At 73.8% G+C, this 56,332-nt stretch carries 49 protein-coding genes and 1 riboswitch (1 of these 50 cut by a window edge); of the genes, 19 read left to right on the top strand and 30 right to left on the bottom strand.

Translation table 11 applies throughout. From position 1 onward, the window contains the following. Positions 1-1,201: the 3' portion of an AAA family ATPase gene (locus ACZ58N_RS36080; protein WP_471168972.1), read on the top strand. It extends 743 nt beyond the left edge of the window; only the last 1,201 of its 1,944 coding nucleotides appear in the window; the start codon falls outside the window, past its left edge; the stop codon is at positions 1,199-1,201. Positions 1,202-1,241: 40 nt separating this feature from the next. On the opposite strand, the gene ACZ58N_RS36075 is transcribed toward ACZ58N_RS36080, so the two are convergent. Continuing rightward, positions 1,242-2,261, bottom strand: coding sequence for a helix-turn-helix transcriptional regulator (locus ACZ58N_RS36075; RefSeq protein ID WP_471168970.1), 1,020 nt, complete (start codon positions 2,259-2,261; stop codon positions 1,242-1,244). 144 nt (positions 2,262-2,405) lie between these two features. Here ACZ58N_RS36075 and ACZ58N_RS36070 point away from each other — a divergent pair, with 144 nt between their 5' ends. Continuing rightward, entirely contained in the window at positions 2,406-2,801 is a 396-nt protein-coding gene (locus tag ACZ58N_RS36070; RefSeq protein ID WP_471169019.1) for a RidA family protein, read from the top strand. Positions 2,802-2,883: 82 nt separating this feature from the next. On the opposite strand, the gene ACZ58N_RS36065 is transcribed toward ACZ58N_RS36070, so the two are convergent. The 10 genes from ACZ58N_RS36065 to ribD form a co-directional block, all read right to left on the bottom strand. After that, entirely contained in the window at positions 2,884-3,927 is a 1,044-nt protein-coding gene (locus ACZ58N_RS36065; protein ID WP_471168967.1) for a hemolysin family protein, read from the bottom strand. Next, the gene (locus ACZ58N_RS36060) at positions 3,924-5,369 is read right to left on the bottom strand and encodes a hemolysin family protein (protein ID WP_471168966.1); all 1,446 of its coding nucleotides are present in this window, start codon (positions 5,367-5,369) and stop codon (positions 3,924-3,926) included. Before ACZ58N_RS36060 ends, ACZ58N_RS36065 begins: the two co-directional genes overlap by 4 nt. Before the next feature lie 220 nt (positions 5,370-5,589). Beyond that, the gene (locus ACZ58N_RS36055; RefSeq protein ID WP_471168963.1) at positions 5,590-6,054 is read right to left on the bottom strand and encodes a PH domain-containing protein; all 465 of its coding nucleotides are present in this window, start codon (positions 6,052-6,054) and stop codon (positions 5,590-5,592) included. Between the two features lie 58 nt (positions 6,055-6,112). Continuing rightward, positions 6,113-6,961 carry an ATP phosphoribosyltransferase gene (gene hisG / locus ACZ58N_RS36050; protein ID WP_389707793.1) on the bottom strand — a complete coding sequence of 283 codons (849 nt, stop codon included), beginning with the start codon at positions 6,959-6,961 and terminating at the stop codon, positions 6,113-6,115. Positions 6,962-7,045: 84 nt separating this feature from the next. Further along, positions 7,046-7,324, bottom strand: coding sequence for a phosphoribosyl-ATP diphosphatase (locus tag ACZ58N_RS36045; RefSeq protein WP_281205179.1), 279 nt, complete (start codon positions 7,322-7,324; stop codon positions 7,046-7,048). Between the two features lie 35 nt (positions 7,325-7,359). Then, positions 7,360-7,845, bottom strand: a complete 486-nt coding sequence (gene ribH, locus ACZ58N_RS36040) for a 6,7-dimethyl-8-ribityllumazine synthase (RefSeq protein ID WP_007262951.1) — start codon at positions 7,843-7,845, stop codon at positions 7,360-7,362. A 90-nt stretch (positions 7,846-7,935) separates the two neighbouring features. Beyond that, positions 7,936-9,237 (bottom strand): bifunctional 3,4-dihydroxy-2-butanone-4-phosphate synthase/GTP cyclohydrolase II, encoded by a 1,302-nt coding sequence (locus ACZ58N_RS36035; RefSeq protein ID WP_471168959.1) that lies wholly within the window; start codon positions 9,235-9,237, stop codon positions 7,936-7,938. Continuing rightward, positions 9,234-9,887, bottom strand: a complete 654-nt coding sequence (locus tag ACZ58N_RS36030) for a nicotinamide mononucleotide transporter family protein (RefSeq protein ID WP_471168956.1) — start codon at positions 9,885-9,887, stop codon at positions 9,234-9,236. Before ACZ58N_RS36030 ends, ACZ58N_RS36035 begins: the two co-directional genes overlap by 4 nt. Then, the gene (locus tag ACZ58N_RS36025) at positions 9,884-10,507 is read right to left on the bottom strand and encodes a riboflavin synthase (protein WP_471168953.1); all 624 of its coding nucleotides are present in this window, start codon (positions 10,505-10,507) and stop codon (positions 9,884-9,886) included. The genes ACZ58N_RS36030 and ACZ58N_RS36025 overlap by 4 nt, the downstream gene beginning before the upstream one ends. Then, positions 10,508-11,587 (bottom strand): bifunctional diaminohydroxyphosphoribosylaminopyrimidine deaminase/5-amino-6-(5-phosphoribosylamino)uracil reductase RibD, encoded by a 1,080-nt coding sequence (ribD, locus tag ACZ58N_RS36020; RefSeq protein ID WP_471169017.1) that lies wholly within the window; start codon positions 11,585-11,587, stop codon positions 10,508-10,510. Positions 11,588-11,804: 217 nt separating this feature from the next. Then, positions 11,805-11,935: riboswitch (FMN riboswitch) on the bottom strand. A 405-nt stretch (positions 11,936-12,340) separates the two neighbouring features. On the opposite strand from ribD, the gene ACZ58N_RS36015 reads away from it, so the two are divergent. Next, a complete protein-coding gene (locus ACZ58N_RS36015; RefSeq protein WP_471168951.1) occupies positions 12,341-14,710 on the top strand; it encodes a chitinase C-terminal domain-containing protein in 2,370 nt (789 codons plus the stop codon). A gap of 173 nt (positions 14,711-14,883) precedes the next feature. Then, entirely contained in the window at positions 14,884-15,624 is a 741-nt protein-coding gene (locus ACZ58N_RS36010; protein ID WP_471168949.1) for an SDR family oxidoreductase, read from the top strand. 245 nt (positions 15,625-15,869) lie between these two features. Here the strand turns inward: ACZ58N_RS36010 and ACZ58N_RS36005 are convergent, their stop codons facing one another. Continuing rightward, positions 15,870-17,033, bottom strand: coding sequence for an ROK family transcriptional regulator (locus tag ACZ58N_RS36005; protein WP_471169014.1), 1,164 nt, complete (start codon positions 17,031-17,033; stop codon positions 15,870-15,872). A 55-nt stretch (positions 17,034-17,088) separates the two neighbouring features. Between ACZ58N_RS36005 and ACZ58N_RS36000 the strand changes: the two genes are divergently transcribed. The 3 genes from ACZ58N_RS36000 (at position 17,089) to ACZ58N_RS35990 (ending at position 20,554) form a co-directional block, all read left to right on the top strand. Next, positions 17,089-18,303 carry an MFS transporter gene (locus ACZ58N_RS36000; protein ID WP_471168947.1) on the top strand — a complete coding sequence of 405 codons (1,215 nt, stop codon included), beginning with the start codon at positions 17,089-17,091 and terminating at the stop codon, positions 18,301-18,303. An 81-nt stretch (positions 18,304-18,384) separates the two neighbouring features. Continuing rightward, positions 18,385-19,797: a uracil-xanthine permease family protein gene (locus tag ACZ58N_RS35995; RefSeq protein WP_471169012.1), complete on the top strand. Its 1,413-nt coding sequence runs from the start codon at positions 18,385-18,387 to the stop codon at positions 19,795-19,797. A 76-nt stretch (positions 19,798-19,873) separates the two neighbouring features. Continuing rightward, a complete protein-coding gene (locus tag ACZ58N_RS35990) occupies positions 19,874-20,554 on the top strand; it encodes a DUF5995 family protein (protein ID WP_471168944.1) in 681 nt (226 codons plus the stop codon). A 78-nt stretch (positions 20,555-20,632) separates the two neighbouring features. Here ACZ58N_RS35990 and ACZ58N_RS35985 read toward each other — a convergent pair whose 3' ends face one another. Beyond that, positions 20,633-23,407, bottom strand: coding sequence for a hypothetical protein (locus ACZ58N_RS35985; protein ID WP_471168942.1), 2,775 nt, complete (start codon positions 23,405-23,407; stop codon positions 20,633-20,635). A gap of 42 nt (positions 23,408-23,449) precedes the next feature. Here ACZ58N_RS35985 and ACZ58N_RS35980 point away from each other — a divergent pair, with 42 nt between their 5' ends. Further along, positions 23,450-24,004, top strand: coding sequence for a hypothetical protein (locus ACZ58N_RS35980; protein WP_471168940.1), 555 nt, complete (start codon positions 23,450-23,452; stop codon positions 24,002-24,004). A gap of 70 nt (positions 24,005-24,074) precedes the next feature. Here ACZ58N_RS35980 and ACZ58N_RS35975 read toward each other — a convergent pair whose 3' ends face one another. From ACZ58N_RS35975 to ACZ58N_RS35960, 4 genes are all read right to left on the bottom strand, one after another. Continuing rightward, complete coding sequence (locus ACZ58N_RS35975; RefSeq protein WP_471168937.1) at positions 24,075-25,787, bottom strand: flavin monoamine oxidase family protein; 1,713 nt, start codon at positions 25,785-25,787, stop codon at positions 24,075-24,077. A 55-nt stretch (positions 25,788-25,842) separates the two neighbouring features. Continuing rightward, positions 25,843-26,646: a carbon-nitrogen hydrolase family protein gene (locus ACZ58N_RS35970; protein WP_471168935.1), complete on the bottom strand. Its 804-nt coding sequence runs from the start codon at positions 26,644-26,646 to the stop codon at positions 25,843-25,845. A 177-nt stretch (positions 26,647-26,823) separates the two neighbouring features. Then, positions 26,824-27,453: a glutathione S-transferase C-terminal domain-containing protein gene (locus ACZ58N_RS35965; RefSeq protein ID WP_471168932.1), complete on the bottom strand. Its 630-nt coding sequence runs from the start codon at positions 27,451-27,453 to the stop codon at positions 26,824-26,826. Between the two features lie 483 nt (positions 27,454-27,936). Continuing rightward, on the bottom strand, positions 27,937-28,065 hold the full coding sequence (locus tag ACZ58N_RS35960) for a hypothetical protein (RefSeq protein ID WP_471168929.1): 129 nt from the start codon (positions 28,063-28,065) through the stop codon (positions 27,937-27,939). A gap of 149 nt (positions 28,066-28,214) precedes the next feature. Here ACZ58N_RS35960 and ACZ58N_RS35955 point away from each other — a divergent pair, with 149 nt between their 5' ends. Continuing rightward, entirely contained in the window at positions 28,215-28,982 is a 768-nt protein-coding gene (locus ACZ58N_RS35955) for a GNAT family N-acetyltransferase (RefSeq protein ID WP_471168926.1), read from the top strand. A 329-nt stretch (positions 28,983-29,311) separates the two neighbouring features. Further along, positions 29,312-29,605: a WhiB family transcriptional regulator gene (locus ACZ58N_RS35950; RefSeq protein ID WP_471168923.1), complete on the top strand. Its 294-nt coding sequence runs from the start codon at positions 29,312-29,314 to the stop codon at positions 29,603-29,605. 81 nt (positions 29,606-29,686) lie between these two features. On the opposite strand, the gene ACZ58N_RS35945 is transcribed toward ACZ58N_RS35950, so the two are convergent. The 3 genes from ACZ58N_RS35945 to ACZ58N_RS35935 form a co-directional block, all read right to left on the bottom strand. Beyond that, complete coding sequence (locus ACZ58N_RS35945) at positions 29,687-34,282, bottom strand: hypothetical protein (RefSeq protein WP_471168920.1); 4,596 nt, start codon at positions 34,280-34,282, stop codon at positions 29,687-29,689. Positions 34,283-34,367: 85 nt separating this feature from the next. After that, positions 34,368-34,823, bottom strand: coding sequence for an Lrp/AsnC family transcriptional regulator (locus ACZ58N_RS35940; RefSeq protein ID WP_007262967.1), 456 nt, complete (start codon positions 34,821-34,823; stop codon positions 34,368-34,370). Positions 34,824-34,833: 10 nt separating this feature from the next. Next, positions 34,834-36,288, bottom strand: a complete 1,455-nt coding sequence (locus tag ACZ58N_RS35935) for an amino acid transporter (protein WP_471168917.1) — start codon at positions 36,286-36,288, stop codon at positions 34,834-34,836. 494 nt (positions 36,289-36,782) lie between these two features. Between ACZ58N_RS35935 and ACZ58N_RS35930 the strand changes: the two genes are divergently transcribed. The 6 genes from ACZ58N_RS35930 to ACZ58N_RS35905 all read left to right on the top strand — a co-directional run bounded on the left by ACZ58N_RS35930 (position 36,783) and on the right by ACZ58N_RS35905 (position 43,533). Next, positions 36,783-37,802, top strand: a complete 1,020-nt coding sequence (locus ACZ58N_RS35930) for a GDSL-type esterase/lipase family protein (RefSeq protein WP_471168914.1) — start codon at positions 36,783-36,785, stop codon at positions 37,800-37,802. A gap of 118 nt (positions 37,803-37,920) precedes the next feature. Further along, positions 37,921-38,865: an SCO0930 family lipoprotein gene (locus ACZ58N_RS35925; RefSeq protein WP_389707856.1), complete on the top strand. Its 945-nt coding sequence runs from the start codon at positions 37,921-37,923 to the stop codon at positions 38,863-38,865. A gap of 134 nt (positions 38,866-38,999) precedes the next feature. After that, the gene (locus ACZ58N_RS35920) at positions 39,000-39,884 is read left to right on the top strand and encodes a LytR/AlgR family response regulator transcription factor (RefSeq protein WP_471168912.1); all 885 of its coding nucleotides are present in this window, start codon (positions 39,000-39,002) and stop codon (positions 39,882-39,884) included. Between the two features lie 215 nt (positions 39,885-40,099). Beyond that, positions 40,100-40,375, top strand: coding sequence for a hypothetical protein (locus tag ACZ58N_RS35915; RefSeq protein ID WP_471168910.1), 276 nt, complete (start codon positions 40,100-40,102; stop codon positions 40,373-40,375). Positions 40,376-40,510: 135 nt separating this feature from the next. Further along, on the top strand, positions 40,511-42,250 hold the full coding sequence (locus ACZ58N_RS35910) for a sodium/solute symporter (protein WP_471168907.1): 1,740 nt from the start codon (positions 40,511-40,513) through the stop codon (positions 42,248-42,250). Further along, positions 42,247-43,533, top strand: coding sequence for a sensor histidine kinase (locus ACZ58N_RS35905; protein WP_471168904.1), 1,287 nt, complete (start codon positions 42,247-42,249; stop codon positions 43,531-43,533). Before ACZ58N_RS35910 ends, ACZ58N_RS35905 begins: the two co-directional genes overlap by 4 nt. A gap of 73 nt (positions 43,534-43,606) precedes the next feature. Here the strand turns inward: ACZ58N_RS35905 and ACZ58N_RS35900 are convergent, their stop codons facing one another. Next, positions 43,607-45,049 carry a GuaB1 family IMP dehydrogenase-related protein gene (locus ACZ58N_RS35900; protein ID WP_471168901.1) on the bottom strand — a complete coding sequence of 481 codons (1,443 nt, stop codon included), beginning with the start codon at positions 45,047-45,049 and terminating at the stop codon, positions 43,607-43,609. A gap of 284 nt (positions 45,050-45,333) precedes the next feature. Here ACZ58N_RS35900 and ACZ58N_RS35895 point away from each other — a divergent pair, with 284 nt between their 5' ends. Next, positions 45,334-45,666: a putative quinol monooxygenase gene (locus ACZ58N_RS35895; RefSeq protein ID WP_471168898.1), complete on the top strand. Its 333-nt coding sequence runs from the start codon at positions 45,334-45,336 to the stop codon at positions 45,664-45,666. Positions 45,667-45,790: 124 nt separating this feature from the next. Here the strand turns inward: ACZ58N_RS35895 and ACZ58N_RS35890 are convergent, their stop codons facing one another. The 5 genes from ACZ58N_RS35890 to rpe form a co-directional block, all read right to left on the bottom strand. Beyond that, entirely contained in the window at positions 45,791-46,204 is a 414-nt protein-coding gene (locus tag ACZ58N_RS35890) for a barstar family protein (RefSeq protein ID WP_471168895.1), read from the bottom strand. Further along, entirely contained in the window at positions 46,201-46,662 is a 462-nt protein-coding gene (locus tag ACZ58N_RS35885) for a guanyl-specific ribonuclease (RefSeq protein ID WP_471168892.1), read from the bottom strand. Before ACZ58N_RS35885 ends, ACZ58N_RS35890 begins: the two co-directional genes overlap by 4 nt. Before the next feature lie 49 nt (positions 46,663-46,711). Beyond that, the gene (locus ACZ58N_RS35880) at positions 46,712-46,933 is read right to left on the bottom strand and encodes a hypothetical protein (protein ID WP_471168889.1); all 222 of its coding nucleotides are present in this window, start codon (positions 46,931-46,933) and stop codon (positions 46,712-46,714) included. Positions 46,934-47,038: 105 nt separating this feature from the next. Further along, on the bottom strand, positions 47,039-48,052 hold the full coding sequence (locus tag ACZ58N_RS35875; RefSeq protein WP_281205210.1) for a sugar-binding transcriptional regulator: 1,014 nt from the start codon (positions 48,050-48,052) through the stop codon (positions 47,039-47,041). A gap of 138 nt (positions 48,053-48,190) precedes the next feature. Then, positions 48,191-48,877 carry a ribulose-phosphate 3-epimerase gene (rpe, locus tag ACZ58N_RS35870; protein ID WP_266578278.1) on the bottom strand — a complete coding sequence of 229 codons (687 nt, stop codon included), beginning with the start codon at positions 48,875-48,877 and terminating at the stop codon, positions 48,191-48,193. Between the two features lie 187 nt (positions 48,878-49,064). On the opposite strand from rpe, the gene ACZ58N_RS35865 reads away from it, so the two are divergent. Next, positions 49,065-50,453, top strand: a complete 1,389-nt coding sequence (locus ACZ58N_RS35865; RefSeq protein ID WP_471168886.1) for an MFS transporter — start codon at positions 49,065-49,067, stop codon at positions 50,451-50,453. Positions 50,454-50,502: 49 nt separating this feature from the next. Here ACZ58N_RS35865 and ACZ58N_RS35860 read toward each other — a convergent pair whose 3' ends face one another. Together ACZ58N_RS35860 and fmt are read right to left on the bottom strand one after the other, a co-directional pair. Continuing rightward, on the bottom strand, positions 50,503-51,981 hold the full coding sequence (locus ACZ58N_RS35860; protein WP_471168883.1) for an RsmB/NOP family class I SAM-dependent RNA methyltransferase: 1,479 nt from the start codon (positions 51,979-51,981) through the stop codon (positions 50,503-50,505). A 110-nt stretch (positions 51,982-52,091) separates the two neighbouring features. Continuing rightward, entirely contained in the window at positions 52,092-53,036 is a 945-nt protein-coding gene (gene fmt, locus ACZ58N_RS35855) for a methionyl-tRNA formyltransferase (protein ID WP_471168880.1), read from the bottom strand. A gap of 252 nt (positions 53,037-53,288) precedes the next feature. Here fmt and ACZ58N_RS35850 point away from each other — a divergent pair, with 252 nt between their 5' ends. After that, positions 53,289-53,828 (top strand): hypothetical protein, encoded by a 540-nt coding sequence (locus tag ACZ58N_RS35850; RefSeq protein WP_471168877.1) that lies wholly within the window; start codon positions 53,289-53,291, stop codon positions 53,826-53,828. Between the two features lie 147 nt (positions 53,829-53,975). Here the strand turns inward: ACZ58N_RS35850 and ACZ58N_RS35845 are convergent, their stop codons facing one another. Further along, on the bottom strand, positions 53,976-56,075 hold the full coding sequence (locus tag ACZ58N_RS35845; RefSeq protein ID WP_471168874.1) for a primosomal protein N': 2,100 nt from the start codon (positions 56,073-56,075) through the stop codon (positions 53,976-53,978). 92 nt (positions 56,076-56,167) lie between these two features. Beyond that, the coding region (locus ACZ58N_RS35840; RefSeq protein ID WP_471169008.1) for a methionine adenosyltransferase domain-containing protein at positions 56,168-56,332 on the bottom strand (165 nt) is incomplete at its 5' end.

Below are 56,332 nucleotides of genomic sequence, written 5' to 3'. Positions count from 1 at the left end.
GACCGCCATCGCGGACAGCAGCGACCCCGACGACATGGCCGGGTACGCGGGGCTCTCCGGTCACGTCACCGAGGGGTTGGCGGGGCACGGCCTGTCGACGGCCGGTGGGGACTACGCGGCGGTGGCGCTCGGCGGGGGTCCCTTCCAGGACGTCGCGGCGGACGGCCAGGTGGACGCGGATCCGCCGACGCCGCTGGACCCGCCCGAGCAGCGCTTCGTACCGTCGGCGGGCGGGGGCGGACTGGAGGGCGTGCGGCACAAGGTGTCCGTTCCGCCGCAAGGCGCTCCGGCCGGGCTGCCGGCCGGGCCCGCCGATCCGCACGCGCTGGCCGAGGCGCTGGCGGAGCTGGAGCGGATGGTGGGGCTGGATCCGGTCAAACGGCAGGTCAAGGCCCTGTCGGCGCAGTTGCACATGGCCAGGCTGCGGGCCGCGCAGGGGTTGCCGGTGCAGCCGCCGAAACGCCATTTCGTCTTCTCGGGCCCCTCGGGCACCGGCAAGACCACGGTGGCGCGGATCCTGGGGCGGGTGTTCTACGCACTGGGGTTGCTCGGCGGCGACCATCTGGTGGAGGCCCAACGGGCTGATCTGGTGGGCGAGTTCCTGGGGCAGACCGCGGTGAAGGCGAACGAGCTGATCGATTCGGCGATCGGCGGGGTGCTGTTCGTCGACGAGGCGTACAGCCTGTCCAACTCCGGCTACAGCAAGGGGGACGCGTACGGGGACGAGGCCCTCCAGGTGCTGTTGAAGCGGGCCGAGGACAACCGGGACCACCTGGTGGTGATCCTGGCCGGCTATCCGGCGGGGATGGACCGGCTCCTCGGCGCGAATCCGGGGCTGTCCTCGCGTTTCACTACCCGGGTGGACTTCCCCAGCTACCGGCCGCCGGAACTGACCTCGATCGGCGGGGTGCTCGCGGAGGCGAACGGGGACCGGTGGGACGAGGAGGCCGTCGAGGAGCTGCGCAGCATCAGCGGGCACGTCGTCGAACAGGGCTGGATCGACGAGTTGGGCAACGGCCGCTTCCTGCGGACCCTGTACGAGAAGAGCTGCGCGTACCGGGACCTGCGGCTGGCGGGCTTCGCCGGGGAGCCCTCGCGGGACGACCTGGCGACGCTGCGGCTGGCGGACCTGATGCAGGCGTACGGGGAGGTCCTGTCGGGCCGCGGGCCCCAGGAACGGCCGGAGTCGCCGCCGCTCTAGGCGGTGTTGTGGAGGTGGCGCCGCGGGCCGGGCGGGACTTTCACAACGCCCCCGGGCCGTGTTGCCCGGACGTGGCGGCTTCCGGGCCCGGCGTCGGTCCGTAGTGTCCGGCGAGCGCCGCGGCGCGCTCGCGCAGGGAGGCGCGCAACCAGTGCGGGGTCAGGGCTTCGGCGTGCGCGGCGAGCTGCCACAGGGCCCATTCGGCGTGCCGGGCGTCCTGGAAGGTCACCGTCAGCCGTAGCCGGCCGTCGGGGTCGGGCTTCTCGGCGAGGACGGCCAGCACGGTGTCCAGCAGGTCCTCCCGCCGGGCCGGTTGCAGCAGGAGCAGCACGGTGACCTGGTCGCCGCCCGTCCGGAACCGCGAGCCGCGGTCCCGCCAGGCCCGGTCCAGATCGATCCGGTCCGCCCGCTGCGCGGGTTCGTCGAGTTCCTCCGCGGCCCGGACCCGGGACAGCCGGTAGGTGCGGTCCTCGCCCGCTCGCGTGGCCAGCAGGTAGCCGCGCTCCCGTACGGTGACCAGGCCGATCGGGTCCACCGTGCGCCACCGTGCCGGGCGGTCCGTCGCCGCGTAGTGGATGCGCAGCCTGTGTCCGGCGAAGACCGCGCGCCTGATCTCGGACACGACCGGGTCGGACAGCTCCTCGACGGCCACGCGGCGTGAGAGGAGGTCGGTCTCCGGGTCGATGAGCAGGCGCTCGGCCACGCCGGTCGCGGCGTCCCGATGGCTTTCGGGCAGCGCGTCGACCACTTTGAGCATGGCCGAGGCGAGCGCCGAGCCGAGGCCGAACGCCTGCGCGCCGCGCCGGGATCCGGCGACCAGGAGCGCGAGGGACTCGTCGTGGTTGAGTCCGGTGAGTTCGGTCCGGAACCCGGGGAGCAGCGCGAAGCCGCCGTGCCGGCCGCGTTCGGCGTGGACGGGGACGCCGGCGGCGGACAGCGCCTCCATGTCGCGCAGCACGGTGCGGGTGGACACCTCCAGTTCGCGGGCCAGCGTCGCCGCGGACAGTCGACCGCGCCGGCGCAGCAGCAGCACGAGGGAGACCAGCCGATCGGCGCGCATGTGAAAACCCTACCGACATACACGACAGAGGGTGTCGTGATTCGTTGCGAGGCTTTCCCCACGACGTCGAGGACGGTCGGCCACCGGGCCGACCGACGGACGGGCGTGGTTGCGGTCGACGCATCGAACGGAGCGGACATGACGATGGAACGCACGGCGGTCAACCCGTGGACGTGGTCGGTGGAACTGGGCTACAACCAGGGCGAGGTCGTCTCCGGTCAGACCCGGACGCTGTACTGCGCGGGACAGACCTCGATGAGCGGGGACGGGAAGCCCCTGCACGACGGTGACATGGCGGCGCAGTTGGCGTTGAGCCTGGACAACCTGGAGGCCGTGCTCGACGGGGCCGGGATGTCCCTCGGGAACCTGGTGCGGCTCAACGTCCACACCACGGACGTCGACCTGCTCTTCCGGCACTACGCCGTGCTGGCGGCGCGGTTGGGGGCCGCCGGGGTCGCGCCGCCCACCACGATGCTCGGGGTGGCCCGGCTGGCGATCCCCGGCCTGATGGTCGAGTTGGAGGGGACCGCCGTCGCGTGACGCGGGGGCGCGGACGCCGCCGGCCCGGCCCCGGCGCCCGGGGGCGGGCGGGGTCGGGCCGGCGCGGTGGAGGCCGCGGGTGCTACGCGCTGCGGGCGTAGCTGCGGTGCGCGGGGTCGCGGACCTCGCCCACCAGCATCTCCAGGACGTCCTCCAGGGCGACGAGGCCGAGGACGCGCCCGGCCGGGTCGGCGACCTGCGCCAGGTGGGTGGCGTCGCGCCGCATGACGCTGAGGGCGTCGTCGAGGGGCAGGGTGGAGCACAGCGTGGTCATCCGGCGCCAGACCCGCTGGGGGACCGCCCGCTCGCGGTCCTCCAGGTCGAGGACGTCCTTCACGTGCAGGTAGCCCATGAAGGCGCCGGTGTCGGAGCGGACCGGGAAGCGGGAGTAGCCCGTACGGACCGTCAACTGCTCGATCTGGCGGGGTGTCACCGCCGGGCCGACGGTGACGAGCCGTTCCCTGGGCAGCAGGACGTCGGTGACGGGGCGGCTGCCCAGTTCCAGTGCGTCCTCCAGGCGCTCCTGTTCGACGGACCCGAGGAGCCCGGCCTGCCGGGAGTCCTCGACGAGCCGGCCGAGCTGGGCGGAGGTGTAGACGGCCTCGACCTCGTCCTTGGGCTCGACCTTGAAGAGCCGCAGGACGATTGCGGCGCAGGCGCCGAGGGCGGCGGTGACCGGCCCGCACACGCGGGCGAAGGCGACCAGCCCGGGGCTGAACCACAGGGCGGTCCGTTCGGGGGCCGCCATCGCGAGGTTCTTCGGGACCATCTCGCCGATCACCAGGTGCAGGAAGACCACGGCGGACAGCGCGAACGCGTAGCCGAGGGGGTGGATGAGGCCCTGCGGGACGTGGACGGCGTGGAAGACGGGCTCCAGCAACCGGGCCACGGTGGGCTCGGCCACCGCGCCGAGGGTGATCGAGCAGAGGGTGATGCCGAACTGGGCGGCCGCCATCATGCGGGGCAGGTTCTCCAGCCCGTACAGCACCTGGCGGGCCCGCTTGGATTCCGCCGCGAGGGGCTCGATCTGGCTGCGGCGCACGGAGACGAGTGCGAACTCGGCTCCGACGAAGAAGCCGTTGGCGAGGACCAGGAGCAGGGCGAAGAGGAGTTGGAGGGCGTTCACCGGGCAGCGCCCTCCAGCTCGGCCGGGGCTCCGGCGGTGTCCGCGGTGCGGACGGGTTCGGAGCGGGCGCCGGGGTCGGTGCCGTCCCGGTCGGCCCCGGGACGGGGCCCGTACGGGGCACCCGCGGGGACCGTCGCCAGCCGGACGAGGCGGACGCGTTCGGCGCGGTTGCGGCCGACCTGGCGGACGGACAGCTTCCAGCCGGGGAGCTCGGCCCGGTCCCCGGGTGCGGGGATGCGGCCCAGCAGGTCCGCGACGAGACCGGCGACGGTTTCGTAGGGGCCCTCGGGGACTTCCAGGCCTATGCGGCGCAGGGTGTGGACGCGGCAGCTGCCGTCGGCCTCCCAGGAGGGGCGGCCGTCCTCGGGGGGTGCGGCGGCCAGTTCGGGGCGGCCGTCCTCGGCCAGGTCGTGCTCGTCGCGGACCTCGCCGACGAGTTCCTCCACGATGTCCTCCAGGGTGACCACGCCGGCGGTGCCGCCGTATTCGTCGACCACCACGGCCATCGGCTGTTCGCTGCGCAGCCGTTCCAGCAGGGGCTGGACCGGCAGGGAGCCGGGCACCAGCAGCGGGGCGACGCAGATCCGGCCGACGGGGGTGCGGGAGCGCCGGCCCTCGGGTACGGCCAGGGCGTCCTTGAGGTGGACCACACCGGTGATCTCGTCGATGCGTTCGCGGTACACCGGGAAGCGGGACAGTCCGGTGGCCCGGGTCAGGTTCAGCACGTCGGCCGCGGTGGCCGTGTGCTGGAGGGCGCTGACCTTCACGCGGGGGGTCATGACGTGCTGGGCGGTGAGCCCGCCCAGCGACAGGGTCCGTACGAAGAGGTCGGCGGTGTCCTGTTCGAGGGCGCCGGCCTGGGCCGAATGGCGGACCAGGGAGACCAGTTCGCCGGGGGTGCGGGCGGAGGCCATCTCCTCGGTCGGCTCCACTCCCAGGGCCCGTACGAGACGGTTCGCGACGGAGTTGAGGCCGGCGATGACGGGCCGGAAGGCCCGGGAGAACGCCTGCTGGGGACCGGCGACGAAGCGGGCCACCTGGAGCGGGCGGGAGACGGCCCAGTTCTTCGGGACGAGCTCGCCGACGACCATCTGGACGGCGGAGGCGAGCAGCATGCCTATGACGACGGCGATGCCGGGGACGGCGCCCCCGGGCAGGCCGGTCGCGGCGAGCGGCCCGGACAGCAGGGCGGCGAGGGCCGGTTCGGCCAGCATGCCGACGACGAGGGAGGTGATGGTGATGCCGAGCTGGGTGCCGGAGAGCTGGAAGGACAGCTCCCGCAGGGCGTCGACGACCGTGCGGGCACGGCGGTCCCCCTCGGCGGCGGCGCGTTCGGCCTCGGGTCTCTCCACGGTGACGAGGCCGAACTCGGCAGCCACGAAGAAACCGTTGGCGAGGATCAGGGCGAAGGCCGCCAGGAGCAGGAGTAGCGGGGTGGTCATGCCGCCGCCTCCGGGGGGAGGGCGGCGCGGGTACTACCGGACGATCCGTCCATTGCTGGAGGGAGTCACTCCTCTGGTCGCAGGTGCCCACGGGCCTCGGGGTCCCGGGGCGTGCGCCTCGAATTCCGAGGCGTGTGGGAGGGCGCACGGCGGCGCCCCGCCACCAGGGTAGTCATTGGGATCGCGGCCGCAATGGGACGCAGCGGCGGGACCGGACGGGCTAGCGGTCGTTTGCGCCGCTTCCCCGGGTTTCGGCCAGTGCGCGCAGGGCGCGGGCGTCGCCGATCGCCCGGGCCCTGGCGACTCCGGGCTGGATGCCGAGGACGGGCAGGCTGGTGCCGTCGCTGAGGTCCAGGAACACCCACGGGTCGCCGGGGCGGAGGTTGACGCGCAGGATCTGCGCCCACTCCAGGCGGCGGGTGGTGGTCAGGTTGATGACCGTGACTCCGCCCTCGTCGGCGACCACCTTGGGGCGGCTGAGCAGGACGAGGACCGAGCTGAGCAGGGCGGCGGTGAAGACGAAGCTGACGCGCTCGCCCGCGCTGAGCTTCTCCAGCAGCAGCGCGACGGTGGTGATCGTCGCGAACATGGCGAGCCCGACGCTCAGCAGCACGACCCGCGTCCGGTTCGGCCGGAAGGTGACCGGCAGGGTGGGCGTTGCGGGCTGGGCGGCGGACTCGGCCATGGGTGCGCTCGGTTCTGCGAGGGGGTGGGGGGACGTCTGCTGCCGGGGGCAGCAGGTGTCAGAGGCGGCAGGCGTGGATCGAGGTGGTGAGGATCGCGCGCGCGCCGAGCTCGTACAGGTCGTCCATGATCCGCTGGGCTTCCTTGGCGGGAACCATCGCGCGGACGGCGACCCAGCCCTCGTTGTGCAGCGGGGAGATCGTCGGCGACTCCAGGCCCGGGGTGAGGGCGACCGCGCGCTCCAGGTGCTCGGCGCGGCAGTCGTAGTCCATCATCACGTAGCTGCGGGCCACCAGGACGCCCTGGAGGCGGCGCAGGAACTGCGCGACCTTCGGGTCGTCGGCGCCGGCTCCGGTGCGGCGGATGACGGTCGCCTCGGACTTCAGGATCGGCTCGCCGATGACCTCCAGGCCGGCGTTGCGCAGGCTGGTGCCGGTCTCGACGACGTCCGCGATGATCTGGGCGACGCCGAGCTCGATGGCGGTCTCGACGGCGCCGTCGAGGTGGACGATGGAGGCGTCGATGCCGAGTTCGGCGAGGTGCTTGGCGACGATTCCCTCGTACGAGGTCGCGATCGTCATCCCGCCGAAGTCCTCGGGGCCCTTCGCGGTGCCGGGCTTGGTGGCGTAGCGGAAGGTGGAGCGCCCGAAGTTCAGCGGGAGGATCTCCTCGGCGTTGGCCCCGGAGTCCAGCAGCAGGTCACGGCCGGTGATGCCGATGTCGAGCTTGCCCGAGGCGACGTAGATCGCGATGTCCTTCGGGCGGAGGTAGAAGAACTCGACCTCGTTCTCGGGGTCGACCGTGACGAGTTCCTTGGACTCCTTGCGCTGGCGGTATCCGGCCTCATGGAGCATCGCCGACGCCGCTCCGGAGAGTGAGCCCTTGTTGGGGACGGCGATGCGCAGCATGGGGCTTCCTTTGGTGCGTAGGTGCTTGGTTGCTTACGGGTGTGCGTGAGCGGGGCGCGGGGGGCCCGCGGCGCGGCTCCGGGCCTAGAGGTGCGCGTAGACGTCGTCGAGGGAGATCCCGCGCGCCACCATCATCACCTGGACGTGGTAGAGCAGCTGGGAGATCTCCTCGGCGGCGGCTTCCTTGCCCTCGTACTCGGCGGCCATCCAGACCTCCGCGGCCTCCTCGACGACCTTCTTGCCGATGGCATGGACGCCCTTGCCGACGAGTTCGGCGGTGCGGGAGGTGCTGGGGTCGCCGGTGGCGGCCTTGAGCTGGAGCTCGGTGAAGAGCTCTTCGAAGGTCTTGGAGGTGTTCGCCATGATGGTCCTCAGAATAAGGGGTCCCCCGCTGCCACTCAGCGCCAGGGTTCGCTGACCGTCCGCAGGGTCATGGCGGTGGAGACGGCGGCGGTGACCGCTTCGTGCCCCTTGTCCTCGTTCGACCCCTCAAGCCCGGCGCGGTCCAGCGCCTGCTCGTCGTTGTCGCAGGTCAGGACGCCGAAGCCGACGGGAACTCCGGTGTCGATCGACACCTGTACCAGGCCCTGGGTGACGCCCTGGCACACGTAGTCGAAGTGCGGGGTGCCGCCGCGGATGACCACTCCGAGGGCGACGATGGCATCGTAACCGCGACCGGCGAGTACCTTCGCCACGACCGGGAGCTCGAAGCTGCCGGGGACGCGGAGCAGGGTGGGCTCGTCGATGCCCAGCTCGTGCAGGGCCCGCAGGGCGCCGTCGACCAGCCCGTCCATGACCTTCTCGTGCCACTGGGCAGCGATCACGGCGACCCGGAGGTCTCCACAGTTCTTCACGCTCAGTTCGGGTGCGCCCTTGCCGCTCACAGCTCTGCTCCTCGGTGGTTCGTGTGTCGGTGTGCACGTGGTGTGGGTGTGCGGTGTTGCCGGTGGTGCGGTGGTGCTGGTGGTGCGGTGCTACTGGTTGCCGCAGGCGGAGGTGGTCACGGCCCCCTCCAGCCAGGGCAGGTCGTGCCCCATCCGGTCCCGCTTGGTGCGCAGGTACCGCAGGTTGTGCTCGCCCGCCTCGACGGGCATCGACTCCCGGCCGGTGACCGTGATGCCGTGCCGGACCAGCGCGGCGGACTTGTCGGGGTTGTTGGTCAGCAGCCGGACGCTGCGGACGCCGAGGTCGGAGAGGATCTGGGCGCCGGCGCCGTAGTCGCGGGCGTCGGCGGGGAGTCCCAGTTCCAGGTTGGCGTCCAGGGTGTCGCGGCCGCGCTCCTGGAGCTCGTAGGCGCGCAGCTTGGACAGCAGTCCGATGCCGCGGCCCTCGTGCCCGCGCAGGTAGACGACGACGCCGCGGCCCTCGGCCTGGATGCGGCCCATGGAGGCGTGCAGCTGGGGTCCGCAGTCGCAGCGCTGGGACTGGAAGATGTCGCCGGTCAGGCACTCGGAGTGCATGCGGACCAGGACGTCGGAGCCGTCGCCGATGTCGCCGTGGACGAGGGCGACGTGCTCGACGCCGTCCACGGTGGAGCGGAAGCCGAACGCGGTGAAGGCCCCGAACGCGGTCGGCAGGCTGACCTCGGCCTCGCGGCGCACGGTGGGCTCGGCCGAGCGGCGGTAGGCGATCAGGTCCTCGATGGAGATGATCGTCAGGCCGTGCTTGCGGGCGAAGGGGATCAGCTCGGGGAGCCGCAGCATGACGCCGTCCTCGCCGGCGATCTCCACGATGGCGCCGGCCGGACGCAGACCCGCGAGGCGGGCGAGGTCGACGGCGGCCTCGGTGTGGCCGTTGCGGACCAGCACGCCTCCGGGCCTGGCCCGCAGCGGGAAGACGTGACCGGGACGGACGAAGTCGGACGGCTCGCTCGCGCCGTTGGCCAGCAGGCGCAGCGTCGTCGAGCGGTCGGCCGCGGAGATTCCGGTGCTGACGCCGTGCGCGGCGCTCGCGTCGACGGAGACGGTGAAGGCCGTCTGCATCGACTCGGTGTTGTTGTGGACCATCTGCGGGAGTTCCAGCCGGTCCAGCTCGGGGCCCTCCATGGGGGCGCAGATCAGGCCGCGGCACTCGCTCATCATGAACGCGATGATCTCGGGGGTGGCCTTCTCGGCGGCGATGACGAGGTCGCCCTCGTTCTCGCGGTCCTCGTCGTCCACGACGACGATCGGCCGCCCGGCGGCGATGTCGCGGATGGCCTGCTCGACCGGGTCGAGTCGGAAGGTCTCCTGCGGCTCGGCCTCGGGCACGTCCGGCACGGGCTTGAGGGTGGTCATGCCGTTGCTCCTTCGAGGGCCGGGGCGGGGGTGGTGCGCGAGCGCTGGTACCAGTCGTACGCGCCCCACAGGACGAGGGCGAAGTAGACGACGTACACCAGACCGGAGAAGGCCAGGCCGCTGTTGAAGGCGAGAGGGACGCCCACGAGGTCGACGAGCAGCCAGGCGAACCAGAACTCGACGAGGCCGCGGGCCTGGGCCACCATCGCGACGATGGTGCCGACGAAGATGTAGGCGTCGGCCCAGGGGCTCCACGACAGCGACGGGACGAGCGTGAACAGGCCTCCGACGGCGAGGGTGCCCGCCACCGCTCCGGCGAGGAGCAGGCCGCGCTCCTTCCAGGTGGCGGTGCGCACGGCGATCGACCCGTCCTGGGCCTTCTGCCGGCCGAGCTGCCAGGCGCGCCAGCCCCAGATCGCGACGGAGATCACCAGGAGCTGCTTGCCGATGCCGCCCGCGAGCTGCGCGGAGGCGTAGGCGGCCACCAGGATCAGGCCGGAGAGGAGCTGGGCGGGCCAGGTCCATATGGAGCGCCGCCAGCCGAGGGCGAGGGCGGCCAGGCCCATCAGGTTGCCGATCATGTCGGACCAGATGACCTTCTGGCCGAAGACCTCGAAGGCCTCCGCGTTGAGCCAGGTCAGGGCGCTCACCGCTGCTCCCCCTCGCCGTGGAGCGGGTCGACGCCGGCGGCCAGGAGGCGTTCGACGTACTTGGCGAGGACGTCGACCTCCAGGTTGACCCGGTCGCCGGGCTGCTTGATGCCCAGGGTGGTCAGCCCGAGGGTGGTGGGGATGAGGCTGATGGTGAAGTGGTCCGCGGCGGCCTCGACGACGGTGAGGCTGACGCCGTCGACGGTGATCGAGCCCTTCTCCACGACGTACCGCGTCAGGTGCGCCGGGAGGGCGACCTTGACGAGTTCCCAGTGCTCGGAGGGGGTGCGGGAGAGGATCTCGCCGGTGCCGTCCACGTGCCCCTGGACCAGGTGGCCGCCCAGGCGTCCGCCGAGGGCCATCGGGCGCTCCAGGTTGACCCGGGAGCCCTGGACGAGGGATCCGAGGCTGGAGCGGTTCAGGGTCTCCTGCATGACGTCGGCGGTGAACTCGCCGTCGGCGGTCTCCACGACGGTCAGGCAGACGCCGTTGACGGCGATCGAGTCGCCGTGCTTGGCGCCCTCGGTCACGACGGGGCCGCGCAGGCGGAAGCGGGAGGCTTCGGCGAGCGGCTCGACGGCGGTGACCTCGCCCAGTTCTTCGACGATTCCGGTGAACACTCAGTGCTCCTTGGGGGCGGTGGGGCGGGAGGGGTGGGTGGGTGTGGCGGTGATGCGGATGTCCGTGCCGAGGCGGGTGGTACCGGTGAGGGTGAGCCGCAGGGCCTCGGTGATGGTCGTGATCCCGGCGTCGGCGAGGGCGGCGGGGCCGGCCCCGAGGAGGACGGGGGCGAGGTAGCCGACGACCTTGTCGACGGCCCCGGCGGCGACGAAGGCGCCCGCCAGGGTGGAGCCGCCTTCGAGGAGGACGGAGCGCACGCCGCGCGCGTGCAGTTCGGCGAGGAGGGCCTCGATCGACAGCCCGCGCCCGTCGTGGGGCAGCCGGACCACGTCCACGCCGGGCAGGTGCCCGGTGTCGGCGTCCTTCCCGACGGCGATCAGGGTCGGGGCGGCGTCGTCGAGGACGCGGGCGGCGGGCCGGACGCCCGCGTGGGTGTCGAGGACGACCCGCAGCGGCTGGACCGCGCCCTCGACGCCCCGCACGGCGAGGTGCGGGTCGTCGGCGCGCAGGGTTCCGGCGCCGACGACGACGGCGTCGGCCTCGGCGCGCAGCCGGTGGACGTCGGCGCGGGACTCGGCGCAGGTGATCCAGCGGCTGGTGCCGTCGGCGGCGGCGGTGCGGCCGTCGAGGGTGGCGGCGTACTTCCACAGGACGTGGGGGCGGCCGAGGCGTACGGAGGTCAGCCAGGCGGCGTTGCCCTCCTCGGCCTCGTCCGCGAGGAAGCCGGCCTCGGTGTCGATACCGGCGGCGCGCAGGGTGTCGCCGCCGCCACTGGCCTGCGGGTTCGGGTCGGGGACGGCGTAGACCACGCGGGCGACGCCGGCTTCGACGAGGGCCTGGGCGCAGGGGCCCGTGCGGCCGGTGTGGTTGCAGGGTTCGAGGGTGACGTAGGCGGTGCCGCCGCGGGCGGCGTCGCCTGCGGCGCGCAGGGCGTGGACCTCGGCGTGCGGGCCGCCGGCGCGCCGGTGCCAGCCCTCCCCGACGACGTTGCCGGCGGGGTCGGTGATGACGCAGCCGACGACGGGGTTGGGGCTGGTGGAGCCGAGCCCGCGGGCGGCGAGCTCGATGGCCCGGCGCATGGCGGTGGCGCTCGGGTCGGGTACTGCCTGCGCGGCGTGTGTCGCCACCGGATCCTCCTGCCTCATCGGGCACGGACTCCGGGGCCTGTCGGGAAACGACAGATGAAGCGGGTAGCGGACGCGGGAACGCCGGGGCCGGAAATACGGTCCGTTTCGAGACGTATCCGCTGGGATACGCCGATGGACCGCCGACGGCGGCGTACCGGTCACTGGCCCGCCGCGCACTGCCTCCCATCCGGACTTTAACCGTCGGTCCAGGAATTTCACCTGGTCAACCGGCCGCTGGATGCGGACGGGTCGCGGACTATAACCGCCGGTTCGGAATTACACCGACCCCGGAGTGCGCTGCTACTGGTACTAGGGCCAGTGTGCCACGGGTGATCCGAGGCCATGCGAGTGAATCGCTGTGGCCTGGGTCACAAACAAGCCGTTCTTGAGCGGTGGCGGCTCATGTCGTGCAGCCCCTCCGGCAGCGCCGCCGGGCACACGTCGCCGGCGCCGTACCCGCCTCTCGCCGGCGCCGCGCCCGCGCCCCGCCGGCACGGCGCCCGCGCCCCGGACGGGCCGGGCCGGCACTCCGCACACCCTTTGGTCCAGACCTATTGACGGGTTGGTCTAGTCCTCTTAACGTTCCCTTCATCCTCCCGGGGAGCCGGCCCTGCCGACGTGCGCACGTCCCAGGCCAACCAGCGTCATTTTTCTGCTTGTTGCTGCACGTGGTGTCCTGCCATCCTCCCCTCCCCAGGAGGCACAATGCTGTCCCCCACCCGTACGAGAGCGATGCTGCTGGCATCCGGCGCCGTCATCGCCGGCCTGCTGGTAGGCGGGCTCTCCGCAGGCGTCTCGCACGCCGCCGACAACGAGAGCTGTCGCCCCGACGGGCTGTACAAGACCCCCGGGGTCGACGTCCCGTACTGCTCGGTCTACGACTCCGAAGGCCGCGAGAAGATGGGCGCCGACCACCAGCGCCGCGTCATCGGCTACTTCACCGGCTGGCGCACCGGCAAGGACGGCACGCCCGCCTACCTCGCCAACAACATCCCGTGGTCGAAGATCACCCACATCAACTACGCCTTCGCGCACGTCGGTTCCGACAACAAGATCTCCGTCGGCGCGGACAACGCGAACAACGCGGCCACCGGGATGACCTGGCCGGGCGTCGCGGGCGCGGAGATGGACCCGTCGCTCCCCTACAAGGGGCACTTCAACCAGCTGACGAAGTTCAAGAAGCAGTACCCGAACGTCAAGACGCTCATCTCGGTCGGCGGTTGGGCCGAGACCGGCGGGTACTTCGGGGACGACGGCAACCGGGTCAACTCCGGCGGCTTCTACTCGATGGCCACCAACGCCGACGGCTCGGTGAACCAGGCCGGCATCGACACCTTCGCGAACTCCTCCGTCGACTTCATCCGCAAGTACGGGTTCAACGGCGTCGACATCGACTACGAGTACCCGACCACGATGAAGGACGCGGGCAACCCGCTCGACTGGCAGCTCGCCAACGCCCGCCGCGCGGGCCTCGTCAAGGGTTACGACGCCCTGATGAAGAGCCTGCGCGAGAAGCTCGACCGGGCCGGCGCCGCCGACGGCAAGCACTACATGCTGACCGTCGCCGCCCCCTCCTCCGGCTACCTGCTGCGGGGCATGGAGACGTTCCAGATGCAGAAGTACCTGGACTACGTCAACATCATGTCCTACGACCTGCACGGCGCCTGGAACGAGTACGTCGGCCCGAACGCCTCGCTGTTCGACGACGGCAAGGACGGCGAGCTGGCCGCCGCGAACGTCTACGGCAGCTCGCAGTACGGCGGCATCGGCTACCTCAACACCGACTGGGCCTACCACTACTTCCGCGGCTCGATGCCGGCCGGCCGCATCAACATCGGCCTGCCGTACTACACCCGCGGTCACAAGAACGTCCAGGGCGGCACCGACGGGCTCTGGGGCAAGGCCTCCGCGACCACCTGCCCGGCCGGCGCGGGTCTGACCAAGTGCGGTGACGGCGCGACCGGCATCGACAACCTGTGGCACGACAAGGACACCAACGGGGTCGAGTCCCCGGCGGGCTCCAACCCGATGTGGCACGCCAAGAACCTGGAGAAGGGGATCGTCGGCGACTACGTCACCAAGTACGGATTCCCGGCGAACACCACGCTGACCGGCACCTACGCCCGCAAGTACGACTCGACGCTGGTCGCGCCGTGGCTGTGGAACGCGCAGAAGAAGGTCTTCCTGTCCACCGAGGACGAGCAGTCGGTCGCCGCGAAGGCGGACTACGTGGTCAACCGCGGCATCGGCGGCACCATGGTCTGGGAGATGGCGGGCGACTACGGCTGGAACGCCGCCAAGGGCCAGTACGAGATCGGTGACACCCTCACCACGCTGATGTACGACAAGTTCAAGGCGGCGACGCCGTACGGCGCGACGAAGTCCAACACCGCGCTGCCGACGCAGGCCGTGGACGTGAAGGCGGAGTTCACCGAGTTCAAGCTCGGCGACTCCAACTACCCGCTCACCCCGAAGGTCAAGATCACCAACAACACGAAGTCGGCGCTGCCCGGCGGCACCGAGTTCCAGTTCGACTACGCGACGGCCGCCCCGAGCAACGCCTCGGACCAGTCGGGCTTCGGCACCAAGGTGATCAAGAGCGACCACACCGGCAGCAACGTGGGCGGTCTGAAGGGCGACTTCCACCGCGTCTCGCTGAAGCTCCCGGCGTGGCAGTCGCTCGCCCCGGGCGCCTCGGTCGACCTGGCCTTCAACTACTACCTGCCGGTGTCCACCCCGTCCAACTGGACGGTGAACATCTCCGGCACGACGTACGCCTTCGCCGGGGACCTGGCGCGCGGCACCACGGTCGTGGAGCCCGGCGGCACGCAGCCTCCGACCACTCCCCCGACCACCCCGCCCACGACTCCCCCGACCACGCCGCCCACCACGCCTCCGACGACCCCGCCGGGCGGCACCTGCACCAACCCGGCGTACGTGGCCGGCCAGGTGTACAACAGCGGAAGCCTCGTCTCCCACAACGGCCGCAACTGGAAGGCCCAGTGGTGGACGCAGAACGAGGCTCCCGGCACCACCGGCGAGTGGGGCGTCTGGAAGGACCAGGGCGCCTGCTGACACCCGGTGCCTGAGCACCACTGACACACCGTGCGCGAGACCCGGTGGCCCGGCGGCCACCGGGTCCTCGTGCGTGCGGGGCCCTTTCCGGGTTCCTCCCGCGGGGCTGTCACGTTCGGCGGGGCCGTTCTGTCCCACTGGTGTACGCACCCCTCGGGAAGGACGGACACACCATGAGCACGATCCTCGTCACCGGAGGCACCGGGAACCTCGGGGCCCTCGTCGTGGAGCGACTGCGGGACCGGGGCCACGAGGTCCGGGCGCTGAGCCGGCACGCCCGGGACTTCCCGGTCGACCTGCGGGACGGCCGGGGGCTGGACGCGGCGATGGCCGGCGTCGACGTGGTCGTGCACTGCGCGAGCAGTCCGCGCGGGGGCGACGAAACGGCCGCCCGGAACCTGGTCGCGGCGGCCCGGCGGGCGGGCGGCGTCACCAACCTCGTGTACATCTCGATCGTCGGCGTGGACGTGGTGCCGCTCGGCTACTACCGGTCGAAGCTCGCGGTGGAGCGGCTGCTGGAGGCCTCCGGGCTCGGGATCACGATCCTGCGGACCACCCAGTTCCACGACCTGGTGGCGCAGTTGGTGGACGCCGCGGCGAAGCTGCCGGTGGTCCTGCTGCCGAGGGGTGTACGGGTGCAGCCGATCTCCGCGGCCGAGGTCGCGGACCGGCTCGCGGACCTGGCGGTCCCCCGCCCCGCGGGCCGGGTCCCGGACATGGGTGGCCCCGAGGTCCGCGGCCTGGCGGAGCTGGGCCGCGCCCGCCTCACGGCGACCGGGCGCCGCCGCCGGGTGGTCACGGTCCCGCTGGCCGGGAAGACGTACGCCGCCTTCCGTGAAGGCGGCAACCTCGCCCCGGCGCACGCGGTGGGCCGAACCACCTTCGCCGAGCACCTCCTGCGCGGGCGGGGCTGACCGGGGACGGCCGGCGGGGCGGCGGGGCGGCGGGGCGGCGGGGCGGCGGGGCGGCGGGGCGGCGGGGCGGCGCCGGAGTTTGTCGGCGCCGCCGTGCGGAGCCGCTGGGCGGGAACCCGCCGGAGGCCCCGCCGCCAGGCACCGAGCCGCTCGACCGGACCCCATGGGAAGCCCCGGTCGCACCCCACCGAGCCACTCGACCGAATCGGGCCGAAGGCCGGTCGGCGGGGCCGCGTCGGAGGCCGTCAGGTGCCGAAGAGGATCGTCTGGGCGGCTTCGCGGGCGGCCAGCAGGGCCCCCTCCATGACGGCCGGTCCGCCGAGGGCGGTGGCGCGGACCGTCGTCGGGACGGGCGTCAGCCCCGCGAGGCGGCGCTCGACGCGGGCGGCGAGGGGGGCGCCGCCCGCCCGCCCCAGCTCGCCGCCGAGCACCACGCAGCCCGGGTCGAGGATCGCGGCGACGGCCGCCGCGCCGAGCGCGAGCCGTTCGGCGAGGGCGTCGAGGAAGGGCTCCCCCGCGGCCCCGGCGACGGCCTCGTCCACCGGTCCGGTGAAGCCGTGTTCCGCCGCGAGGGCCGCCACGCCGGCGCGCCCCGCCAGGGCGTGGAAGCCACCGCCGCAGTCGCCGGCGGAGGGCAGCCCGGCGGTGCCGGGAACGGGAAGGAAGCCGATCTCGCCGGCCCCGCCGGAGGCGCCCCGGCGCAGCCGTCCGTCCAGCACGACGGCGGCGCCCACCCCGGCGCCGAGCCACAGCAGGACGAAGGAGTCCAGGTCGCGGGCGGCGCCGACGCGCTGTTCCGCCAGGGCCGCCAGGTTGGTCTCGTTCTCCACCAGCACCTTGGCCGGCAGCCGCAGTTGGAGGGTCGTCACGAGGTCCCGGTGCCAGGACGGCAGCCCGATGGTGTCGCCGAGCTCACCGCTGGCCGGCGCGACCAGACCCGGCGCTCCGACGACGACGGTGTGGAGCCGTTCGGCGCCCGCCTCGCGCGTCAGGGCCTCCAGCCGCGCCACCGCCTCCTCGACGGCGTCGACCGGCAGGGCCGCCCGGGCGAGGGGTTGCCCCAGCAGGTCGGTGACCACCGCCGTCGCGCTGTCCGTCCGTACGTCCAGCGCGGCGAGGTGGGCCCGGCGGGCGACGATCCCGTACAGGCGGGCGTTCGGGCCGCGCCGCTGCTCGCCCGACTCCCCCACCACCTCGATCAGCCCCGCGCCGGCGAGCCGCTCGACGAGGTCGGCGACGGAGGGCCGGGACAGGCCGGTCAGCTGCTTGAGCTGGGCCGCCGTCAGCGGCCCCTCGGCCTGGAGGAGTTCCAGCGCGAGCCGGTCGTTCATGGCCCGGGCCGTGCTCGGCGAGGCGGGGGACGGGGCGGCGGCGGTCGTCAGCGCCTTGGCAGGGGTCACGGCGCCCATCTTAGGGAGGTTCACGGCACTAACCATCAGGAAGGGTCCCTGATAGTTTACGTCCATGACCGGGGACACCGACCTCAGCCCGGCGCGGCTGCGCCACGCCCGTTTCGCGATCGCCGCCGTGTTCTGCACGCACGGCGCCGTGACCGGCTCCTTCGCCACCCGCATCCCGTGGATCCAGGACCACGCCCAGCTCGGCTCGGGCACCCTGGGCCTCGCCCTCGCCTTCCCCGCCCTGGGCGCGGCGCTGGCGATGCCACTGGCCGGGCGGATCAACCACCGGTTCGGCGCGCGCACCGCCCTGCGCGGGCTGCTCTGCCTGTGGACCCTGTCCCTGGTCCTGCCCGCCCTCGCCCCCAACCTGGTCGCGCTGTGCGCGGCGCTCTTCGTGTACGGGGCCACCGCAGGCATGTCGGACGTGGCGATGAACGCGCTCGGCGTGGAGACCGAGAACCGGCTCGGCCGCTCGATCATGTCCTCGTTGCACGGCATGTGGAGCGTGGGCGCGCTGCTCGGTTCGGCCGCCGGAACGGTCGCCGCGCACCTGGGGGCCGACGCCCGGCTGCATCACGCGGTGGTCGCACTGGCCCTGACCGCGGCCGGGCTGGTCGCCGTCCGGGGCGTGCTGGACCTGAAGGGGGATCAGGAGGCGGAGGCGCCGCCGCACTTCACCCTGCCGCCGAAGTCCGCCCTCCTGATCGGCGCCATCGGCTTCTGCGCGGTCTTCGCCGAGGGGGCGAGCCTGGACTGGTCCGCGGTGTACCTGCGGGACGTCCTGGAAACGGACGCGGGCCTGGCCGCCGTCTCCACCACGGCCTTCGCGCTGACCATGGCCGTGGCACGGCTCGTCGGGGACCGGGTCGTGGACCGGTTCGGGGCGGTGCGCACCGTCCGGGCGGGAGGCGTACTGGCCACTCTGGGCGGAGTGTTGGTGGTCGCGGTCCGGCATCCGGCGGGCGCCCTGGCCGGCTTCGCGCTGATCGGACTGGGCATCGCGGTGGTGGTTCCGCTGGCCTTCGCGGCGGCGGGCCGCAGCGGGCCGGCGCCGGCCCAGGCCATCGCGGGCGTCGCCACGATCACCTACACCTCGGGGCTGATCGCGCCCTCGGCGATCGGCGCGGTGGCCGACGCGACCTCGCTGGTGGTGTCGTTCGGGCTGGTCACGCTGCTGGCCTTCGCGTTGGTCCTGGGGGCCGGCGTCCTGCGCACGAAGCGGGCGGTGGGCCCTGCCGATCCCGTCAATCGGGACGAACCCGCACCTATCGGACCGTAATATGGCGGCTGGCGCGCCGCGGTGAGCGAGCGGCGGACCGCCAGGATGCTTGACGGGCCGCAGGAACGGAAGTGGTGGAACATGGGCTTCGGCGTGGGCTGGACCCTGCACGGAGACGGGCGGACCCCCGCCCCCGGCGCGGTGGTACGGCCGGACGAGCGGCTGTCGTGGCCGCGCACCGCCGGGCTCGGGGCCCAGCACGTCGTGGCGATGTTCGGCGCGAGCTTCGTCGCCCCGGTCCTCATGGGCCTGGATCCGAACCTGGCCATCATGATGTCCGGCGTCGCGACGGCCATCTTCCTGCTCGCCACGCGCGGCAGGGTCCCTTCCTACCTCGGCTGCTCGCTCTCCTTCGTGGGCGTCGCGGCGGCGATCCGGGCGGGCGGCGGTGACAGCGCCGTCGTCACGGGCGCGGTGTTCGTGGTCGGTGCCGCGCTGTTCCTGGTGGGCCTGGCCGTCCAGCGGTTCGGCGCGCGGATCATCCACGCGGCCATGCCCCCGGTGGTGACGGGCGCGGTCGTCATGCTGATCGGCTTCAACCTGGCGCCGGTCACGGCCGCGACGTACTGGCCCCAGGACCAGTGGACGGCGTTGCTGACCATGCTGTTCACCGGCCTCGCGGTGGTGTGCCTGCGCGGCTTCTGGTCGCGCATCGCGATCTTCCTCGGGCTGGTCTTCGGGTACGCGATCTCCTGGCTCTTCGACCTGCTCTTCGGCCGGATCCACTCGCCGGCGGGCGGTCCGGAGGCGGTCGACCACTGGCGCCTCGACCTGTCCGGGGTCGGCAAGGCCGAGTGGATCGGGCTGCCGTCCTTCCACGCGCCGGCCTTCGAATGGTCGGCGATCCTGATCGCGCTGCCGGTCGTGATCGCGCTGGTCGCCGAGAACGCCGGGCACATCAAGGCCGTCGGCGAGATGACCGGGGACCCCCTCGACGACAAGCTCGGCACCGCCATCGCGGCGGACGGCGCCGCGTCGATGCTCTCCACGGCGGTCGGCGGCCCGCCGAACACCACCTACTCCGAGAACATCGGGGTCATGGCCGCCACCCGCGTCTACTCCACCGCGGCCTACTGGGCGGCGGCCGGGTTCGCGCTGCTCTTCGGCCTGTGCCCCAAGTTCGGCGCCGTCGTCGCCGCGATCCCGGGCGGGGTGCTGGGCGGCATCACCGTGATCCTCTACGGCATGATCGGCCTGCTCGGCGCCCAGATCTGGCTCAACGGCCGCGTCGACCTGCGCAATCCGCTGAACCTGGTGCCGGCCGCCGCGGGCATCATCATCGGTGTGGGCGGGGTCACGTTGCAGATCACCGACAGCTTCGAGCTGGGTGGCATCGCCCTCGGCACCATCGTGGTGATCACCGGCTACCACGCGCTGCGCTACTTCGCCCCGGCCCACCTGAAGACACAGGAACCGCTGCTGGACTCGGGCACCTCGGCGTACGACGAGGGCTCTTCCGGCGCCGCCGACGACTCCGGCGACAAGCGGGGTTGACGGAGTTTCGCCCGAACCGGGGAAGCCCACGGCCAAGTTCCCCCCACGGCTCTCCCGGGCTGCGACGCTGCCTCCCATGGAAGCGGTACTCGCGCGGATGCGCGCCCTCGACGAGCGGCTCCCCGCGCAGGACGGCGTCGCCGTCTTCAACCGGGTCTACCTGACGGTGACGCAGACCCTGCACCACCGCATCGAACGCGGGGAGTTCCCCGCACCCCGGACCGCGCGGACCCTGAGCGTACGGTTCGCCGAGCGCTACCTGACGGCGGTGGAGGCGGACCGGGCACCGGCCTGTTGGCGGCCGCTGCTCCAGTACCGCCGCCACCCGGGCGTGCGTCCGCTCCAGCACGCGCTGGCCGGGATCAACGCGCACATCGGCCACGACCTGGCGCTGGCGGTGGTGTCGACGTGCCGGGCGCTGGACTGCCCGCCGGCCGCCCTGGAGGCCGACTTCGACCGGGTCGGGGACACCCTGGTGGCGCTGGAGGAGCAGATCCGGGAGGACCTGATGCCCGGCCCGGACCTGCTGGAGGTCGCCGACCCGCTGACGCACCTGCTCGGCTCCTGGAGCCTGGAACGCGCCCGCGACGGCGCGTGGTCGGCGGCCCGGCTGCTGTGGACGCTGCGCCGCGCCCCGGACCTGGCCGAGGAGTTCCGCGAGTCCCTCGACGCGGGCGTCGGCCTGGTGGGCCGCTGCCTTCTGACGCCGACCGCCACGAGCCCCCGGCGCACCCTGTGGGCCCCGGCCCTCCGGTGACCGAGGACCGGAGGCGCCCCCGTCGTGCGACGCAGGCGCCGGCGCCATGAGCGGTCGCCCCGGCGGACCGGACGCCGATCAGGTCGACAGGCTCGGACCCCGGGGCGAGGACGTCGGCGGCGCGGCCACGCGGGGCGCGGGCGCCGCCGCCCGGGGGCCCGCAGCTCCCCTCCGCGTGGGGGACGGCCCGGGCCCGGTCGCCGAGAGCCGCTCGGAATGGGCCCCGGCCCGCTGCGCCACGGCGTGCAGGGCCCTGACGTCCTCGGGTGCGAAGCGCCCCGAGGAGGAGGCCGCCGCCGCGGCGGCCGACGCCCGTTCGGCGACCGCCGCGTACGGGGCCGCGGCCGCGCCGGGCCCCGCGGGCAGGTCGTGCGGGGGAAGCCGCTGCCAGGCCTCGCGGAAGGCCTTGACGCGCGGGTGGTTCGAGGCGGCCAGCTCCCGACCCATGTCGCTGCCCACCCAGGCCCCGAACGAGCGGGTGACGCCCTCGGCTCCGCGCGCGGCGTCGTTGGGGGTGGCGTACCCGGGCGGTACCCCCGTGGCCCGGTGCCTGGCGAGGTGGGAGCCCTGGAGGGCGGTGGCCATGAAGCCGGGGGCGACGTTGCCGCTCTCGGGCGGTGCCGTCTTGGCGTCGACGAGGGCGAGGCGGGCCACGTCGTCGGCGTCGAACACGTTGCCGGGCAGCAGGCGGGACGCCGCGCCGGTCACGTCGACCGAGAACCGCCGTTGGTCCGTCTCGAAGTCGAGTCGGTATCCGAGGTACTGGCGGTCGGCATCGAAGATCAACTCCCCCTGCACCCGGCCGCCCGTTGCCCGCACCTGCGCTTCCACGGCGTCGAGTGCGGTGGGAAGGCGGGAGATGCGGCCGAGGCACGCCACGTAGGCGTCGCCCTCGACGCCGGTCGGGTTGCCCGCGCTGTCGAGGGCCGCGAGGCGGACGCCGCCTTCCTCATCCGACGCGGACACCGTGCCGACCGCCCCGAGGTAGCGCCCGCCGTACGTCGTGAGCCGGCCGTCACCACCCCATTCGGCATCGTGCTTGCGACGCAGGGCGGTGTACTGGGCGTCGTTGTGCAGCACGAACGGCGCGTCCTTGCCGACCATGTGGACCCGGGCCCGCGGGTTGGCCTCCAGGATGATCTCCGCGTTGGCGATGGCCGCACCACCGACCCCGGCGATGACCCAGTCCGTGGCCGCGAAGGGATCGTAGTCGCCGTCCCCGACCTCGTCGCCCATGAGCACCCGGCCCGGCGCGAGGGCGGCGGCCCGCTCCCAGGCCGCGATCGCACGGAGCGTCTCCGTCGCCCCCGCGATCTTCTCCGTGGCCTCCGCGCCGCGCGTGTCCTCCCCGACGCGGAGGGCCTCGAACACGGGTGGGTGCGCGAGCACCCCCAGGACCGCGGCGGCGCGCCCCTCGCCCTCGGGCAGGGCCGTGAGCCGGTCACGAGCAGCCATCGCCTCGGGCGTACCGACCTCGGACAGCACCTCCGCGAAGGCGTCGGTCGCCTCCCGTACGGTCGGCACCCGACGGTTGGCTCCGGGAACGATCTCGGGCGGGATACCGGTGGCGATCAGTGGGGAGCCCTTCACCTCGACCCTGACCGGGGCCGAACCGTCGGCGGGAACGATCTCGGCGATCAGGCGGCCCTCGGGGCTGACGCTCAGCTCGGCCCGTCCGTCGATGAGCGGACCACGGGCCGCCGCGGTGTCCTCCCAGAGCTGGAGCGCGGACAGCGGCACCCGCTCCTGCGCGTCGGCGAACTGGTACGGGTCGCCGAACCCGCTCTGGCGCAGGTGGCGTACCTGGTCGGCGGACTGGACGATCGCCCTGATGGGGTCCACGTGCCAGCGTCCGCGCGCGTCGACGAGGAGTGCTTCCGGATCCCGCCCCGCGAGCGCGGCGCCACCGCCGATCATGATCGGGAACTCCGGGTACCGGCCTTCGGGCAGCGCCGCCTGCTGCTCCCGCACCGCGGCCAGCGTCCGACTGCTGAGTTCGGTCCGCTGCCGAGCGGCCTCCACCGTGACCGAACCGAGCTCCTCGCGCGGCACGGGCGTCCCGTCGGGCCGCAACCCCGCCATGGGGAAAGCGCCCAGGGCGGCCTCCGCAACCCGCTCCTGATCGGCACGCGCCGCCCGGACGTCGGCCAGCGCTGCCGCATCGGCGGGACTCAGCCGCTCCATGGGCAGGGCGAGTTCGGCCAGCGCGGTGTAGGTGTCCCCCCGCAGATGGGGAAGGGTCGTCCGGAAACGTACGTCGGCCGCGAACAGTTCGTCGGCACGTCGTACCGCGTCATCGGCAGGCCCCAGCGGCCGCAGACCCGCATCGTCGACGAGGGCCGAGAGGAGGTTGCGGGCCTCGCGCCGCTCCGGAGCCAACAATTCCTCGTCGCTCATGCGAGCCGCCAGGTAGTCGAACTCCCCCACCCGACCTCGGTCGGCCTCGGACAACTCCAGGTCCCTGGGCAGTGCGACGCCGGCGGCCAGGAGGTCCTCCAGCGGGGCCGTCCCTCCGCCGGCAGCCCGTTCCCGTACTGCGAGCACCTCGGCCAACTCGCGGGCCAGGACCTGACCGCCCCGCTCCGTCGGCAGGGTTTCGGCGAGCTGGATGACGTATCGGTCGGTCGTCGTGTTCGTGAAGGAGCGGGCCACCAGGGGCCGCGGCAGCGCGGCTGTGTCCAGGCGCAGCTCGATCGGCTTGCCCACCGGGTCGCTCAGCCGGAAGAAGCGCCGACCGTCCTCCTCCACGAAGGAGCCGCTCCGCAACCGGTCGGCGTACAGATCCGCCAGCACCCTCGGCAGTGCGCTCTCGGCCGCGGCCGACAGCTCGGCCTCACTGGTACGCAGCTCCACTGATCTCCCCGTTCAACACCCCGACACGCGTATGATCATGGCATGTTGATCGCTCGCTCGGCCCAGGAAGCGCACCTCTACATGGACCTGCGTGCCTGTGTGTGCGGCGCGACAGCGTTCGATCGGCAGCACCGGCTGGAGGATCGCGAAGGCCTCCTCGTCGACGTCTACGAGGGCACCTGTCCGCAGTGCGGCCGCACGCGCTCGTACGCGTTCTCGATGAACGACGACCGGCCCGTTTCCCCGCCCGCCTTCGGCGGACCCGAGCCCTCGCAGATCATCGACCCCGGCGAGTTCCTGTGGGTCAGCGACCGGATGGCAGCTGATTCCGGTCAACAGCTCCTGAACACGCCGCGCGAGACGCACCACCTGTACCGGCCGGCCGCGGCGCACGCCCACGCCGCACTGGAGGAGGTCGCGAAATTCCTACCGGAGGACGGCGACCGGATCCCCGAGGACCGGTTCACCTCCGACCTGGGCCGAGAGACCTTCGTCAAGAACCCCTCCCGGTTCGAGCGCGGAGCCATCGAATTCGCGCTGCAATTGTCGGGAAGGATCCTCGCCGGCATCGACAGTCACACCCCGCCCCAGGACTGAGCACGGCATCGGGCCGCCCCCACGCGCACGGCGTGGGGGCGGCCCGATGTCATGGGTGGTGCCGGGAGGGTCAGTCCTCCGGGAGTTCGACCGGGGAGATCTCGTCGTAGACGTCGCCCGGGCCCGGGTTCGTGGCGTCCGTGGAGCCGCCGAGGTGGTGCATGACGCCCCACACCGCGTTCAGGGCGGTCTGGACGGCGCCCTCGGCCCAGCCGGCCGTCCAGGAGATGTCGTCGCCCGCGAGGAAGATGCCGCGCTTGTCCTCGGGGAGGCGGTCCTGTATGAAGTGGGTGAACAGGCGCCGCTGGTAGCGGTAGTGGCCCGGCAGGTTGGCCTTGAACGCGCCCATGAAGTAGGGCTCGTTCTCCCAGGACACGGTCACCGGGTTGCCGATGATGTGGCGGCGGATGTCGACCTTGGGGTAGATCTCGCCGAGGGACTTCAGCATGACCTCCATCCGCTCGTTCGCGGACAACGGCAGCCACTTCAGGCTGTCGTCGCACCAGGTGTACGAGAGGCAGATGACGGCGGGCTTGTCCGGGCCGTTGTCCAGCAGGTAGGTGCCGCGGGTCATGCGGTCCGTCAGGGTCATCGACATGACGTCGCGGCCGGTCGGGTTCCCCTGGTCGTCGACGGCCTTGTCGAGCCAGAAGGGGCGGTCGACCGGGATGAAGAGCTTGCTGGACTCCATGTAGTGGGTGCGCTCGATCGCCGTCCAGTGGTCGATCGGGAACAGCGTGTCGTCACAGGCGATCTTGGAGAGCAGCATCCAGGACTGGGCCGTGAAGATCGCGGCGCGGTAGGTGCGGATGTCGCCGGACGCGTCCGTGACCGTGATCCGGTTGCCGGCGGTGCGGTGGAGGCGGGTGACCGCCGGGCGCGGGGTGCCGTCGTGCAGCGTGGACAGCGAGGTCCCCTGGGCCCAGTGGACGATCTTCTCGGGCTCGCGCTCCCACAGGCGCAGCGGGAGCTGCTGCGAGCCGCCGACGATGCCGCGGTGGTGGTCGTCGGCCTCGGTGTAGACGACGCGGAGGATCTCCAGGATGGAGTTCGGGAAGTCGGTGTCCCAGCCTCCGGTGCCGAAGCCGACCTGGCCGAAGATCTCGCGCTTGCGGAACGACTGGAAGGCCTCGGACTTGCAGAGGAAGCCGTAGAAGGTCTCGTCGTCGAGCTTCTCGACGAGCTTCGCCCAGATCTCGCGGATGCGCGGGACGTCCCGCTCGCGCATCGCGGTGTTCATGTCGGAGAAGTCGGCGCCCTCGTCGAGGCAGGCGTTCCACGCGGCGGCCACGTCGCGGTAGACCTGCGGGAGGTCGGCGATGGTCTCGGCGTAGTGGGTCTCGCCCTTGAGGTCGACGACCGTCGAGGGGGTGGCCTCGGCGAGCGGGTTCGGGAAGGGCTCGGTGACGAGGCCGACGAGGTCGATGTAGTGCTGGAGCGCGGTGGAGGACGGCGGGAAGCGCATGGCGCCCATCTCCGCGGTCAGCTCCTCGGTGCCGGCGCCCTCGAAGCCGACGGTGCGCAGCCGGCCGCCGATCTGGTCGGCCTCGTACACGACGGGCTTGAGGCCCATCTTCATCAGCTCGTAGGCGGAGATGATGCCGGACAGCCCGCCGCCGATGACGGCGACCTCGGTGCCGAGCTCGGTCGCCGGTATCTGGCCCAGGCCCGCCGGGTGGGCGAGGAAGTCGTCGTAGGCGTACGGGAAGTCCGGCCCGAACATGGTGATCGGGGGCTGGCCGTCGCTGTGCGGGACGGCGGTGGTGGGCACCGTGGACGTCATGGGGGTACGTCTCCTTGCGGGCTGAGCAGGCAGGGCGGGAAGAAAAAGGGGGAGGTCAGACGAGGGAGGCGTAGAGCCCGGGACGGCGGTCGCGCAGGTACGGGTTGGTCTCGCGCGAGGCCGCCAGCAGCTCGGGGTCGACCTCCGCGAAGGCGAGTTCCCGGCCGCGGCCGGCGCGGGTGCGGGTGACCCCGTCGGGACTCGCGAGGCAGCTGAGGCCGACGAACTCGAACTCGCCCTCGGGGCCGGTCCGGTTGACGTACGCGATGTACATCTGGTTCTCGAAGGCCCGGACGGGGACCAGCTGTTCGGCGACGAACTGGAACGGGTGCATCTGCGCGGTCGGAACCAGGAGGAGGTCCGTTCCGGCGAGCGCGTGCGCCCGGACGTTCTCGGGGAACTCCACGTCGTAGCAGATCATGATGCCGACGCGGAGGCCGTGCAGGTCCGCCTGGACGACGGGGACGTCGCCGGGGGTGAAGGCGTCCCGCTCGAAGCCGCCGAAGAGGTGGGTCTTGCGGTAGTTCGCGAGCGCGGTCCCGTCGGGGCCGATGAGCTGCGCCGCGTTGAAGACCGCCCCGTCGGCCGCCAGCTCCGGGTAGCCGTACAGGACGGCCAGTCCGTGGCGGCGGGCGATCTCGCCGACGGCGACGGCGGACGGGCCGTCGGCCGCTTCGGCGAGACCGGGGACGTCCTGGAGGTCCAGCGCGTAGCCGGTCAGGAACATCTCCGAGGTCACGAGGAGCCCGGCCCCGCCCTGTGCGGCGCGCGCCGCGACCTCGTCGAGCTCCTTCAGGTTCTCGGCGGTGTCGCCGAGCCGTCCGGAGCTCTGGAGGAGGGCGGTGCGCAGCGGGGGCATGGGCGTACCTCTGTGACAGGTGGGGTGGGGTCGTAACACGGTACGTTCGCGCGTTCGACCGCGACAAGCCGTCACCGTTGCGCTGGACGCATCGATTCGTTGCGCGTTCGACGGCCCGTACGGCGATTCGTTGCGCGCGCCCCTCCCCGGACGCCCGCAGGTCGCCGAACCCGCCGGTCAGGCTGCCGCGCCGAAGGCCGGGTGGGCCCGCAGCCGACGTGCGTAGGACCGGGCGTGCGGCCCCGCGGCGGACAGCACGGTCGGGTCGAGGAGGGCGACCCACAGGTCCACGTCGGCGAGGGTCGGCCGGTCCCCCAGAGCGTACGGGTGCAGGGCGAGCCGGCGGTCGATGAGGTCCAGGGCGGCGGACCGCCCGGCGGGCGGCGCGGCCCCGTCGAGGAGGGTCCGGAGGGCCTCGGCGTGGCGTGCGGGGACGGGCGGGCTCAGGTCGGGGCGGCCGGCGAGCCGGACGGCGAGGTCGTCGAGGATGTCGGGGGTGTGGTTGCTGACGACACGGCCGCTCCAGGTGTCGCACAGGGCGGGTACGGCGAGGGCGCCGTCGTAGTGGTGCCCGGCGGCTTCGTAGGCCCGGCGCAGGGCGGCGTGGGTGGCGGGCGGGCCGAGCAGGGTGGTGCCGACGCAGCCGGTCAGCCCCAGCAGGGCGAGGGCCGTGCGGACCCGCAGGGAGCGGGGACAGCCGGTGGAGAGGTACAGGTGGTAGCGGTGCGGGGCCGGGGAGAACCCGGAGCCGATCCGGCCGCGCGGAGCCGGCACGGGGGCGGTGCGGGGCATGAGCATCGGAACCATGACGACATCTCCTGTTGCCCTGCCCCTGACCGGGGCGGGCCTGGACGTGGCGGGGACCTGGACGTGGCGGGACGGACACGGACGGGTGTGCGGGTGGTGCGGGCCGCAGCGGGGGGATCGGGCGGGACGGACACGGACGCACGCGGGCGGGCGAGCGGGCAGGGCAGGTCGGAACGGAACCGGACGGGCGGACGGACGCGGGCGGGCGGAACCCCCGGGGCCGGCCGGGGCACGCCCCGTCGGGACGCGCCCGTCGCAGGGCGACCGGACGTGCGCGACCGGGTGGCAGTCCGGGCCCGCCGGGTGGCGTGCTCCTTCGCGCCGGCGCGACCGGGGCACCAGGGGCGCGTCCGGGCCCGCCGGTGGCCCGGGCCGCGAGCCGGTCCAGTACCGGGCGCGGGCGGCCCCGCGACCCGGCGGGTGCCGGAACGCGGAGGGCGTGACCCGGGAGCCCGACGGGAGCCGGAGAAGGGGTGCGGTCGGTCAGCGAGGCGGAGCGGCGAAGGCGCTGCAGACGCGCAGCAGGTCGATGTGGAGGCGCCGGGTCAGCCACCAGCGCCGCGGGGTCCACGCCCCCGCGCCGGGTGTGCCGGTCGTCTCCACCGCTCGCATGTCACCTGCTCCTCGGGGCCCGGGCATAACCTGCCCGTCGCGGGCGCTGACGGCAACGGCCGTCCCCCGCAGTCTCGTGGCGTCGTGCGGGGGCCGTCAAGAAGGCCGACGCCGCGGCCCGCGCTCCGACGGAAGGATCCCCGCACCCCATGCCCACCGACAACTCCCCCTCACCGCTGGACAATCCGGTCTGGGCGGCCCTGACCGGAACCCACCGCCGGTTCGCCCAGTTCGCCGGGGCCGCCCCCCAGGATCCGTCCGGCACTCCCGGCACGGTGGGCGGGCTGGCCGCCCGCTACCTCCCCGACGCCAACCCGTTCTCGGCGCTCGCGGACCCGGACGACCCGCGTTCCTGGGCGGCGCTCGCCGAGCTGTCCGGGCCCGGCGAGGTCGTGTGGCTGACCGGGCTGCCGACCCCGCCGCCGGGCTGGGAGACCGTCGCGTCGATACCGGGCGTGCAACTGGACGGCCGGGCGGTGGCCGTCGAGTCCGCGCCCGAGGCGGTGCGGCTCGGGCCCGACGACGTCCCGGAGATGCTGGAGCTGGTGCGGCTGACCGAGCCGGGGCCGTTCCTGCCGCGCACCGTGGAACTGGGCACGTACCTCGGGATCCGGCACGAGGGCCGGCTCGTGGCGATGGCCGGGGAACGCATGCGGCCGCCCGGCTGGGCGGAGATCAGCGCGGTGTGCACGCACCCCGAGCACCGTGGCAGGGGCCTGGCGGGTCGCCTGGTCCGGGCGGTCGCCGCCGTCGTCCGGGAGCGCGGGGACAGCCCCTTCCTGCACGCGGCCGCGGCCAACACCGGCGCCGTCCGGCTGTACCGGTCCATGGGCTTCGTCCTGCGCCGCGAACCGGTCTTCATCGGTGTGCGCACTCCGGGCGGCCCCGGGCCCGTCGATCCGGCAACGAAGGCTTAACACGGCCTTCATTGAGTGCCGCGGGGATCCGGCATAGCGTCTGACGGGACGGGAGCGTGGGCGGCGGACGGCCGGCCGGGGCGGTGAACACCCAGCGGATCAGAGGCCGTTCGTCCGTCCGCCCCGCTCCCGTACTCGCGCCGGGCGGACCGGTCCGGCCGTGCGGGCGGGGCCCCCGCTCCGTCGGTGGAAGCAGCCGGACCGTGCCCGTGGCGCGTCCCTCGAACGCCTCCGATCGACTCGATCGGGCGGCGTCGCCCGACGGCGGGTTTCAGTGGGTTCCGAGTGGTCACACGCGGGAGGACAACCCACGGAAAGGAAACCCCGTCATGAACGACGTCCACCGGCTGCCCGGACCCGCGCACCACAACTGGGACTGGCAGTCCCGCGCCGCCTGCCGGGAGCTGGGGTCCGCCCCGTTCTTCCACCCCGCGGGCGAGCGCGGTGAGGAGCGCGAGGAGCGGGACGAGGCCGCGAAGCGGATCTGCGGGACCTGCCCGGTGCGGACGGCCTGTCTGGAGCACGCGTTGCAGACCCGCGAACCGTTCGGGGTGTGGGGCGGGTTGACGGAGGAGGAGCGCCGCGCGATGCTCGGCCGCCCCGCCCGCCCCTCCCTCGTCTGAACTCCCGTACGGGCTCCCGTGTGAGCCCTGCCGGTGACGCCCGCCCGGTCACACACCGAACCGACTTCCCCGGCCGCCCTGCTACGCGTGTGCCCGGTCCCAGGCACGGGCGAACATCTCGTGCACCGGCGCCGGCGGCAACAGCCGCAGGAGCGGGGCGTGCAGGTCCTTCAGCGAGGCGGAGACCCGGTGGTCCGCCAGTTTGGCGCTCTCCAGCGGAAGGTGCGGGGCCTTGAGGTCCGTCCACTGCCCCGGCAGGAACAGCGTGCGGCCCGCTCGGGCCCGCTTGGCGGTCTCCACGCGGCCGGTCGCCGACAGCTCCGCCTGTGCGGCCTTGTGCCGGGTGGCCGTCCAGCCGTTCCAGCGGCGGACGTTGCGGTCGGTGGGCCGGGCGAGGGTCAGCAGTTGGAGGTACAGGGCGGCGGCGTCCGTGCCCGTACCGAGGGTCCGCGCGGCGCGCGCGACCAGATCGGGGACGCCGAGGGCCGGGTTGTTCTCGTAGCCGCCCGCGGGGACGGGTGTGGTGGCCGCGCGGTCGGCGAGCCCGGCGAGCCCTTCCAGGAGACCGCGCAGTGCGCGCAGGTCCGTGAGCAGCCAGGGCCGGTCCACGTCGGCGGCCAGCCGTTCCGCCCGGAGCAGCCGCTCGGGGTCGGCGAGGGCCGCGGCCCGGACGAAGGTGCTCCCCGCCGGTACGGCGACCACGAACAGTCCGTCGTCGACGGCCGTGGAGGTCTCGGTGACGCGCTCCCCAAGCGGGTGCGGGCAGGGCAGCACCGGACCGCGGTACGGGGTGAAGAGCGGGTCGGCGGCGGCCGTACGGGCCAGGTCCTTGAAGCGGCCCACGGGGACGAGGGCGTCGGGTCCGTCCAGTTGGGCCCGCAGCCGTTCGTACAGGGCGAGCGCGCCCGTGGCGGCGGGATCCGCGACGGGGAGTTCCGTGAGGGCCCAGGTGATGACGGAGGCCGCCGTGCGGTGGGCGGGCCCGGTGGCCCTCACTTCCCGGCCGGCCGCGCCGTCGGGGCCCACGTGGTGCAGGCCGAGGCCGCCGACGCGGTCGCCGACGAGGACGAACCCGGCCTCGCCGAAGGGGTCCTCGGCGGGGGCCCGGCCGGCGGGCAGGGCGCGGGCCCATGCGTCGCCGAGGCCGAGCTCCGCGTCCAGTGCGGCGGCGAGCTCCTCGTCGGCGTGTTCGGCGGCGCCCAGCAGGCCGGTCCAGGCGGCCGCCATCCGGGTCGCCGCCTCGACGGCCCCTTCCGGTTCCCACAGCGCGGCGGGGTCCCGGGGCACGCCCGCCGCGAGCACCGTGCGCCTCCCGGTCGCGCCGAGGTCGCGGCTGAGGGCGTCGTACTGCTCGATCAAGGGCTTCTTGACCTTGTAGGGGGCCGCGCCGAGCAGGGTGAGGTGTTCGCCGTGGTGGTCGCGGCCCGGGAAGCCGGCGAGGACCAGGACCGCCACGGCGGTCCGTACGCCGGTCAGGCGGGTGAAGGTGTCCACCGCGGCGGGCGGGACGGGGACCGGTCCGCGATCGGCGAGGAGTTCGAGCAGGCGGGGCAGGCGGGTGGTGTCGTCCTCGGTGACGGTGGAGGTCCGGCAGTCCTCGGCGCCCTCGGGTGCCGGGTCGCAGGCCCGTTGGAGGAACCGGGCCGTCCCGCCGCGGACGGCGCCGGAGGCCAGGGTGTGACCGGCCGCGCGGTGGGCGGCCAGGGCCGTGTGGTCGGCCCGGCCGGTGCGCCAGGCGCCGCCCGCCTCGGCGAAGGGTTGTCCGCTCCAGGTCTCCAGCAGGGCGGCGAGGGCCTCGCGTTCCGCGGTGGGGGTGCCGGCGACGGCCGCCCGCCAGGCGACGGCCCCGATGCCGCCGACGAGGACCTCCCAGTCGTCGGGGTCGGCCGGCCGGGCGAGGGCGCGGGTGTCGTCGTCGATCTCCCGGCGCAGGTGGCGTCCGTCGGCGGCGACCGCGGTGAGCAGGGCGGGCTGGGGTTGGGGCACGGGGCCCTGGTGGCGGCGGTGCTCGGCGAGGAGCCCGTACAGGGCGGGCGTGAGGACGGTGTCCGGGACTTCGGCGGTCAGGGTGACGGCGGGCTCGGCGCGCATCAGGGCGACGCGCCGGGTCAGTTCGCGGCGGCGGCTCAGCAGGTCGGCGGCGAGTCGGGCGGCGCGGGCCACGCCCTCGGCGACGCGGGGGTCGAGGGGGCAGGGCAGGGAGGGCGCCGGGTCGTCGCGCAGGGCGGCGTCGAGCAGCTCCCGTACGGCGGTGTCGTCGACGGTGCGCAGGGTCGTGGAGGAGGCCTCGTCGCGCGGGGTGAGGAAGTGCCAGAAGGCGGGCGGCGGGACGGGGCCGGCCGCGTCGCCGAAGCCGGGGGTGCGGCGCCGGTCGGAGCCGGGGAAGCCGTGGACCTGCCAGAGCAGCGAGTTGTCCTCGGCGGCGTGGGCGCGGACGGTCTCCTGACCGGCGAGCACGGCGTCCTCGCCGCCCCGGGGCATCCGGACGATCGCCCAGGGCCGGCGGCCGAAGCGCGCGGTGCGGTACCGGGCGGTGCGGCCGTCGACGCCTTCGAGGAGGAACTCCCGGGGGGAGGGGCCGGGGTGGGGGGTGTGGTTCAGCACGCGGAACCCGACGAGGGCGCCGTCCTGACCGAGGGGTGAGGCGGGGGCGCCCGGGGGCATGGCGGCGAGGGTTTGCAGGTCGCCGAAGAGTTCGGTGCCGGGCGGGGGCCCGGTGGCGGTGTGGAAGGCCGGCGGGACCCGGTCGGCGGTGCGGGCGCCGGTGACGGGGTCGAGGCGGGCCCAGCCGCTCCATCCCTGGAAGACGTCGGAGCCCCAGAACCGTTGGCCGTCGCCCATCTGGACATCGGTGGAGCCCATCCCGCTGCGGTCCCCGGGGCGCAGGACGCGGGTTCCGTCGTGGCGGCCGGTGCCGTCGGGGGTGGCGAAGTGGTAGCCGAGGCCGCCCTGGATCATGCCGCCGTAGCGGCGCAGGCCGAGCTTGTCCTCGGGTTCGAAGACCTCGTCGGGGCGGTCGGCCCAGAAGGCGTGCTCGCCGAAGCTGCCCTTGGGGGTGGTGCTCCAGGCGACGAGGAACTCTCCGCCGACGTGGTGCACGGTGTGGGAGGTCGCGCCGTCGGGCAGGCGGAAGGCGCAGCGGTGGCGGGGGCCGGCGTGGTCGACGGTGACGGCCCGGTCGGGTCCGAAGACGGTGAGGAGGGGCCAGGTGCTGGTGACTCCGGTGACCCGGTCCGGTCCGCCGAGTTCCGCCACGGCGTCGTCCAGGGCGGGCCAGCCCCATTCCTCGGGGAGTCCGGCCCGCAGGGCGCGGGCGAGGGGGCCGGTCAGGTCGAGGGCGCCGAGGGCTTCGTCGATGCCGTCGAGGGCGCGGGCGGTGGGCCGGTCGAGCAGGGTGTGCAGCTCGTCCATGGCTTCGTCGGCCGCGGCGAGGCCGCCGCCGCGCAGGGCGGTGAGCAGGTCCTCGATGCGGCTGCGGACCTCGCCGGCGATGCCGGGGTTCTGCGGGAGCCGGGTGATGGCGGTTCCGGCGGTGCGCAGCCCGGCGTGGACGGTGCCTTCGAGTCGTGGGCCGAACACGGGGTCGGCGGCGAGGGCCCGCAGGTCGCGCAGCGGCCCGGGGTCGCGGAAGACGAGCTCGACGGCGCTGCCGGGGTCCTCGACGGGGAGGTTCTCCGCGAGGCAGGCGTCGAGCAGTTCGGCGTCCAGCCCGGGCCATTGGTGGCGGTCCTCGTGGAGGCGCAGGGGCGTGGCGGCCGCCCGGGTCCGGGGGGCGAAGCGGGTCAGCAGGTCGAACAGTTCCGGGGGCATCGGCTGCCGGCGGACGCCTCCGCCACCGGCGGGGCGGTGCGAGTAGCGGCGGGTGAACTGCCCGAACCAGGCGGCGAAGCCGCCCTCGGGGGTGATGCGTCCGGCGGTCGCGGCGTCGGCGGCGCCGCAGGCGAGCAGGAGCCGCAGCCAGCCGGAGGCGTCGTTGCGGGTCTCGGGGAACAGGTCGAGGAGCAGGGCGTTGACGTCGTCGCCCGGGGGGTGCGCGGCGAGCAGGTCGCGGGCGGCGTCGAGGAGCCGGTCGGGGACGTCCTTGCCGCGGGCGGCGCCCAGGACGAGGCCCAGGACGCGGGCCTCCTCGGCGGGGTCCGCCCCGGCGCCGCGGGCGGAGAGGCGGATGCGGCGGGCCAGGTCGGCGGGGAGTCCGGCCGGCGAGGCGGCCCAGGCGGTGAGGACGCCGACGTACTCCTCGTGTGCGGCGGGTCCGTCCAGGGTGGCGGTGAGCCAGGTCTGGTGGCCGCCGAGCTCGGCGACGGGCAGGGCGCCGGCGCGGGCGAAGAGGAGGAGGTTGGCGTGGTGGTGGTCCGGGTCGACGGGGAGCGCGTGGGTGCGTTCGGCCGTGCGGGCCAGGGCGTAGGCGCGGGCGGCGGAGCGCGGGTGCCAGTCGATCAGCCTGTGGCCGATGGTGTCCCAGAACCAGGGCAGGTGGGTGGGGTCCAGGGTGCGTACGCGCCGCTCCAGGCCGTCCAGGAAGCGGCCGGGCTTCTCGTGGGCGACGTGGAAGCCGCCGAGGGCCTCGTCGAGCAGCGCGACGGCGGCGGCTTCGGCCGCCGGGTCGTGCGCGCGGGCCCAGTCGGTGTAGAGGACCGAGGTGCGCGGAAGGGCCGGCAGCCGGATCTGGATCTTCATGCCGCCGATCCTCACACGGTCCGGTGACAGACCCGCTCCGAGGGGACGGAGCCGGCGGCGGGGCCGGTGCGGCGGCGCGGGCGGATCAGGCCGGGGCGCCCGAGGTGAAGCGGCGCAGCAGCGGGGAGAGGACGAGGACGGACTTGGTGCGTTCCACGAAGGGTTCGCCCGCGATGCGTTCCAGGACGCGTTCGAAGTGCCTCATGTCGGAGGCGAAGACCTGGACGAGGGCGTCCGCGTCGCCGGTGACGGTCGACGCGGACACCACCTCGGGGTACCGCTCCAGCCCTCGCCGGATGTCGTCCGGCGAGGTGTTGTGGCGACAGTAGATCTCGATGAAGCCCTCGGTCTCCCAGCCCATCGCGGCGGGGTCGACGCGGACCGTGAAGCCGGTGATGGCTCCTTCGGCCCGAAGCCGGTCGACGCGGCGCTTGACCGCGGGGGCGGAGAGTCCGACCTCGGAGCCGATGTCCGCGTAGGAACGGCGGGCGTCCTCGGCGAGGGCGTGCACGATGCGTTCGTCGAGATCGTTCAGTCGCACTGCGGGTGGATCACTTCTCTGCTGTGGCCAGTCGGGAGCGGCGGATGCCGTACAGGAAGTAGAACACGAGGCCCGCGACCATCCAGCCACCGAAGACCACCCACGTCGGAGTGTCCAGGCTGAACATCATGTAGCCGCAGGTGATGAGGCCCAGGATGGGGGTGACGGGGAACAGCGCGACCTTGAAGGTGCGCGGCATGTCCGGGCGGGTGTAGCGCAGGATGACGACGGCGACGTTGACGAGGCCGAAGGCGAAGAGCGTGCCGATGCTGGTGGCGTCGGCGAGCTTGCCCAGCGGGATGAAGGCGGCGAGGGTGCCGCAGAAGAGGGAGACGATCACCACGTTGGCGCGGGGGGCGCCGGTCTTCGGGTTGACCTTGGCGAAGACCTTGGGGACGAGGCCGTCGCGGGACATGGCGAAGAGGATGCGGGTCTGGCCGTAGAGGACGGCGAAGACGACGGACGCGATGGCGACGACGGCGCCGGCGGCGAGGACGACGCCCCAGAAGGTGTGGCCGGAGACGTCGGTCATGATCCGGGCGAGCGCGGCCTCGGTGCCCTCGAAGTCCTGCCAGGGCATGGCGCCGACGGCGACGAAGGCGACGAGGACGTAGAGCACGGTGACGATCAGCAGCGAGAGCATGATCGCGCGGGGCAGGTCGCGCTTGGGGTTCTTGGCCTCTTCACCGGCGGTGGAGGCGGCGTCGAAGCCGATGTACGAGAAGAACAGCGTGGCCGCGCCGGCGCTGATGCCGGTGATGCCGAGCGGGGCGAGGGGGGCGTAGTTGCCGGCCTTGATGCCCAGGAAGCCGATGCCGATGAAGAGCAGCAGCGTGACGATCTTCACCGCGACCATGATCGTGTTGATCCGGGCGCTCTCCTTGGCGCCGCGCATCAGGAAGACCATGGCGAGGAGGACGACGACGAGCGCGGGCAGGTTGATGAAACCGCCCTCACCGAGGGGTGCGGAGACCGACTCGGGAATGGTGACGCCTATCGTGCCGTCGAGCAGTTCGTTGAGGTACTCGCCCCAGCCGACGGCGACCGCCGCGACGGACACGCCGTACTCCAGGACCAGGCACCAGCCGCAGATCCAGGCGACGAGCTCGCCCATGGTGGCGTAGGAGTACGAGTACGAGGACCCGGAGACCGGAACCGATCCGGCCAGCTCCGCGTAGGACAGGGCGGAGAAGAGCGCGGTCAGGCCCGCGATGACGAAGGAGATCGTCACGGCGGGACCGGCCTTGGGCGCGGCGGTGCCGAGGACGACGAAGATGCCGGTGCCCAGGGTGGCGCCGATGCTGATCATCGTCAGCTGCCACATGGTGAGGGAGCGGCGGAGCGAGCCGCCCTCGCCCTGTCCGCCCTCGGCGACCAGTTGCTCGACCGGCTTGCGGCGCAGCAAAGGATGGGCAGGCTTGCGCGGCTCGGAGGTGAGCGGTGGCGCCTGGCCGGTTTCGAGCACGGGGGGACTCCTTCGATGCTGCGGGTGGGGATTCAGGCGTCGACCGCAGCGGTCCGGAGCAGGAGCAGGCCGACGGAAAGTCGGTCTGGGCATGGGGGACCGCCGAGCAGGCGGTCCACGCCACTCCACGTACAGCGAGTGAGCCTACGAGCTGAGTGATACCGCCCGTAATGCACCATCCTTGCACATTGCCGAACGATCGTTGCGCGGATCTGTCCGGGATGGTCCTTTGTTGCGCGCGGATGATCGATCACTGCGCGAGGGACTTCAACCCCGATTCTTGACACTTCGTCAGATCTGTCGGAGCGTGCCGCCCGGACGCACCCGCGCCGATGCGACCCGTACGCCGACCACGGTCGGAACCGGCCACTCCGGGGTACGGGTCAACGAGTGGCCCCGGCACCCCGCCCGGACCCGGCGGCGCCGCGCACCGCACCCGCACCGCACCCGCACCCCGTCCCCACCCACCGTCCGCACCCGACCGGAGGCGAAGAGTGAGCGAACCGAGCCCGGGCCCCGACGCACCGTGGCAGGACCCCGAGCCCTTCCTGCGCGGGGTCGCCTGGCTGGACAAGGGCCGGCCCGTGCGCGCCGACCCGGCGGACACCATGCGGCTGCCCTGGGACACCGGGGAACGGGCCACGCTCCCCATAGGCGTGCGCCTGGAGTTCAACACCCCCTCCGCACACGCCGTGGAGGTCCGCTACCGGGCGACCGTCCCCGGCCCCACCGACGCGCTGCGCGACCTCTCGCACGGCTTCGCCCTGTGGAACCGGCACGGGCTCCTCGGCGAGGTCTTCACCGAGCCGGCCGCCGAGTCCGTCGTGCGCCTCGAACTCCCCCGCGGCGCGGGCCCCTTCACCCTGCACCCGCCCGAGACGCAGTCCCCGCTGATCCTGGGCCTGCGCGGCGTCGGAGGCCCCCTCGCGCCCGCCCCGATCGGCCCGCGCTGGGTCGTCCACGGCGACTCCATCACCGAGGGCTGGTGGTCCACCCGGCCCGCCCACGGCTGGCCGGCCGTCACCGGTCGGACCTTGGGCTGGGACGCCGTCAACCTCGGGTACGCGGGAGCCGCCCGCGGGGAACTCGCCACCGCGGAGCAGCTCTCCGCGCTCCCCGCCGATGTCCTGACCCTCGCCTTCGGCACCAACTGCTGGTCCCGCGTGCCCTACTCGGCCCCGCTGCTGTACGAGACCACCCGCGCCTTCCTCGACCTCATCCGCCAGGGCCACCCCCGGACCCCCCTGCTGCTCGTCTCCCCGCTGCTGCGCCCCGACGCCGAACGCACCCCGAACCGCCTCGGCGCCACCCTGGGCGCCCTGCGCGACGCGATGGAGCGGGCCACCCGTGACCGGATCGCCGCCGGCGACGGCCGGCTGGCCCTGCTGCCGGGCCGTGACCTGCTGGGATCCGAGCACCTCGCGGACGGCCTGCACCCCAATGACGCCGGACACCAGGTCCTCGGCCTCGCTGTGGCCACGGCCCTGCGGCGGGCCGGGTTCGACGGCGGGTGAGTGAAACAGGTCATACGGATCGGGCTGAACGGATCGCTCCCCCGGCCCCGTGTCCTCCACAAGTTGCCGCGGTCCGGCGACGGACACCCGGCAGACACGACACGTGGGAGAGATCAACATGGGCATCAAGCGCGGAACTTCCCTGGCTGCGGTCGCGATCGTCGTCACCCTCGCGGCGACGGCCTGCGGCGGAACGGACAAGGCGGCCGACAACACGAAGCCGGCCGGAGCCGCCGCCGCAGCCCCGGCTCCCGCGTCGGACCCGTACGGCGACGAGCAGCCCGCGCAGGACGCCCCCGCCAACGCCCCCAAGCCCGCCGGACAGCTGAACTCCTCCACCACCGAACAGCTCGGCTCCGTCCTCACCGACAGCGCCGGCTTCACCCTCTACCGGTTCGACAAGGACACCGCCAAGCCCCCGGCCTCGAACTGCGACGGCGACTGCGCCAAGGCCTGGCCGGTGGTGCCCGCGGGCGACGCCACGGCCGCGTCGGGCACGGACGCGTCCCTGCTCGGCGAGGTGGTCCGCAAGGACGGCAGCAAGCAGCTGACGGTGGGCGGCTGGCCCGCGTACCGCTTCGCCAAGGACACCAAGCCCGGCGACCTCAACGGGCAGGGCGTCGGCGGCACCTGGTTCGCCCTCGCCCCCGACGGCAAGAAGGCCGCGAAGGGCGCCGCCGCGGCCCCCGCCCCGGCTGCCGCCACCGGCGCCCTCACCGTCGCCAAGGACCCCAAGCTCGGTGACCACATCGTCGACGGCAAGGGCATGACCGTCTACCGCTTCAAGCCGGACTCCGCCTGGCCGATGATCTCCAAGTGCACCGGCGACTGCCTCGCCAAGTGGCCGGCCGTGCCCCCGGTCGAGAAGGGCAACGCCAAGGGCATCATCGAGAAGAACTACCTGGTCCTCGACCGCCCGGACGGCGTGAAGCAGCAGACCGTCGACTGCTGGCCCGTCTACACCTTCACCGGTGACAAGAACCCCGGTGACACCAACGGGCAGGGCGTCGGCGGCACCTGGTACGCCGTCTCCCCCGACGGGAAGCTCATCACCGTCAAGTAGCCCCTCCCCGGACCGCGCGGCCCCGCCCACCTCCCCCCTGGGCCGGGGCCGCGCACCGTTCCCGCCGGGCCGGCCGCGCGCCCGGGGCCCGACCGCCCCCGCCCGTGAAAGGGGCCCGACCGTAGAATCGGCGCATGCTGCGCGCCCTGGCCGTCGACGACGAGAAGCCCCTGCTGGAGGAACTCCTCTACCTGCTGCGCTCGGACCCCCGGGTGAGCAGCGCGGAGGGCGCCTGCGACGCCACCGAGGCGCTGCGCCGCATCACCCTGGCGCTGGAGAGCGGCCCGGAGGGGCCCGACGGCATCGACGTGGTGTTCCTGGACATCCGGATGGCAGGACTGACCGGCCTGGACATCGCCCGGCTGCTGGCCGGGTTCGCCCGACCCCCGCTCATCGTGTTCGTCACCGCCCACGAGGACTTCGCCGTACAGGCCTTCGACCTCAAGGCGATCGACTACGTGCTCAAGCCGGTGCGACCGGAGCGGCTCGCCGAGGCCGTCCGCCGGGCCCGCGCCCGGCTCGGCGACCCCCCGCGGGCGGCGGATCCCACGGCCTGCCCGGCGCTCACGGACCCCCTCCCGGCGTCCGCCCACGTTCCCCTTCCCGCCCCCGCGCCCGCCGTCGGGCCCCCGGCCGCGCCGGGACCGCGTCGACCGGCTCCCGAGGTGACCGTCGCCGACCGCGCTCCGGACCAGATCGCCGTCGAACTGGGCGGCGTCACCCGGTTCGTGGCCATCGCGGACATCGCCTACGTCGAGGCCCAGGGCGACTACGCCCGGCTGCACACCGACGGCGGCAGCCACCTCGTCCGGATCCCGCTGTCGACCCTGGAGGAACGCTGGGCGACGCGGGGATTCGTCCGGATCCACCGGCGGCACCTGGTGGCACTGGGCCGCATCGACGAACTGCGCCTGGACTCGGGCACCACGAGCGTCCGGGTCGGGTCGGCGGAGCTCCAGGTCAGCCGGCGGCACGCGCGCGAGCTCCGGGACCTGCTGATGCGCCACGCCACCGGCTGACCCGCTCCCGGCACCCCGACCCCCGGCATCCGGCCCCCGTCGCGCCCCGGCACCCCGGCGACCGTACGACCGTCCGGCGTGCCCGCGTGCCGTTCGTCGCGCCGGCACGGGCGTACGGCGATCCGCCGGGCCCGTCGGCCGCACCGGACCCCGCGGAGCGCCGGATCCGCGGTCGGCCGCCCGTATCGTGGATCTTCCGGGCCGGGAGGAGCGACATGTCCGAGATCGAGGCGCTGTTGGACGCGCTGACCGGACTGCCCCGGACCCGGGTGGCCGGCCCCGCCGAGGCCGAGGCCCTGCTGGCCCGGCTGCGCAGCGCCGCCGCCCGCTGGGCCGACGTCCTGTACGAGGCCCGCGAGGGCACCCACCGGCAGCTGCCGCCCCGCGCGGAGGCGGCCCTGACCCTCGCGTTCCGGCGCGCGGAGGAGTCGTACGTCGAGCTGGAGATCGCCCTGCGGGACTGCGCGGAGCACCGCGACCCGGCCCTCTGAGACCCCGCCCCGGGCGGGAGGTCGGACGGCCGGTCCGCCCCGGGGGGCCCGCCGCATCGCGCCGGACGGTACCTGTCGCCCGGCACGGGGCGGTACATAGACTCCGGTCAGCCCTCCCCCGTCGAAGGAACACCGGTGAACCAGACCTACGCGCTGACCGCGGTCACCGTCGTCGTCCTGGTCACCGTCCTCGTCGGGGCCCTGGGGTTGCGGATATCGCGGACCACCTCGGACTTCTACGTCGCCTCGCGCACCGTCGGGCCCCGCCTCAACGCGGCGGCCATCAGCGGGGAGTACCTCTCCGCCGCCTCCTTCCTCGGCGTCGCGGGGCTGGTGCTGCTCCAGGGGCCGGAGATGCTCTGGTACCCCGTCGGGTACACCGCCGGCTACCTGGTGCTCCTGGTGCTCGTCGCGGCCCCGTTGCGGCGGTCGGGCGCCTACACCCTGCCCGACTTCGCCGAGGACCGGCTCCAGTCGCGGGCGGTGCGGCGGATCGCGGTGCTGTTCGTGCTGGGCGTCGGCTGGCTGTACCTGCTCCCGCAGTTGCAGGGGGCCGGGCTGACCTTGGAGATCCTGACCGGCGCCCCGCACTGGGCCGGAGGGCTCGTCGTCGCCTTCGTCGTGACGGCGGCCGTCGCCGCGGGCGGCATGCGCAGCATCACCTTCGTCCAGGCCTTCCAGTACTGGCTCAAGCTCACCGCGCTGCTGGTGCCCGCGTTCTTCCTGATCGCCGCGTGGGCCGGGGACGGCGCGCCGCGCGCCTCCTTCGACGCCCCCGCGGTGTTCCGCGAGCACACCTCCGTCACGCTCGCCGAGGACGTACGGCTGTCACTGGACGCGCCGCTCACCGTGACGGTGACGGGCCGGATCGACGGGGTCGCGCACACCGCGGCTCCGGTGACGCTGGCGGCCGGCGGTCACACCGCCGAGGCCCGCACCCGCCTCGACTTCGTCCCGGGCGCCGTGGTTCCCGGTGCCCGCGCGGGCACCGACGGCGACGCCGAGCCCGGTTGGTCGGCGCCGCTGTTGTCCGGGGAGGGCCGCGAGCACCGGCTGTACGCGACGTACGGACTGATCCTGGCCACGTTCCTCGGCACGATGGGCCTGCCGCACGTCGCGGTGCGGTTCTACACCAGCCCGGACGGGCGGGCCGCCCGGCGCACCACCCTGGTCGTGCTCGGCCTGCTCGGGGTGTTCTACCTGCTGCCCCAGGTGTACGGGGCGTTGGGCCGGATCTACGCGCCCGAGCTGGCCCTGACCGGGGACGCGGACGCGGCGGTCCTGGTGCTGCCCGAGCGGATGCTGGGCGGGCTGCTCGGTGAGCTGCTGGGGGCACTGCTGGCCGGAGGGGCCTTCGCGGCGTTCCTGTCGACGGCCTCGGGGCTGACCGTGGCCGTGGCCGGGGTCCTGCACCAGGACGTGCTGCCGCGACGCGGGGTGGGAACGTTCCGCTTCGCCGTGGTGCTGGCGATGGCGGTGCCGCTGGCCGGCTCCGTGGCGGCGACGCAGGTCCCGGTCGCGGACGCCGTGGGGCTAGCCTTCGCCGTGTCGGCGTCCTCGTTCTGCCCCCTGCTGGTGCTGGGTATCTGGTGGCGCGGGCTGACCCCGCCGGGGGCCGTCGCCGGACTGCTCACCGGGGGCGGGGCGGCGCTCGGCGCGGTCCTGGCGACCCGGGTCGGGCTGGCCCCGACCGGCTGGTCGCACGCACTGCTGGCCTGGCCGGCGGTGTGGTCGGTGCCGTTGGGGTTCCTCACGATGGTGCTGGTGTCACTCCTGACCCGGTCCCGGATCCCGGCCGGTACGGCGGCTTCCCTGGCCCGGCTGCACCTGCCGGAGGCCGTGGTCCTGGACCGGGGCGCGGGGGGCGCGCGGTGAGCGGGGCGGTGCTCGCGGTGCTGGCCCCGGTGGGCGGGGCGCTGTTCCTGGGCCTGGGGTGGGCCGCCGGCCGGTGGCACGCGGCGCGCGGTGGGCGGGCGTCCGGGCTCGACCTGGGCACGCCCGTCGAGCGGGCCACCTTCCACACCCTGCACACCGCTTCGCTGGCCGCTCCCCCGCTGCGCGCCGGTCTCACGGAGGACGCCGCCCGCAAGGCCGCGCGGCGGCTGCGGTCCCTGCTGGGCACGGAGGCCCTGTGTCTGACGGACCGGGAGTCGGTGCTGGCCTGGGACGGTCCGGGCGCCGACCACCACGAGCGGCGGGCGATGGACCGGGTCGCGCAGGTGCTGGAGTCGGGGCGCAGCCAGAGCGTGCGGACGGACTGCCGGCGGCTGGAATGCCCCCTGAAGTGGGCGGTGTTCGCGCCGCTCACCGGTGAGGACGGGACGCTGGGGGCGCTCGTCGCCTACGGGTCGCGGGAGTCGGCGGTGTTGGTGCGGGCCGCGACGGAGGTGGCGCGCTGGGTGTCGGTGCAGTTGGAGCTGTCGGAGCTGGACCGGGCGCGGACGCGCTTGATGGAGGCGGAGATCAAGGCGCTGCGGGCGCAGATCTCCCCGCACTTCATCTTCAACTCCCTCGCTGCCATCGCCTCGTTCGTGCGGACGGACCCGGAGCGGGCCCGGGAACTGCTGTTGGAGTTCGCGGACTTCACCCGGTACTCGTTCCGGCGGCACGGGGACTTCACGACGCTCGCGGACGAGCTGCGTTCGATCGAGCAGTACCTGGCGCTGGCGGGGGCCCGGTTCGGGGACCGGCTGAAGGTCACCTTGCAGGTGGCGCCCGAGGTGCTGCCGGTGGCGCTGCCGTTCCTGTGCGTCCAGCCGCTGGTGGAGAACGCGGTGAAGCACGGGCTGGAGGATTCGACCGGGGAGTGCCGGATCACGATCGCCGCCCGGGACGCGGGCTCGGAGGCGGTCCTGACCATCGAGGACAACGGCGTGGGGATGGATCCGGGCCTGCTGCGGCGGATCCTGGCCGGGGAGTGCCCCGGCCCGGTCGGGATCGGGCTGCCCAACGTCGACGAGCGGCTGCGGCAGGTCTACGGGGACGACCACGGACTGGTCATCGAGACGGCTGTCGGCGCCGGCATGAAGATCACCGTACGGATCCCCAAGTACCGTGCGGGCGTGCACAGTTCGGGACCCGGCGGCGGCCGACCGGGGCCCGGGCGCGGCGAGGGGCGGGCAGGGCGACCCGACGACGGGCGCCGCGGGTCGCTCTGACCGGAGTGCGCCGGTGGCCCCGGTCCCGCCCCCTCGCGGGGTGGGACCGGGGCCACCGGCGGTACGGGTCCGACTAGCTCCAGCTGGCGTGGAGCGGCTTGCCCTCGGCGTAGCCGGCCGCGGACTGGATGCCGACGACGGCCTTCTCCTCGAACTCCGCGAGGGAGCCCGCACCCGCGTAGGTGCAGGAGGAACGGACACCGGCGATGATCGAGTCGATCAGGTCCTCGACGCCCGGGCGGGTCGGGTCGAGGAACATGCGCGAGGTGGAGATGCCCTCCTCGAACAGCGCCTTGCGGGCGCGGTCGTAGGCCGACTCCTCGGAGGTGCGGTTGCGCACGGCGCGGGCCGAGGCCATGCCGAAGGACTCCTTGTAGAAGCGCCCGTCGGCGGACTGCTGGAGGTCGCCCGGGGACTCGTACGTACCGGCGAACCAGGAGCCGATCATGACGTTGGACGCGCCGGCGGCGAGGGCCATGGCCACGTCGCGCGGGTGACGGACGCCGCCGTCGGCCCAGACGTGCTTGCCGTACTTCTTCGCCTCGGCGGCGCACTCCAGGACCGCGGAGAACTGCGGGCGGCCCACGCCGGTCATCATGCGGGTGGTGCACATGGCGCCGGGGCCCACACCGACCTTGATGATGTCGGCGCCGGCGTCGATGAGGTCCTTGACGCCCTCGGCGGCCACGATGTTGCCGGCGACGATCGGGACCTGCGGGTCCAGGGCGCGAACGGCCTTGATCGCGTTGATCATCGATTCCTGGTGGCCGTGCGCGGTGTCGATGACGATGGTGTCCGCGCCGGCGTCGAGCAGCTGCTTGGCCTTGGCGACGAAGTCGCCGTTGATGCCGACGGCCGCGGCGATGCGCAGCTTGCCGTTGGCGTCGGTGGCCGGGGTGTAGAGGGTGGCCCGCAGGGCGCCCTTGCGGGTCAGGATGCCGACCAGCTTGCCGTCCTTGTCGACGGCCGGGGCCAGCTTGCGGTGGCCCGCGTCGAGCTGGTTGAAGGCGTCGCGGGGGTCCATGTCGGCGTCGATGAGCAGCAGCTCCTTCGACATGACCTCGGAGAGCTGGGTGAAGCGGTCGACGCCGGTCAGGTCGTGGTCGGTGACGACGCCGAGCGGGCGGCCCTCGGCGTCGACGACGACACCGGCGCCGTGGGCGCGCTTGGGCAGCAGGGAGATCGCGTCGGCGACGGTCTGGGTGGGTGCCAGCGTGATCGGGGTGTCGAGCACGAGGTGGCGGGTCTTCACCCAGGAGATGACGTCGGTGACGACCTCGATCGGGATGTCCTGCGGGATGACGACGATCCCGCCGCGGCGGGCGACGGTCTCGGCCATCCGGCGGCCCGCGATGGCGGTCATGTTGGCCACGACCAGTGGAATGGTGGTGCCGGTGCCGTCGGGCGAGGACAGGTCGACGCCCTGGCGGGAACCGACCGCGGAGCGGCTCGGCACCATGAACACATCGTCGTACGTCAGGTCGTACGGCGGCTTCAGGTCATTGAGGAAACGCACGTGCTGAACATCCCAGTCGTTCGAAGGATCCTTCTATGGCCTCGACAGGGCAGTCGAGGAAACGCACGTACTTCATTCTCCCATGACCGCGGGTTCACGCCGCCCGGGCCGATCGTCCAGGACATTCCGGGCCGGCTGGTCCTTTCCTACGGGACCTTGGTCCCGTAGGACGCGACGGCCGGGACGTCACGAAGTCGGGTCCGTGCGGCCCGGGTGCCTGTTCGCCGCCCGCGATCCGCGAAAAGCTGGCCGGGACCACCTGAACCCGGGGAGAGGCCCACACCATGACCACCACCGTCGAGTACGTCCGCTACCGGATCGCCCTGTCCGACCGGGACGCGTTCGAGCAGGCGTACGCGCGCGGGGCCGAGGCCCTGGCGGCTTCGCCCGAGTGCGTCGACTACGAGTTGGCCCGCTGCGAGGAGGAGCCGGAGCGCTACGTCCTGCGGATCCGCTGGACGTCGGTCGACGCCCACCTGACCGGCTTCCGCAAGGGCGAGCACTTCCCCGCGTTCTTCAGCGCGATCCGCCCCTACGTCACGGCCATCGAGGAGATGCAGCACTACCGGGTGACCGGCGTGGCGGGTCCGGGAGGGGCCGCCGCCGGGCGGGCCTGAGCACCGTGCCCACGCTCCACGGACGGGCGGGCCGCGAAGGGGCGGCGATCCGTCCCGCCGCCCCTCCCTGATCGCGCGGGGCGGCCGACCGCCCCGCGCGAGGCCCGTGCACGGGGTCCGGCCGTCAGTTCCCGGCGCCGCCGGCGCGCGTCCGGCCCGGGGAGGTCGTCGTCGGTCCCGCGAGCAGCACGGTGAGCGGCGGGCGGCCGTCGTCCTGCTGCCGCCAGAAATCGACGGCCTCCTCCAGGACCTCCCGCAGGGTCTCCCAGTCCGTCGGGCGGGCTTCGGCGTACTCCCGCCAGGAGGTGACGGCGAGCAGCCGGCCGGGGGCGGGGGGCAGCCAGGAGAGGTCCGTCAGCACGTCGGCGAGGGCGTCCCAGTTGGCGCCGAACCAGTCGGGGGCCCGCAGCGCGCGCCCGCAGCGGCGCATCAGCGAGGTCTTGCTCCGCACACCCTCAAGGTCGAGCCGCACGGTGGTCCAGCCCGCCTCGGCGGCGGCGGCGAGGGCGGGGGCGAGCGGCTGCGGGTCCAGGGTCATCGGAGAACCGCCTTGAAGGTGTCGTAGTGGTCGTCCGTGTAGTAGAACTCCCCACCCTGCCCCGTCACGATCCGCCGGGCCCCGCGGTCCCGTTCGCCCGGTGTCCGCACGGTGAACTCGTGGTAGTAGCCGCGCTTGCGCTTCGGCAGGACCTTCTCGAAGTTCCCGAAGACGGTGCCGTCCTGCCGGTAGGCGTACGGTCCGCCCTTGTCGATCAGGACGAGCACCTCGCGGGCCTGCTGCGGCAGCGCGTCGGCGCGCACGGTCGCCATGCCCTGGACCCACCCGGGCAGGGCGGAACGTCCCGTGGGCTCGCCGCCGGAGGAGGCCTCGGCGGTTGCGGCAGGCGGGGCCGGGGCGGAATCACCGCCGCAGCCCACCGCACCGGCCAGCACGGCGGAGAGGAAGAGCGCTCCCAGCACGCGCAGCAGTGACCGGGGCACGCTCCGAAAGATCATGCACCGATCGTGCCAAATATCCGATTCGCTCGCGAATCGCCCGGTCGCCTCAGAGGGCGTTCATCTTGGTGTACGGACTCAGGACGCGGCACTGGATCGAACCGAAGTCGACGAGAACGGCGATTCCCTCCTCAACACCGACGACACGGCCGAGGCCGTGCTCGTCGTGAGTCACCCGGTCGCCGACGCTGAACTGCCGGAGCGGCGGTTCCACGGGGGCCTTGAACGGGCTGGACGGCAAATGGCGGCGAGGTACTGCTGACTTAGTCATTGAATCCAGTATGCGCCCCCGGGGGCGCCTCGCGGTCCGCTGTTCGGGTCTCGATTCCGGCACCATCCCGATCACGGAACCGGGAACCGGGGGCGACCGGCCCGATCAGTCGTCGGGGTCGGCCCGGTCCAGCGCCGGACGGAGCCCCGGAGCCGACTCCGTCAACAGGTAGTCGGCGACCGCGGTGTCGGTGACGAGGCTGGTCACCAGGCCCGAACGGAGGACCGCGCCGATGGCGGAGGCCTTGCGCAACCCACCCGCGATGGCCACCACCTCGGGGATCCGACGCAGCCGGTCCGCCTCCACGGTGATGCACCGCTCGCCCAGATCCCGACCCACCCGACGCCCGTCGGCGTCGAACAGATGGGCGGACATTTCGGCTGCGACGCCCAGCGAGGCGTAGTGCGCCCGCTCCTCGTCGGTCAGCATGTCGTGAACGGTCGAGATGCCCGGCTCCCAGGAGCCGATCGACACGGCCGCGACGGTCACCTTGTCGAAGTACTCGAAGGCCCGCGCGATCCCGGTCTGACCGCGCAGCGCGGCCGCGGTCGCGGGGTCGGGCAGCAGCATCGGCGCGTAGATGGGGTGAGCGTCGCCGCCGGACACCTGCGCGGCCCTGCGCACGGCCTCGACGGACCCGCGCTCGGCGGTGCCCGCGTCGTACACGCCGGTCAACTGGACGACGGTGCACGGGGGCAGCCGGTGCAGGGAGGCGGCCATGTGGATGGTGGAGCGCCCCCACGCGAGCCCCAGTACGTCGCCCTCGTTGACGAGTTCGCCCAGCAGGTCGGCCGCGACCGCACCGAGGTTCTCCGGGTCCGGGGCGTCCTCGGTGGCGTCGGCCGGCGATTCCACCACGACGGCGTGCCGCAGCCCGTAGCGGGCGCGCAGCGCGTCGGAGCGCTCCGCGTCCAATTCCGCCGGCACCCGGATCTCGATGCGTACGAGGTCACGTTCGAGGGCGGTCTCCAGGACCCGGGCCACCTTGAAGCGGCTCACGCCGAACTCCTCGGCGATCTGGATCTTGGACTTGCCCTCCAGGTAGAAGCGGCGCGCCATGGCCGCCGCCTGCACCAGCTCCGCGGGTCCCATCCGCAGGGCTGACCGTCCCGCCGACATTGCAGACACCGCGTTCTCCTCACTGCTGTTCACACTGTCGTGTTCACACTCTCGACTCGCCGTTCATCCTGTCAGATCCGACGGCCGTTGATCAGCCCGGACGGCTTCCGTTCACCGAGCCGTTCACCCACGCTCGACTCAGTGGTCGCAAGCCCACGGCGCGGCGGCGATCGCCGCGCCCGCCTGCTCGCGCAGGGTCCGCACGGCGGCGGCCGGATCGACCGCTCCGTAGACCGCGCTACCGGCCACGAACACGTCCGCTCCCGCCTCCGCGACCCGCTCGATCGTCGAGGCCGAGACCCCGCCGTCGACCTGGAGCCACAGGTCCAGGCCGTGCTTGGCGATCAGCTCACGGGTGCGGCGCACCTTGGGCAGCATGATGTCCAGGAAGGACTGCCCCCCGAAGCCCGGTTCGACCGTCATGATCAGCACCATGTCGAGCTCGGGGAGGATGTCCTCGTACTGCTCGATCGGGGTGCCAGGCTTGAGCGCCATGGCCGCCCGGGCGCCCTTGGCGCGGATCTCCCGGGCGAGCCGCACCGGCGCGGCGGCGGCCTCCGCGTGGAAGGTCACCGATCCGGCGCCCGCCTCCACGTACTGCGGGGCCCAACGGTCCGGGTCCTCGATCATGAGGTGCAGGTCCAGCGGGATGTCCGTGGCGCGGCTGAGCGACTCCACGATCGGCACGCCGAGGGTCAGGTTCGGCACGAAGTGGTTGTCCATGACGTCGACATGCAGCCAGTCGGCCCCCTCGACGGCCCTCGCCTCCTCGGCGAGTCGGGCGAAGTCGGCGGACAGGATGCTGGGATTGATCTGAACGGCCATGCCCCAAGCCTGCCATGCCCTCGGCCACTTCCGGCCATGGCCCCGGAACTCGATTTCGTGGTAGCGGCACTTAAGTGATCATGAGCGATTTTTCACTTGCCCTTCGGTGTGACACCGGTCCAACTTTGTGTCCATGACAGTCGCCGTCCGGCGGCACACGGCCACCTCAGGAGGAGTCCCACCCGGCATGGCATCCGCTCCCCCACCGACCGACGGCGGCGCCCCCGCCGCACCCGTCGATACCGCCCCCGACCCGACCGGCTCGGCCACCACCGCCCCGACCGGCACCACCCCGTCCACCACCGCCGCGCCGCCCGGGGGTCCCTGGCGCAGCAGGGACTTCCGCGCCCTCTTCGGCGCCACGACCCTCGACCAGTTCGCCACCAACGCCGGACACGTCGCCGTCCCCCTCCTCGCCCTCACCGCGCTGGACGCGAGCGCCGGCCAGGTCGGCGCCCTCGCTGCGCTCTCCACCGCCGCCTTCCTCCTCATCGGGCTGCCGGCCGGCGCCTGGGTCGACCGCCTGCGCACCCGCGAGGTCCTCGTGGCCGCCGACCTCGCCCGCGCCGTGCTCCTCGGCTCCCTCCCGCTGTCCTGGTGGTGGGGCGTCCTGACCCTGACCCAGCTGTACGCGGTCGTCCTGCTCACCGGCTGCGCCACCGTCTTCTCCGACGTCGGGGCGCAGAGCGTGCTCCCCCGGCTGGTCGGCCGGGACGGCCTGGTCCGGGCGAACGCGGCCGTCGTGACCCTGATGGCCGTCGCGAACATCGCCGGGAGGGGCGCCGGCGGGGCGCTGATCGCCCTCCTGACCGCGCCCGTCGCCCTGGCCTGCTCCGCCGCCTGCCACCTCGTCTCCGCGATCGGCCTGCTGCGGATCCGGCCCGCCCCGGCGCCGCCCACCACCGGGCGGATCCCGCTGCGCACCCGGATCACCGAGGGACTGCGACACGTGCTGGGCCACCCGGAACTGCGCGCCCTGGCCCTGTCCGCGGGCCTGAACAACCTGGGCGGGGCCGTCATCAACGCCATGCTCCCCGTGCTGTTCGTACGGGAGCTCGGGCTCTCCGCCGCCGCCCTCGGGGCGTTCTGGGCCGCCGGCGGCGCCGGGCTGCTGCTCGGTGCCCGCCTGGCCCGCCCGCTCTCCGCCCGGGTCGGCTACGGCCGCGCCCTGGTACTGACCCTGACCCCGGCGGCGCTGCTGGTGCCCCTGCTGGACCGGGGGGCGTGGCTCTGGCTCGCCGGTGCCGGGTGGCTGCTGTGCATGGCGAAGATCGGCTGTGACAACGTCCTGGGCGTGAGCCTGCGCCAGCACCTCACCCCGGACCCGCTCCTGGGCCGTATGAACGCCACGTTCCGCTTCGTCCTGACCGGCGCCCTCGCCCTCGGCTCGGCCGCCTCGGGCCTGCTCGCGGAACTCACCACCCTGCACACGGCCCTGTGGGTCGGCGCCGCCGTCCTGTCCCTCTCCTGGGTCCCGCTGCTGCTGTCCCCGCTGCAAGAGCGCCGTACGGGCCCGCAGGGGACGCCCCCGGCTCGGGACACCCACCGCGCGCGACCGCCGGCCGGGAAGCGATGACCGGCCCCGTCCGGGGCCTCGGAGCGGCCCCGGTGCGACCGAACGGCCGTTACGCCGTGCGGCGCAGCAGCGCCAGGTACATGGCGTCCGTGCCGTGCAGGTGCGGCCACAGCTGGACGTCCGGGCCGTCGCCCAGCGCCGGTACGCCCGCCATGTAGGGGCGGGCGTCGATCATCTCGGCCGCCACCGGGGCGGCCGCGGCGCCGCGACCCTTCAGGACGTCCTCCACGACCACCCGGGTCTCCGCCAGGTGCGGCGAGCAGGTCGCGTAGCCGACGACGCCGCCCACCCGCACCGCTGCCAACGCCTGCCGCAGCAGCCCGCGCTGGAGCGGCGCGAAGCCCTCCAGGTCCTCGGGGCGGCGCCGCCAGCGGGCCTCCGGGCGGCGCCGGAGCGCGCCCAGACCGGAACAGGGGACGTCCACCAGGACCCGGTCGAAGGAGCCCGGCAGCCACGGGGGCCGCGTGCCGTCGGCCGCGATGACCTGGTAGGGGCCGGGGTTGCCGGCCAGCGCCTGCCCCACGAGCCGCGCCCGGTGCGGTTGCTTCTCGGACGCCAGCAGGAACGCCCCGCGCTGCGCGGCCAGCGCGCCCAGCAGGGCCGCCTTGCCGCCGGGGCCCGCGCAGCCGTCGAGCCAGCGCTCGTCGCGGCCCTCGACCGGCACCGCCGCGAGGGCCATCGCCACCAACTGACTGCCCTCGTCCTGCACGCCGGCGCGTCCGTCGCGGACCGCCTCCAGCGCGCCCGGCTCGCCGCCCTCGGCCATCCGGACGGCGTACGGGGACCAGCGGCCCGGCAGCGCCGAGTCCTCGCCGACCGCCTCCAGCAGTTCCTCGGGGGTGGAGCGGCCCGGCCGGGCCACCAGCGTCACCTCGGGACGCTCGTTGTCGGCTTCGAGGAGGTCCTCGATCCCGGCGCGCCCGCCGCCCAGCGCGTCCCACAGCGCGCTGACGACCCAGCGGGGGTGGGAGTGGTAGACGGCGAGGTGTTCCTCGGCGTCGTCGTCGTAGGGCGGCGCCACCCGTTCGAGCCAACCGTCCAGATCGTGCGCGGCGATCTTGCGGAGCACCGCGTTCACGAACTTGGCCCGGCCGTCACCGAGGACGACCCGGGCCAGCTCGACGCTCGCCGACACGGCGGCGTGGGTGGGGATGCGGGTGCCCAGGAGCTGGTGCGCGCCGAGCGAGAGCACGTCCAGCACCGGCGGGTCGACCTCCCGCAGCGGCCGGTCGATGCACGCCTTGATCACCGCGTCGTAGGTGCCCTGGCGGCGCAGCGTCCCGTAGACGAGCTCGGTGGCCAGCGCCGCGTCCCGCGCCTGGAAGCTCTCGTCCTGACGGGCCTTGCGCAGCAGCGGGGGCAGGACGAGGTTCGCGTACGCGTCGCGCTCGTCCACCGCCCGGAGCACTTCGAAGGCCAGCATGCGGACGGGGTCCTTCTGCGGCCGGCGGTAGGGCTTGCCCGGCTTGCCGGACGGCTTGCCGCCGCCGGCGGGGCGCCGGGCGGGCTGACGGGGCTGTTCGCTCACGTGAAAGGTGCTCCGGAGGTACGAGTGCTGCGAATGTGCGGAGGAGGTGCGGAGGGGTCGGACGGGCGGGTGCCCGCGGGCACCCGCCGGCGGGGCCGGCGCCGCCGGGTTCAGCCTACGTCGGTCCCGCCGAGGCGCTCGCCGGGTGCGATCCGCACCCCGCGCGCCCAGTCGGCGGCCTTCATCGGCTTCTTGCCCTGCGGCTGGACCCACAGCAGCTCGACGGCGTGCGAGCCGGTGCCGACGTACACGTTGTTCTTGGCCGGGGCGAGCACGCCGGGCTCCAGGTCCGTGCGGTCCGCCACCGGGCCGACGGAGATCAGTTTGAGCCGCTCCCCCCGGAAGACGGTCCACGCGCCCGGCGCCGGGGTGCAGCCGCGCACGACCCGGTCGACGCGCAGCGCGGGCGCGGCCCAGTCGATCCGGGCGTCCTCGACGGTGATCTTCGACGCGTGGGACACCCCGTCCGCGGGCTGCTCCACCGCGCGCAGGGTGCCGTCCTCGATGCCGTCCATGGTCGCGGCGAGCAGTCCGGCGCCGGCGAAGGCGAGCCGGGTCAGCAGGTCGCCGCTGGTGTCGGTCGGCCGGACGTCCTCGGTGAGGATCCCGAAGACCGGGCCCGTGTCGAGGCCTTCCTCGATGCGGAAGGTGGAGGCACCGGTGACCTCGTCACCGGCCATGACGGAGTGCTGCACGGGCGCCGCTCCGCGCCAGGCGGGCAGCAGGGAGAAGTGCAGGTTGACCCATCCGTGGCGGGGAATGTCCAGGGCGCTCTTGGGGAGCAGCGCGCCGTAGGCCACGACGGGGCAGCAATCGGGGGCGATCTCGCGCAGCCGGGCCTGGAACGCCTCGTCGCGCGGGCGGGTGGGCCTGAGGATCTCGATCCCGGCCTCCTCGGCGCGCTGCGCGACGGGACTGGCGACCAGGCGACGGCCGCGTCCGGCGGGGGCGTCGGGCCGTGTGACGACGGCGGCGACCTCGTGCCGCCCGGAGGCGAGGAGGGCGTCCAGGGCGGGCACGGCGACCTCGGGGGTGCCTGCGAAGACCAGCTTCACTTGGGTCCTACCTCGCTATCCGGGCTGTCAGCAGCACACCAGTCTATGGGGCCCCCGCGAGGCCGCCCACCTGCGGTCCCGAGGGGGCGTACGCGGACCCGCGCGCCTCTCGCATATGCCGACACGCCCCCGGTGCGTGACCTGGGCGCCGGGTGACGCGTTGGTCAAGAGAGATTGACCGAAACGGGCCGCGCACAAGAACGGTGTCTGCGGCCCCATCCGCTCTTCAGCACCGGTTCGAGAGGCTTCTCCATGGCCGACCACGCCACCCATGACGCCCAAGCACGGGCCAGCCTGCACCTCCTGGTACGGGACATCGAGCGGGTTCGCCGGCAAGTGGACGCTCTGCGTACGCTCACCGCCCAGCTCGGCAACGTGTACCGCCCGCGCCGCTCCGGGCCCTCCACGGGCTTCGTCGTCTACGGCAGGGCACCGGCACCCACCGTCCGACTCGCGCAGGAACTCCGGGACAGCGTCGAGACGCTGGTCACCGCAGCCGTGGACTTCGACCGCTCGCTCGGATTCTCGTGGGACGCCGTCGGCTCGGCGCTCGGCGTGACCAAGCAGGCGGTGCACCGCCGCTACGGGGCCCGCCGCGCGCAGACCACCGAGGCCGCCGAGCAGCCCGCCGAGGGCACCACCACCCGGACCCTGGGCCCCCTGCCCACGATCCCGGCGGCCCGCTCGGTCCCGCCCCAGCCCGCCCGCGAGGACTCCGCGGTCGGGGCCCCGGCCTCGTCGGCCGCGCCGGCCCCGCGGACCCCGGCCTTCCCGGGCCCGCGCAACGGCTGACCCGGAGCCCGCCGCCGGGTCGCCGACCCCCGACGGCCGGGGCCCGGCTCCGCACCACCCGCCCCGGCGGGGCGACCCCACCGGTCACCCCGCCGGGGCGGCGGCGTTCCCGGGCGTCCCCCGGGCCGGACGGCGCCGGTTGCCCGGTCAGCCGATGTCCGACGGGTCGATGCGGACCCGGACCGCCTCCGCCACCGGGACCCCGCGCGCCATGCGGGCGGCCTGCGCCGCCTTGAGGGCCGCGGCCAGCGCGGCCCCGCTCCCGGGCGGGACCCGTACCAGCGCCCGCTCGCCGGGTGAGGGGTCCCCGCGCCGGCCGGGCAGCGGTACCGGGCCCAGGACCTCCGCGTCGGGGGGCAGGGCGGCGGCCGCGAGGAAGGCCTCCAGGGCGTCCCCCCGACCGGCCACCGCCGCCATCCGGGAGACCGGTGGGAACCCCAACTGGGCGCGCTCCGCGAGTTCCCGTACGGCGTGCCCCACCGGGTCCCACCGGACCAGGGCCTGCACGGGCCGCAGCGTCGGCTCGGCGACCACCACCACCTGTCCGTCGGCCCGCACCAGGGAGGAGGCGGCGATCCAGCGGCGCAGCGCCTCCTCCCCCGCCCGCAGGTCGGGCCGGGTCAGCATGGCCCACCCGTCGAGGAGCAGGGCGGCCGCGTAGCCGGCGCCCGCCGCGACCGGCTCGGCGCCCGGGGTGCACACCACGAGCGCGGGCCGGTCCGGCACCTCGTCCAGCACGTGGTCGCGCCCGGAGGTCCGCACGGGCACGGCCGGGAAGGCCCGCCCGAGTTCCTCTGCGGTCCGCCGCGCGCCCACGACCTGGGCCCGCAGCCGGAACCCCCCGCACTCCTCGCAGTGCCAGGCCGGCTCCGCCCGCCCGCACCACCCGCAGTGCAGGTCGCGCTCGTCGGGGGCTTCCAGCGGCCCGGCGCACACGGTGCAGCGGGCGGGGGCGCGACACCGCTCGCAGGCGAGTCGGGGCACGTAGCCGCGTCGTGGCACCTGGACGAGGACGGGGCCGGACTTGAGGCCTTCGCGGACGGTTTCCCAGGCCAGGCTGGGCAGTCGCGCGGCCCGGGCCGCACCGTCACGGGCGAGGAGTTCGTCGCCCACGGTCCGGATCCGGGGCGCGACGGCGCGGACCGTCTCCCGGTCGGCCGTCAACGGCCGGGCCCAACCTGACTCCACCAGTTGGGCGGCCTCCACGGTGCAACCGGTGCTCCCGACGAGGAACCCGCAGCCGTCGGTGACCGCGCGCAGTTCCAGTACCTCGCGGACGTGCGGGAAGGGGGCGCGGTCGTCGGAGTGGCTGGAGTCGCCGTCGTCCCAGACGGCGACGAGCCCGAGGTCCCGTACGGGGGCGAACATCGCGGCCCGGGTGCCGACGACCGCGCGCACCGATCCCCGGCTGACGGCCAGCCACTGCCGGTAGCGCTTCTCCGGGCCGGATTCGGCGGTGAGCAGGGCGTGCCGGCCCTCGCCGAGCAGGGCGGTGAGCGCCGCGTCGACCCGGGAGGCGGTGCGCCCGTCGGGGACGACGGCGAGGGCGCCGCGGCCGGAGGAGAGGGTGGCGGCCATCGCGCGGGCCAGTTCGTCCGCCCAGCCGGGGCCCGGCAGGGCGGTCCACACCGCGCGGGGGGTGCCGCCGCCGGCCAGGGCGCGCAGGAAGCCGGGCCCGGCGCCGTACCGCTCCCAGCCGCCCGGTTCGGGCGCGGGGGGCGGGGGCATGGGCTCGGGCGAGGGCTTCGCCTCGGCGCGGGCGTTGCGCGGCGGCAGGGCGAGCTGGAGGACGTCGGCGAGGCTGCCGGCGTACCGGTCGGCGACGGCCTGGGTCAGGGCCAGCATGCGGGGGCCGAGGACCACCTCGGGCGAGACGACCTGGGCCAGGGCGGCCAGCGCCCCGTCGTAGTCGGAATCGGCGCGCCGCTCGACGATGAACCCGTCGATGAGGCCGCCGCCCTCGCGACGGCCTCCGTGCACCCGGTGGGAACCGGCCCCGAACCGGACCCGGACGCGGACGCCGGGCTGCGCCACGTCGGAGAGTTCGGCGGGCACGGCGTAGTCGAACGGGCGGTCGAGGTGCAGGACGCCCTTGTTGACGAGGACCCGGGCGACCGGCAGTTCCTCCGCGAGGGCGGCTCCGCGCCAGGTCCGCGGTTTGGCCTTGGGCGCCTTGGCCTTCGCCTCGGCAACCATCTCCCGGATCAGGGCGAGCTGTTCCGGCGGGGAATCGTTCGCGCTGCTCACCCTGCATTCTTACCAAATGACACCGACAGCGAACGGCCCCGGACGGATGGGTCCGGGGCCGTTCGTCAGGTGCGGTTGCTCCGCGGGGCGACCTACAGGCCGGCGGCCGCGCGCAGCGCGTCGACGCGGTCGGTGCGCTCCCAGGTGAAGTCGGGGAGCTCACGGCCGAAGTGGCCGTAGGCGGCGGTCTGCGCGTAGATCGGGCGCAGCAGGTCCAGGTCGCGGATGATCGCGGCGGGGCGGAGGTCGAAGACCTG

The organism is Streptomyces sp. NPDC040432 (genome assembly GCF_055595445.1).
This window is presented reverse-complemented; position numbering and strand designations above follow the sequence as displayed.

Excerpts from the sequence above, each read along its gene's own strand:
- ACZ58N_RS36075 (WP_471168970.1), bottom strand. The coding sequence starts at position 2,261 with ATGCGCGCCGATCGGCTGGTCTCCCTCGTGCTGCTGCTGCGCCGGCGC.
- ACZ58N_RS36070 (WP_471169019.1), top strand. The coding sequence starts at position 2,406 with ATGGAACGCACGGCGGTCAACCCGTGGACGTGGTCGGTGGAACTGGGC.
- ACZ58N_RS36060 (WP_471168966.1), bottom strand. The coding sequence starts at position 5,369 with ATGACCACCCCGCTACTCCTGCTCCTGGCGGCCTTCGCCCTGATCCTC.
- ACZ58N_RS36055 (WP_471168963.1), bottom strand. The coding sequence starts at position 6,054 with ATGGCCGAGTCCGCCGCCCAGCCCGCAACGCCCACCCTGCCGGTCACC.
- hisG (WP_389707793.1), bottom strand. The coding sequence starts at position 6,961 with ATGCTGCGCATCGCCGTCCCCAACAAGGGCTCACTCTCCGGAGCGGCG.
- ACZ58N_RS36045 (WP_281205179.1), bottom strand. The coding sequence starts at position 7,324 with ATGGCGAACACCTCCAAGACCTTCGAAGAGCTCTTCACCGAGCTCCAG.
- ACZ58N_RS36035 (WP_471168959.1), bottom strand. The coding sequence starts at position 9,237 with ATGACCACCCTCAAGCCCGTGCCGGACGTGCCCGAGGCCGAGCCGCAG.
- ribD (WP_471169017.1), bottom strand. The coding sequence starts at position 11,587 with ATGCGCCGGGCCATCGAGCTCGCCGCCCGCGGGCTCGGCTCCACCAGC.
- ACZ58N_RS36015 (WP_471168951.1), top strand. The coding sequence starts at position 12,341 with ATGCTGTCCCCCACCCGTACGAGAGCGATGCTGCTGGCATCCGGCGCC.
- ACZ58N_RS36010 (WP_471168949.1), top strand. The coding sequence starts at position 14,884 with ATGAGCACGATCCTCGTCACCGGAGGCACCGGGAACCTCGGGGCCCTC.
- ACZ58N_RS36005 (WP_471169014.1), bottom strand. The coding sequence starts at position 17,033 with ATGGGCGCCGTGACCCCTGCCAAGGCGCTGACGACCGCCGCCGCCCCG.
- ACZ58N_RS36000 (WP_471168947.1), top strand. The coding sequence starts at position 17,089 with ATGACCGGGGACACCGACCTCAGCCCGGCGCGGCTGCGCCACGCCCGT.
- ACZ58N_RS35995 (WP_471169012.1), top strand. The coding sequence starts at position 18,385 with ATGGGCTTCGGCGTGGGCTGGACCCTGCACGGAGACGGGCGGACCCCC.
- ACZ58N_RS35990 (WP_471168944.1), top strand. The coding sequence starts at position 19,874 with ATGGAAGCGGTACTCGCGCGGATGCGCGCCCTCGACGAGCGGCTCCCC.
- ACZ58N_RS35980 (WP_471168940.1), top strand. The coding sequence starts at position 23,450 with ATGTTGATCGCTCGCTCGGCCCAGGAAGCGCACCTCTACATGGACCTG.
- ACZ58N_RS35975 (WP_471168937.1), bottom strand. The coding sequence starts at position 25,787 with ATGACGTCCACGGTGCCCACCACCGCCGTCCCGCACAGCGACGGCCAG.
- ACZ58N_RS35970 (WP_471168935.1), bottom strand. The coding sequence starts at position 26,646 with ATGCCCCCGCTGCGCACCGCCCTCCTCCAGAGCTCCGGACGGCTCGGC.
- ACZ58N_RS35965 (WP_471168932.1), bottom strand. The coding sequence starts at position 27,453 with ATGGTTCCGATGCTCATGCCCCGCACCGCCCCCGTGCCGGCTCCGCGC.
- ACZ58N_RS35960 (WP_471168929.1), bottom strand. The coding sequence starts at position 28,065 with ATGCGAGCGGTGGAGACGACCGGCACACCCGGCGCGGGGGCGTGGACC.
- ACZ58N_RS35955 (WP_471168926.1), top strand. The coding sequence starts at position 28,215 with ATGCCCACCGACAACTCCCCCTCACCGCTGGACAATCCGGTCTGGGCG.
- ACZ58N_RS35950 (WP_471168923.1), top strand. The coding sequence starts at position 29,312 with ATGAACGACGTCCACCGGCTGCCCGGACCCGCGCACCACAACTGGGAC.
- ACZ58N_RS35945 (WP_471168920.1), bottom strand. The coding sequence starts at position 34,282 with ATGAAGATCCAGATCCGGCTGCCGGCCCTTCCGCGCACCTCGGTCCTC.
- ACZ58N_RS35925 (WP_389707856.1), top strand. The coding sequence starts at position 37,921 with ATGGGCATCAAGCGCGGAACTTCCCTGGCTGCGGTCGCGATCGTCGTC.
- ACZ58N_RS35920 (WP_471168912.1), top strand. The coding sequence starts at position 39,000 with ATGCTGCGCGCCCTGGCCGTCGACGACGAGAAGCCCCTGCTGGAGGAA.
- ACZ58N_RS35915 (WP_471168910.1), top strand. The coding sequence starts at position 40,100 with ATGTCCGAGATCGAGGCGCTGTTGGACGCGCTGACCGGACTGCCCCGG.
- ACZ58N_RS35895 (WP_471168898.1), top strand. The coding sequence starts at position 45,334 with ATGACCACCACCGTCGAGTACGTCCGCTACCGGATCGCCCTGTCCGAC.
- ACZ58N_RS35890 (WP_471168895.1), bottom strand. The coding sequence starts at position 46,204 with ATGACCCTGGACCCGCAGCCGCTCGCCCCCGCCCTCGCCGCCGCCGCC.
- ACZ58N_RS35885 (WP_471168892.1), bottom strand. The coding sequence starts at position 46,662 with ATGATCTTTCGGAGCGTGCCCCGGTCACTGCTGCGCGTGCTGGGAGCG.
- ACZ58N_RS35880 (WP_471168889.1), bottom strand. The coding sequence starts at position 46,933 with ATGACTAAGTCAGCAGTACCTCGCCGCCATTTGCCGTCCAGCCCGTTC.
- ACZ58N_RS35875 (WP_281205210.1), bottom strand. The coding sequence starts at position 48,052 with ATGTCGGCGGGACGGTCAGCCCTGCGGATGGGACCCGCGGAGCTGGTG.
- rpe (WP_266578278.1), bottom strand. The coding sequence starts at position 48,877 with ATGGCCGTTCAGATCAATCCCAGCATCCTGTCCGCCGACTTCGCCCGA.
- ACZ58N_RS35865 (WP_471168886.1), top strand. The coding sequence starts at position 49,065 with ATGGCATCCGCTCCCCCACCGACCGACGGCGGCGCCCCCGCCGCACCC.
- ACZ58N_RS35850 (WP_471168877.1), top strand. The coding sequence starts at position 53,289 with ATGGCCGACCACGCCACCCATGACGCCCAAGCACGGGCCAGCCTGCAC.